This window comes from Streptosporangium sp. NPDC005286 (assembly GCF_040607515.1).
Classification (GTDB): Bacteria; Actinomycetota; Actinomycetes; order Streptosporangiales; family Streptosporangiaceae; genus Streptosporangium.
Genome location: NZ_JBEXGU010000016.1, coordinates 1 through 56,468 on the forward strand (window position 1 = coordinate 1; position 56,468 = coordinate 56,468).

General features: G+C 69.5%; 54 protein-coding genes and 1 pseudogene (1 of these 55 running past the window's edge). 21 read left to right on the forward strand and 34 right to left on the reverse strand.

Annotation, left to right across the window (positions count from 1 at the left end; genetic code table 11):
• Positions 1-54: 54 nt before the first annotated feature.
• Complete coding sequence (locus ABZU75_RS08740) at positions 55-1,440, reverse strand: glycoside hydrolase family 16 protein (RefSeq protein WP_355550978.1); 1,386 nt, start codon at positions 1,438-1,440, stop codon at positions 55-57.
• A gap of 385 nt (positions 1,441-1,825) precedes the next feature.
• Between ABZU75_RS08740 and ABZU75_RS08745 the strand changes: the two genes are divergently transcribed.
• Positions 1,826-2,332 (forward strand): lytic polysaccharide monooxygenase auxiliary activity family 9 protein, encoded by a 507-nt coding sequence (locus ABZU75_RS08745; RefSeq protein ID WP_355550980.1) that lies wholly within the window; start codon positions 1,826-1,828, stop codon positions 2,330-2,332.
• A 56-nt stretch (positions 2,333-2,388) separates the two neighbouring features.
• Here the strand turns inward: ABZU75_RS08745 and ABZU75_RS08750 are convergent, their stop codons facing one another.
• Together ABZU75_RS08750 and ABZU75_RS08755 are read right to left on the reverse strand one after the other, a co-directional pair.
• Positions 2,389-3,984 carry an extracellular solute-binding protein gene (locus tag ABZU75_RS08750; RefSeq protein WP_355550982.1) on the reverse strand — a complete coding sequence of 532 codons (1,596 nt, stop codon included), beginning with the start codon at positions 3,982-3,984 and terminating at the stop codon, positions 2,389-2,391.
• Positions 3,985-4,033: 49 nt separating this feature from the next.
• On the reverse strand, positions 4,034-6,028 hold the full coding sequence (locus ABZU75_RS08755) for a vWA domain-containing protein (protein WP_355550984.1): 1,995 nt from the start codon (positions 6,026-6,028) through the stop codon (positions 4,034-4,036).
• 772 nt (positions 6,029-6,800) lie between these two features.
• On the opposite strand from ABZU75_RS08755, the gene ABZU75_RS08760 reads away from it, so the two are divergent.
• The 3 genes from ABZU75_RS08760 (at position 6,801) to ABZU75_RS08770 (ending at position 12,203) form a co-directional block, all read left to right on the forward strand.
• Positions 6,801-10,721, forward strand: coding sequence for an NB-ARC domain-containing protein (locus ABZU75_RS08760; protein ID WP_355550986.1), 3,921 nt, complete (start codon positions 6,801-6,803; stop codon positions 10,719-10,721).
• 297 nt (positions 10,722-11,018) lie between these two features.
• Complete coding sequence (locus tag ABZU75_RS08765; RefSeq protein ID WP_355550988.1) at positions 11,019-11,594, forward strand: MarR family winged helix-turn-helix transcriptional regulator; 576 nt, start codon at positions 11,019-11,021, stop codon at positions 11,592-11,594.
• A gap of 117 nt (positions 11,595-11,711) precedes the next feature.
• Positions 11,712-12,203, forward strand: a complete 492-nt coding sequence (locus ABZU75_RS08770) for a hypothetical protein (RefSeq protein WP_355550990.1) — start codon at positions 11,712-11,714, stop codon at positions 12,201-12,203.
• Positions 12,204-12,467: 264 nt separating this feature from the next.
• Here the strand turns inward: ABZU75_RS08770 and ABZU75_RS08775 are convergent, their stop codons facing one another.
• The 4 genes from ABZU75_RS08775 to ABZU75_RS08790 all read right to left on the reverse strand — a co-directional run bounded on the left by ABZU75_RS08775 (position 12,468) and on the right by ABZU75_RS08790 (position 16,756).
• Positions 12,468-13,013, reverse strand: coding sequence for a hypothetical protein (locus ABZU75_RS08775; RefSeq protein WP_355550992.1), 546 nt, complete (start codon positions 13,011-13,013; stop codon positions 12,468-12,470).
• A gap of 96 nt (positions 13,014-13,109) precedes the next feature.
• Complete coding sequence (locus tag ABZU75_RS08780) at positions 13,110-13,946, reverse strand: NAD(P)H-binding protein (protein ID WP_355550994.1); 837 nt, start codon at positions 13,944-13,946, stop codon at positions 13,110-13,112.
• Between the two features lie 414 nt (positions 13,947-14,360).
• The gene (locus ABZU75_RS08785) at positions 14,361-15,638 is read right to left on the reverse strand and encodes an MATE family efflux transporter (protein ID WP_355550996.1); all 1,278 of its coding nucleotides are present in this window, start codon (positions 15,636-15,638) and stop codon (positions 14,361-14,363) included.
• A gap of 113 nt (positions 15,639-15,751) precedes the next feature.
• A complete protein-coding gene (locus ABZU75_RS08790) occupies positions 15,752-16,756 on the reverse strand; it encodes an aminoglycoside phosphotransferase family protein (RefSeq protein WP_355550998.1) in 1,005 nt (334 codons plus the stop codon).
• Positions 16,757-17,004: 248 nt separating this feature from the next.
• On the opposite strand from ABZU75_RS08790, the gene ABZU75_RS08795 reads away from it, so the two are divergent.
• On the forward strand, positions 17,005-17,664 hold the full coding sequence (locus tag ABZU75_RS08795) for an L-threonylcarbamoyladenylate synthase (RefSeq protein WP_355551128.1): 660 nt from the start codon (positions 17,005-17,007) through the stop codon (positions 17,662-17,664).
• Between the two features lie 224 nt (positions 17,665-17,888).
• Here ABZU75_RS08795 and ABZU75_RS08800 read toward each other — a convergent pair whose 3' ends face one another.
• Entirely contained in the window at positions 17,889-18,845 is a 957-nt protein-coding gene (locus ABZU75_RS08800) for a hypothetical protein (protein WP_355551000.1), read from the reverse strand.
• 547 nt (positions 18,846-19,392) lie between these two features.
• On the opposite strand from ABZU75_RS08800, the gene ABZU75_RS08805 reads away from it, so the two are divergent.
• Entirely contained in the window at positions 19,393-19,878 is a 486-nt protein-coding gene (locus tag ABZU75_RS08805; protein ID WP_355551002.1) for a hypothetical protein, read from the forward strand.
• 358 nt (positions 19,879-20,236) lie between these two features.
• On the opposite strand, the gene ABZU75_RS08810 is transcribed toward ABZU75_RS08805, so the two are convergent.
• A complete protein-coding gene (locus ABZU75_RS08810; protein WP_355551004.1) occupies positions 20,237-21,274 on the reverse strand; it encodes a zinc-dependent alcohol dehydrogenase family protein in 1,038 nt (345 codons plus the stop codon).
• 175 nt (positions 21,275-21,449) lie between these two features.
• Between ABZU75_RS08810 and ABZU75_RS08815 the strand changes: the two are divergent.
• A pseudogene (locus ABZU75_RS08815) lies at positions 21,450-21,689 on the forward strand (transcriptional regulator); the annotation flags it as partial.
• Positions 21,690-21,691: 2 nt separating this feature from the next.
• On the opposite strand, the gene ABZU75_RS08820 reads toward ABZU75_RS08815, so the two are convergent.
• Both ABZU75_RS08820 and ABZU75_RS08825 read right to left on the reverse strand, forming a co-directional pair.
• Positions 21,692-23,230 carry a multicopper oxidase domain-containing protein gene (locus ABZU75_RS08820; RefSeq protein WP_355551006.1) on the reverse strand — a complete coding sequence of 513 codons (1,539 nt, stop codon included), beginning with the start codon at positions 23,228-23,230 and terminating at the stop codon, positions 21,692-21,694.
• A complete protein-coding gene (locus ABZU75_RS08825; protein WP_355551008.1) occupies positions 23,227-23,619 on the reverse strand; it encodes a hypothetical protein in 393 nt (130 codons plus the stop codon). Before ABZU75_RS08825 ends, ABZU75_RS08820 begins: the two co-directional genes overlap by 4 nt.
• A gap of 165 nt (positions 23,620-23,784) precedes the next feature.
• Between ABZU75_RS08825 and ABZU75_RS08830 the strand changes: the two genes are divergently transcribed.
• Entirely contained in the window at positions 23,785-24,918 is a 1,134-nt protein-coding gene (locus ABZU75_RS08830) for a sensor histidine kinase (RefSeq protein WP_355551010.1), read from the forward strand.
• Positions 24,915-25,580 carry a response regulator transcription factor gene (locus ABZU75_RS08835; RefSeq protein WP_350920180.1) on the forward strand — a complete coding sequence of 222 codons (666 nt, stop codon included), beginning with the start codon at positions 24,915-24,917 and terminating at the stop codon, positions 25,578-25,580. The genes ABZU75_RS08830 and ABZU75_RS08835 overlap by 4 nt, the downstream gene beginning before the upstream one ends.
• A 193-nt stretch (positions 25,581-25,773) precedes the next feature.
• Here ABZU75_RS08835 and ABZU75_RS08840 read toward each other — a convergent pair whose 3' ends face one another.
• The 3 genes from ABZU75_RS08840 to ABZU75_RS08850 are packed head-to-tail and all read right to left on the reverse strand — an operon-like array spanning position 25,774 to position 27,693.
• Complete coding sequence (locus ABZU75_RS08840; protein ID WP_355551012.1) at positions 25,774-26,463, reverse strand: DUF998 domain-containing protein; 690 nt, start codon at positions 26,461-26,463, stop codon at positions 25,774-25,776.
• A 1-nt stretch (position 26,464) separates the two neighbouring features.
• The gene (locus ABZU75_RS08845) at positions 26,465-27,163 is read right to left on the reverse strand and encodes a hypothetical protein (protein ID WP_355551014.1); all 699 of its coding nucleotides are present in this window, start codon (positions 27,161-27,163) and stop codon (positions 26,465-26,467) included.
• The gene (locus ABZU75_RS08850) at positions 27,160-27,693 is read right to left on the reverse strand and encodes a helix-turn-helix domain-containing protein (protein ID WP_355551016.1); all 534 of its coding nucleotides are present in this window, start codon (positions 27,691-27,693) and stop codon (positions 27,160-27,162) included. Before ABZU75_RS08850 ends, ABZU75_RS08845 begins: the two co-directional genes overlap by 4 nt.
• Before the next feature lie 134 nt (positions 27,694-27,827).
• On the opposite strand from ABZU75_RS08850, the gene ABZU75_RS08855 reads away from it, so the two are divergent.
• Positions 27,828-28,685 (forward strand): NAD(P)-binding domain-containing protein, encoded by an 858-nt coding sequence (locus ABZU75_RS08855; RefSeq protein WP_355551018.1) that lies wholly within the window; start codon positions 27,828-27,830, stop codon positions 28,683-28,685.
• On the opposite strand, the gene ABZU75_RS08860 is transcribed toward ABZU75_RS08855, so the two are convergent.
• From ABZU75_RS08860 to ABZU75_RS08915, 12 genes are all read right to left on the reverse strand, one after another.
• Entirely contained in the window at positions 28,661-30,124 is a 1,464-nt protein-coding gene (locus tag ABZU75_RS08860) for an FAD-dependent oxidoreductase (protein ID WP_355551020.1), read from the reverse strand. The genes ABZU75_RS08855 and ABZU75_RS08860 overlap by 25 nt on opposite strands.
• A gap of 69 nt (positions 30,125-30,193) precedes the next feature.
• Positions 30,194-31,351 (reverse strand): acyl-CoA dehydrogenase family protein, encoded by a 1,158-nt coding sequence (locus ABZU75_RS08865; RefSeq protein WP_355551022.1) that lies wholly within the window; start codon positions 31,349-31,351, stop codon positions 30,194-30,196.
• Between the two features lie 42 nt (positions 31,352-31,393).
• Entirely contained in the window at positions 31,394-31,798 is a 405-nt protein-coding gene (locus ABZU75_RS08870) for an OB-fold domain-containing protein (RefSeq protein WP_355551024.1), read from the reverse strand.
• Positions 31,795-32,943, reverse strand: a complete 1,149-nt coding sequence (locus ABZU75_RS08875) for an acetyl-CoA acetyltransferase (RefSeq protein WP_355551026.1) — start codon at positions 32,941-32,943, stop codon at positions 31,795-31,797. The genes ABZU75_RS08870 and ABZU75_RS08875 overlap by 4 nt, the downstream gene beginning before the upstream one ends.
• A complete protein-coding gene (locus ABZU75_RS08880; RefSeq protein ID WP_355551028.1) occupies positions 32,940-33,401 on the reverse strand; it encodes a MaoC/PaaZ C-terminal domain-containing protein in 462 nt (153 codons plus the stop codon). Before ABZU75_RS08880 ends, ABZU75_RS08875 begins: the two co-directional genes overlap by 4 nt.
• Positions 33,398-33,898 carry a MaoC family dehydratase N-terminal domain-containing protein gene (locus ABZU75_RS08885; RefSeq protein WP_355551031.1) on the reverse strand — a complete coding sequence of 167 codons (501 nt, stop codon included), beginning with the start codon at positions 33,896-33,898 and terminating at the stop codon, positions 33,398-33,400. The genes ABZU75_RS08880 and ABZU75_RS08885 overlap by 4 nt, the downstream gene beginning before the upstream one ends.
• Complete coding sequence (locus ABZU75_RS08890; protein WP_355551033.1) at positions 33,895-35,109, reverse strand: RidA family protein; 1,215 nt, start codon at positions 35,107-35,109, stop codon at positions 33,895-33,897. The genes ABZU75_RS08885 and ABZU75_RS08890 overlap by 4 nt, the downstream gene beginning before the upstream one ends.
• The gene (locus ABZU75_RS08895) at positions 35,106-36,491 is read right to left on the reverse strand and encodes an MmgE/PrpD family protein (protein ID WP_355551035.1); all 1,386 of its coding nucleotides are present in this window, start codon (positions 36,489-36,491) and stop codon (positions 35,106-35,108) included. Before ABZU75_RS08895 ends, ABZU75_RS08890 begins: the two co-directional genes overlap by 4 nt.
• Positions 36,488-37,708: a CoA transferase gene (locus ABZU75_RS08900; protein WP_355551037.1), complete on the reverse strand. Its 1,221-nt coding sequence runs from the start codon at positions 37,706-37,708 to the stop codon at positions 36,488-36,490. Before ABZU75_RS08900 ends, ABZU75_RS08895 begins: the two co-directional genes overlap by 4 nt.
• Complete coding sequence (locus ABZU75_RS08905; protein WP_355551039.1) at positions 37,705-38,739, reverse strand: LLM class flavin-dependent oxidoreductase; 1,035 nt, start codon at positions 38,737-38,739, stop codon at positions 37,705-37,707. Before ABZU75_RS08905 ends, ABZU75_RS08900 begins: the two co-directional genes overlap by 4 nt.
• The gene (locus ABZU75_RS08910) at positions 38,736-39,272 is read right to left on the reverse strand and encodes a MaoC family dehydratase (protein ID WP_355551042.1); all 537 of its coding nucleotides are present in this window, start codon (positions 39,270-39,272) and stop codon (positions 38,736-38,738) included. The genes ABZU75_RS08905 and ABZU75_RS08910 overlap by 4 nt, the downstream gene beginning before the upstream one ends.
• Positions 39,273-39,668: 396 nt before the next feature.
• Positions 39,669-40,442 (reverse strand): FCD domain-containing protein, encoded by a 774-nt coding sequence (locus tag ABZU75_RS08915; RefSeq protein ID WP_355551044.1) that lies wholly within the window; start codon positions 40,440-40,442, stop codon positions 39,669-39,671.
• A gap of 334 nt (positions 40,443-40,776) precedes the next feature.
• Between ABZU75_RS08915 and ABZU75_RS08920 the strand changes: the two genes are divergently transcribed.
• From ABZU75_RS08920 to ABZU75_RS08930, 3 genes are read left to right on the forward strand one after another with little or no spacing between them, the layout of a single operon-like run.
• Complete coding sequence (locus tag ABZU75_RS08920) at positions 40,777-41,352, forward strand: substrate-binding domain-containing protein (RefSeq protein ID WP_355551130.1); 576 nt, start codon at positions 40,777-40,779, stop codon at positions 41,350-41,352.
• Positions 41,319-41,594, forward strand: coding sequence for a hypothetical protein (locus ABZU75_RS08925; protein WP_355551046.1), 276 nt, complete (start codon positions 41,319-41,321; stop codon positions 41,592-41,594). Before ABZU75_RS08920 ends, ABZU75_RS08925 begins: the two co-directional genes overlap by 34 nt.
• Entirely contained in the window at positions 41,591-42,559 is a 969-nt protein-coding gene (locus ABZU75_RS08930; protein ID WP_355551048.1) for a carbohydrate kinase, read from the forward strand. The genes ABZU75_RS08925 and ABZU75_RS08930 overlap by 4 nt, the downstream gene beginning before the upstream one ends.
• Positions 42,560-42,665: 106 nt before the next feature.
• Here the strand turns inward: ABZU75_RS08930 and ABZU75_RS08935 are convergent, their stop codons facing one another.
• Positions 42,666-42,986 carry a plasmid stabilization protein gene (locus tag ABZU75_RS08935; RefSeq protein WP_350958732.1) on the reverse strand — a complete coding sequence of 107 codons (321 nt, stop codon included), beginning with the start codon at positions 42,984-42,986 and terminating at the stop codon, positions 42,666-42,668.
• Positions 42,987-43,249: 263 nt separating this feature from the next.
• Here ABZU75_RS08935 and ABZU75_RS08940 point away from each other — a divergent pair, with 263 nt between their 5' ends.
• From ABZU75_RS08940 to ABZU75_RS08960, 5 genes are all read left to right on the forward strand, one after another.
• Positions 43,250-44,068, forward strand: coding sequence for a PIG-L family deacetylase (locus ABZU75_RS08940; protein WP_355551051.1), 819 nt, complete (start codon positions 43,250-43,252; stop codon positions 44,066-44,068).
• Positions 44,069-44,282: 214 nt separating this feature from the next.
• The gene (locus ABZU75_RS08945; protein ID WP_355551053.1) at positions 44,283-45,884 is read left to right on the forward strand and encodes a penicillin-binding transpeptidase domain-containing protein; all 1,602 of its coding nucleotides are present in this window, start codon (positions 44,283-44,285) and stop codon (positions 45,882-45,884) included.
• A 51-nt stretch (positions 45,885-45,935) separates the two neighbouring features.
• Positions 45,936-46,526: a phosphoribosylanthranilate isomerase gene (locus ABZU75_RS08950; protein WP_355551055.1), complete on the forward strand. Its 591-nt coding sequence runs from the start codon at positions 45,936-45,938 to the stop codon at positions 46,524-46,526.
• Between the two features lie 39 nt (positions 46,527-46,565).
• Positions 46,566-46,997, forward strand: a complete 432-nt coding sequence (locus ABZU75_RS08955; RefSeq protein ID WP_355551057.1) for a nuclear transport factor 2 family protein — start codon at positions 46,566-46,568, stop codon at positions 46,995-46,997.
• 305 nt (positions 46,998-47,302) lie between these two features.
• On the forward strand, positions 47,303-47,863 hold the full coding sequence (locus ABZU75_RS08960) for a GNAT family N-acetyltransferase (RefSeq protein ID WP_355551059.1): 561 nt from the start codon (positions 47,303-47,305) through the stop codon (positions 47,861-47,863).
• 230 nt (positions 47,864-48,093) lie between these two features.
• Here ABZU75_RS08960 and ABZU75_RS08965 read toward each other — a convergent pair whose 3' ends face one another.
• From ABZU75_RS08965 to ABZU75_RS08985, 5 genes are all read right to left on the reverse strand, one after another.
• The gene (locus ABZU75_RS08965) at positions 48,094-49,038 is read right to left on the reverse strand and encodes a pentapeptide repeat-containing protein (protein ID WP_355551061.1); all 945 of its coding nucleotides are present in this window, start codon (positions 49,036-49,038) and stop codon (positions 48,094-48,096) included.
• A 464-nt stretch (positions 49,039-49,502) separates the two neighbouring features.
• Positions 49,503-50,705 carry a pentapeptide repeat-containing protein gene (locus tag ABZU75_RS08970; protein WP_355551132.1) on the reverse strand — a complete coding sequence of 401 codons (1,203 nt, stop codon included), beginning with the start codon at positions 50,703-50,705 and terminating at the stop codon, positions 49,503-49,505.
• Positions 50,706-50,976: 271 nt separating this feature from the next.
• Entirely contained in the window at positions 50,977-51,180 is a 204-nt protein-coding gene (locus tag ABZU75_RS08975; protein ID WP_355551063.1) for a hypothetical protein, read from the reverse strand.
• A gap of 49 nt (positions 51,181-51,229) precedes the next feature.
• Positions 51,230-51,397 carry a hypothetical protein gene (locus ABZU75_RS08980; protein ID WP_355551065.1) on the reverse strand — a complete coding sequence of 56 codons (168 nt, stop codon included), beginning with the start codon at positions 51,395-51,397 and terminating at the stop codon, positions 51,230-51,232.
• 81 nt (positions 51,398-51,478) lie between these two features.
• Positions 51,479-51,895, reverse strand: a complete 417-nt coding sequence (locus tag ABZU75_RS08985) for a hypothetical protein (RefSeq protein ID WP_355551067.1) — start codon at positions 51,893-51,895, stop codon at positions 51,479-51,481.
• Between the two features lie 101 nt (positions 51,896-51,996).
• Between ABZU75_RS08985 and ABZU75_RS08990 the strand changes: the two genes are divergently transcribed.
• Positions 51,997-52,560: a carboxymuconolactone decarboxylase family protein gene (locus ABZU75_RS08990; RefSeq protein ID WP_355551069.1), complete on the forward strand. Its 564-nt coding sequence runs from the start codon at positions 51,997-51,999 to the stop codon at positions 52,558-52,560.
• 15 nt (positions 52,561-52,575) lie between these two features.
• On the opposite strand, the gene ABZU75_RS08995 is transcribed toward ABZU75_RS08990, so the two are convergent.
• Positions 52,576-53,196, reverse strand: coding sequence for an FMN reductase (locus ABZU75_RS08995; RefSeq protein WP_355551071.1), 621 nt, complete (start codon positions 53,194-53,196; stop codon positions 52,576-52,578).
• A gap of 33 nt (positions 53,197-53,229) precedes the next feature.
• On the reverse strand, positions 53,230-54,342 hold the full coding sequence (locus ABZU75_RS09000; protein ID WP_355551134.1) for an LLM class flavin-dependent oxidoreductase: 1,113 nt from the start codon (positions 54,340-54,342) through the stop codon (positions 53,230-53,232).
• Positions 54,343-54,700: 358 nt separating this feature from the next.
• Between ABZU75_RS09000 and ABZU75_RS09005 the strand changes: the two genes are divergently transcribed.
• Positions 54,701-55,495 carry an SDR family oxidoreductase gene (locus ABZU75_RS09005; protein WP_355551074.1) on the forward strand — a complete coding sequence of 265 codons (795 nt, stop codon included), beginning with the start codon at positions 54,701-54,703 and terminating at the stop codon, positions 55,493-55,495.
• Between the two features lie 161 nt (positions 55,496-55,656).
• On the forward strand, positions 55,657-56,468 hold the beginning of the coding sequence (locus tag ABZU75_RS09010; RefSeq protein WP_355551076.1) for an FUSC family protein. It continues 1,096 nt past the right edge of the window; only the first 812 of its 1,908 coding nucleotides appear in the window; it begins with the start codon at positions 55,657-55,659; its stop codon lies beyond the right edge, outside the window.

A 56,468-nucleotide genomic window follows, 5' to 3' on the forward strand; every position in this document is an offset into this window, starting at 1 on the left:
CCGGAGGTGTGCACCGCGTACGCGAGCTGGTCGGGATGCGCGGGGACGCCGGGTTCAGTTGCCGAACGAGAACCAGTTGAGGTTGACGAAGTCGGCGGGTTGCCCGCTGGTGAAGGTGATGTAGACCGTGTGGGTTCCGGTCACCGAGGCGATGTTGGCCGGGACCGTACGCCAGCTCTGCCAGCCGCCGGTGTTACCGATGGCGAAGTCGCCGATCGGAGCCGCGGTCAGGCTGTCGAGGCGCACCTGGACCAGCCCGCTGACCCCGCCGGCCGCCCCGGACGCGACACGGGCCTTGAACTGGGTGGCCGCCGCGCCGCCGAAGTTGACTCCGTCGAAGCGCAGCCAGTCGCCGTTGCCGATCTGCGCGACGTTCTGCCCGCCACCGGTGTCCGTGGTGGTCTCCAGTGACGTGCCCGCCTGCGCCTGGTAGCGCTCGGCCTGGATGGTCGAGCGGGCGTCCACCCCACCTGGAGGGGGAGTGATCGTCGGAGTGGGATTGGAGCCGGAGCCGCTCTGCCAGACGGCCACGTAGTCAACGAGCATCGGGCGGCCGGAGACCGTGGCCGCGGTCGGGGTCTGCCCGGCCAGTGCGTTGGGGAACGCCCCGCCCATGGCCAAGTTGAGCAGGATGAAGTAGCCCTGGTGGCCGGTCATGTTGTTCCAGGTCCCGGCGTCGAACTGGGACTGGCTGACGCTGTGGAACTGCTGCCCGTCGACGTACCAGCGCAGCTGGTTCGGGGTGATGCTGCGGTCCCACTCGAAACGGTAGGTGTGGAACGCCGACTGGCAGGAGGAACCGGGGCACGTCCGGCTGGCGCCGATGCCGGTGGTCTCGTTGCAGGGCCCGCCGGGGTTCACACCGCAGTGGAGCACGCCCCAGACGGAGTTGATGCCGTTGACGTTCTCCATGATGTCGAACTCGCCGATGCCGGGCCAGTTCCAGTAGCTGCCGCGATACGGCGCGCCCAGCGCCCAGAAAGCGGGCCAGTAGCCCAGTGCGGCGTCACCGGTGACGTTGGGCATCTGGATACGGCCCTCGATGCGCAGGATACGGCCGTCGGCGGGTTTGAAGTCCGAGCGGCGGGTCTCGATGCGGGCGGACGTCCACTCGCTGCCGCTCTTTATCGGGGTGATGCGCAGGTTCCCGCCGCCGTCGAGGCTCAGGTTGGCGGGACTGTCGGTGTAGCGCTGGATCTCACCGGTGCCCCAGTTGGCGGGGCCGCCCGGGTAGGCGTGGCCGGTGTCGACGATCCAGTTGGCGGAGGAGGGAGGTGACCCGGCGCCGCCGGTGAAGTCGTCGCTCCAGACCAGGGACCAGCCGGAGGGGGTTGCCGGGACGGAGGCGTGGGCGGTGATGGCGATCATCATCGGCACCAGCGCGGCGACGATGATCGGGATCCATCCGAGAGAGCGCTTTCTTCTTGGGGGGTGGCTCATTCGAAACCTCTCACAAGGCGAACGAGGCGGACGGTCGAACATCGCTGCAGTATAAAGACCGATTGATACCACTGTTACGCGAAGGTTAAGCCAGGGTCAACACCCGAGTCGGAAAAAGCAGGAGAGCGCTCTCAGCGCTTGTCCGCGAGGTGTTCGGTCGTCGCTTCGCGCTCCGGACGTCCTGCCCGCGCCGCCGTTTGACGTGCGGCACCCTGCCGGGATCCGGGCGGCCGCCCGCCTTTGTCGGGGCCACGGTCACCGGGCGCCTCGGGGCGTCCGGCCGGCCGGAGGTCTGACAACGTTTTCGGATATTCGCTGACTCGAATATTTACTGTTAGGAAAGTTTCCTTTATATTCGAGTCGCCCCCCAGCGAAGGAGCAGTACATGCGCAGAACGGTCACCTTCCTCGCGACGGCGATCATCGCCATCGCCGCCACCGTGTTCATCGCCTCACCGGCCAGCGCGCACGGCTACATCTCGTCGCCGCCGAGCCGTCAGGCCATGTGCGCCCAGGGCCGCGTCTCCAACTGCGGCGACATCATCTACGAGCCGCAGAGCGTGGAGGGCCCCAAGGGCCTGCGAAACTGCCACGGAAACGTCGGTCGGTTCTCCCAGCTCAGCGACGAGAGCAAGGGCTGGCCGGCCACGAGTGTCGGCAACTCGGTCACCTTCAACTGGGTGCTGACCGCCCGCCACGCCACCAGCACCTGGGAGTACTACATCGGCAACACCCGGATCGCGGTCTTCAACGACGGCGGCAGGCAGCCCGGCGCCACGGTCTCGCACAACGTGAGCCTGGGCGGCAGGACAGGCCGCCTGAAGGTTCTCGCGGTCTGGAACATCGCCGACACCGCCAACGCCTTCTACTCCTGCGTCGACCTGCAGCGCTGACCCGTCCGACCCGCTCCCGCTCCCTCCGCGCCCCGGTGGGGGCGGGGCGGTTCCCGTCATCCTGGCCGCCGCTCGGGTTTCCCGCAGTGAGCGAGCGACCCGGCGGCGCCCTCTGGCGCCCTACCCCGCCGGGCGGCGCGCAGGGCGTCGGCGAACCGGGCGAGGTCCAGTTCCCTGGCGGGCAGGTCGCCGTTGACCACCGCGCGGGCGCACCCGCGGAACACCTCACTGAAAGCGGAGTAGTAGGAGTACTGCGGGCGTAATTCGGCCTTGCACAGGGCCTGGTGGATCTTCCCGGCCAGTTCCTGGAGCATGAGAGCGGTGATCTCAGGGTCCTCGCCGGGAGGGCCTGCGGCGGCGATGGCCGCCCCCGTCGAGGGATTCGCTCTCGTCCCCGGCGTGCAGTCCGTTCTCCCGGAGAAGCCCGTTTCCGTCCCGGGGGAAACCGAGAGCTGGTCACAGGTGCGCGGGTCGCGCCGGTATTCCTCGTAGACGGATTCGAGCACCGGCGGGTAGCCGCTGCAGGCGAACAGCCGAGCCTGGGCCTGGTGGCCGGTCAGGAAGTCGATGAGCATCCGTGCTTTCTCCGGATTGTCGGAGCGAGCGGAGATCGCCAGGTTGAAACCACCGAGGATGCCGGCGCCGGGCAGTGCGGCCATGCCGAAGCGCAGACGCCGGTGGCCGTCGTACATCGAGCGGTCTGTGGCCAGGCGGTGAAACGCGAACGGCCAGTTGCGCATGTAGGCCGCCTCCTCGTCGCGGAACGCCTGGAGGCTGCTCTCCTCCGCGGAGTCCTTCGGGCCTCGTGCGAGGAAACCGTCCCTGAAGGCGTTGAAGGTGTCCTGCTTGGAGAAGTTCTCCGCCCCGCGTGCCAGGGTGCCGTTCTCCAGCAGGGCTCGCCAGCGCGCGAGCGCCTCGCGCGTCCGCTCGCCGTTGACTCCCTCGTCCAGCACGACCCGGTCACCGTCGGTGACCCTTCCACCCGCGGACAGGACCGCCTCCAGCAGGTTGACGGTGCCCCCCTCGTAGTCGCCGAGCTGCACGGCGTACCCGCCGTTCGCGGCGGCGTACTTCCAGAGCTGCTCCGTCGTGGTGGGCACGGGCAGGTCGCGGCGATGGAACAGCAGGGGCACGTCGGTGACGAAGGGCACCGCGTACTGGACTCCGTCCACCTGGCCCGTCTTCAGGACGTTGTCCACGAAGAGGCCCGCCTTCTGTGGATCGAGAGGGTACGGAAGGAGATAGCCGCTCCGGGCGAATTCGGCGGTCCAGGCCACGTCCACCGAGAGCACGTCGTAGGCGCAGCTCCCCAGCCGGGCACGGCCCGCCATCTCGGCCCGCTCCTCGTCCGTACGCTCGGCCACCTCGACCAGGGTGACCTGGGTGGTGTGCGTGCGGTTCCACTCCTCGATCAGGTCGCGGCGGAAGCTGCCGGCGGTGATGTCGGCGCCGGTCGCCACGGTGAGCCGGTCAGGTCCTCCGCAGTCGGCGGGGAAGGCGGGCTTCCCGCTGAGGAGCGAGGGATCCCCCGCGGTGAGGGAGATGAGCACCGAGGCCAGCACCAGCCCCGCCACCACCCCGGCACCGCCCCAGCGACGCTGGCCGGGGTTCAACCTGCCGAGCAGGGCGCGCGGGCGTCGCGTCAGGCTCATCGAATCTCCTTGGCTGTGGAGATCCCGGGCTCCGGCCCTGGGAGGGAGGTCAACGGCGGTCCTTTCCACGCAGGCTGGAGATCAGGTGTCTCAGCGCCTGCCGCATGTCGGCTCCCGCCTCCACACACTCGCGGTACTTCCCCGCACGCGGGGGAGAGCGATCACAGCCGTTGTCGCCGAGGGCCAGCACATAGAGGGCGTTGACATTGGACGCGCGGGCGAGCGTCCCGCCGACGCCCTTCCCCCGTCGCTCGTTGTCGAAGACGCCCCCGTCGGTCACGACGACGAGGGCACGCCCAGGAGATCCGGCCCGCCGGTTCAGGTTCATGATCATGTCTGATATCGGGGCGTCGGAGCCCTCCGCCCTGGTACCGGCGACGCTCCTGGTCAGTTCGTCGAACTCGGCACGGCCCGCCGCCGGCTGGAGCTCCCTGACCCGGGTCCTGCGGCCGACCGTGGAGAAGGCGCTCAGCGCGAGGTCGTCACGAGGGGTGATCAGCGGTTTGATATCGGGAAAGGTCTCACGCAGGCGTACCAGCAGGGAGCGGGGCGGTGCGGTCATCGAGCCGGACACGTCGAGGGCGATCTCGGCGTCGAGCCGGGGCAGGAGACCGAAGAACCGGCTCTGGGCCTCTCGCAGTGCCGCGGGGGAGCGCACGACCGCCCTCTCGGCGGAGCGCTCACCGAAGAGCGGGTTGGCGGCCAGCCACGAGCGAAGAAGGCCGAGCACGCTCGTGCGCTCCGCACTCCGCTCGTCCGGCCAGCTGATCGTGACGAACGGGTAGTCCAGCCCGGAGAGCCCGGGAGAGAAGAACTCCTTGAGCTTGGTCATCCCGCTCGGCGCCCCCTCGGGGCAGTGGGGATCGTTGAACCGCCCGTCGTTGTAGTCCGTCAGGCTGTGAAACGGGATCACCAGGGCGGGGCTCCGGTTGAGCTCCTCGCCGCCGGTCCCGCGGCTCGCGGTCCTGAACCGGCAGAGCAGCGAGCTGACGCTCTCGGCGACGATGTCGCGCTGCTCCCGATCCACGATGTCGCCCAGGGGCATGAGGTCGGAGACCGCGACGAGCCCGGCGGTGGAGAGTTCGGGCTGCGGGTAGCTCACCGGCATGCCGAATTTCGATCGGACCACCTTCCACAGGACCGGGAGGCTGTGGCTGCCCGGCCGCCCCGCCGGCAGTTCCTTCCTGACCTTCTCGGCACGCCCGCTGATCATGCCGACCACCAGGCGGTCGGACGCGACCGACGGGCCGATGTCGAGGGTGGCGCCGCCCGCTCCCACGTCCTCGGCGACGAGCCTGGCCTCGCCGGTGCTGGTGGCGACCCAGGCGTCGGCCCGGGGACCGTACAGCCGGCGAAACGGCTCGTCACCCTCCTGGCGCGCGTCGTCGCGGTACCAGTTGTCGCCGAAGGCGTAGGCCAGTTCCCCGACCGAGGGCGCCACCCCCACCGAGATCGTGTACGGTGCGCAGCCGTCCACCAGCCTGCCCTGGACGAACAGGGCGATGCTCTCGCGCAGGGCGGTCACGTTCTCCGGGGCGGTGACGACGCGTAACTCCAGCGGCCGCTCGCAGTCGGGGGGCCAGATCCGGTGGCTCAGCCACGTTCCGCCCTGGACGACTCCCCACGGGACCGTTACGGCCGCGGCGCCGAGGAGGACGCCGAGGTAGCCGGCCGACAACTTGAGCACGAACCCCTCCAGCCGCCGGTGCCTCCGCCCTGGCATGCCCGGTGCGGGCCTTCCCGCCGCGCGACGGCGCGCGACGGCCCGTCCGGCCGGTTCGAGCCATCGGCGCAGCAGGCGGGCGAACCTTCCCAACGTCAGCAGGACGGCCACGGCCAGGCCGATCATCGCGCAGACGAGCAGGGCGAGACCCGTGCCGAGTGCCCGCACCCCGTCCGTCAGCACCGCGAACAGGGTGGTGACGCCGCCGGTGACCAGGGCGGTCGCGGCGATCTCCTTGAGCTTCGCCGGGAGGCCGCCGGGCGGGCCGGCGTCCGGGTCCCGCGAGCCGTCGGCGGGTGAGGAGGGGGAGGGGCCGGACATGGAGATCACTACCTGTTCGACGACGTGAACGAAGGGCTCTCAGACGGCCGTACTTCGAACGGGGCACTTCGGATGGCGAGGTTCCAGGCGATGGATTTTCCTGTGACAGGATTTTGACGGGGTTTCGAGGACGGCGCCTTGGCGTGAGATGAGCGGGGAGCGGCCTTTCCCGGCTCGGCTCTGGCCGCGTTAGATCCTAATCCGTCGGCCCGTCGAATGCGATGGATATCTTGATTTCACTGTCTTTTTTATCGACACTAAACATCGATTCGGACACGAGCCTCTATGTTCGTCTTATGGCTGCATTTAGTGACAGAGGAAGTGTTTGCGGCACACCGCCGTTCGCGGCCTGGTCGCACGCGGCGGCTCCCCGCAGGCGGCCCTGGCCGCTGACGGCCACGGCGGACCCGGTCGGCGGCTCGAAAGGGATGGCCGAGGGTGATCGCGGCACCACGGAAAAGGGCCTCCATTGAATGTGAATCGGAATGGTCGGTGTCGATGCCGTGGACATAGCAGCGCAAAGCGTGCAACATGGCTTTCTGTGCGCGCGTTAATTACCCGAACCTCGGTGATTCAACTCGGCGGCAATGGGGAACAGATATCGTGCGTTCAGGGTTCCCAGCGCCCGTCTGGGCAGGGGTCGGCACTGTCGAGGTGATCGTTGGCTCGTCGCACAAAAAAATTCGCCGATATGGCCACGGCGCTTCTGGTAGTTGTTGGAATCCTGGTCGGGCTGCCGATTGGAATGGTCGGAGAATATTTTCCGGAAACGGTGGCCGAGAACCGGATCACCTGGGTCGCGATTTTCGGGTTGACCGCCTTCCTCATCGTCCTGCTGACCCGGCTGATGCCGGAACTGATGAAGTCGCGCGCTCACGGCGGGCTCTTCCGGGTGCCCGAGAGAAAGGCGGGGTGGGTCCGCAGAACCGAGCTGGACGACGTGGTCTCCACTCTGACGATGAGAGGCTCGGGAACGGTCGGCCTGACCACCGGCATCGCCGGGGCGGGCGGTTTCGGTAAGACGTCCCTGGCCGTGGAGGCGTGCCACAGCGGTGAGGTGAGGAAGCGGTTCAAGGGCGGTGTCATCTGGGTCACGGTGGGCCGCGACCGCACCGGTGTCGACATCGCGGCGCTGGCCAACGACGTCACGGAGGCCGTGACGGGCACCCGGCCGGAGTTCTCCAGCCCGGAGCAGGCCGGCCACCGGATGGCCGAGATCCTGGCGGAGCGGGGCCAGACGCTGCTGGTGGTCGACGACGTGTGGAGCCTGTCACAGCTGAGACCCTTCCTGGCCGCGGCGGTGCGGTCCCGGGTGCTGGTGACGACCCGCCTGCCCAGAGCCCTTCCCCCGAACGCGATCGCGATGATCGTCGACGAGATGGCGCCGCGGGTGGCCGTCCAGTTGCTGAGCCGTGGGCTACCGCCGATGAACCCCGGCGTCGTCAACAGCCTGATGGGCCTGACGGGAAGATGGCCGCTGCTACTGGACCTCGTCAACGCGCGCCTGCGTGACGAGCACGGTGGCGGGGTGAACGCCGACGTCGCCGCCCGCCGGGCGGCCGAGCGGCTCGGCCGGGCCGGACCGGCCACCCTGGACGTCACCATTCCCCGCCAGCGGGAGACCGCGGTGCGCGTGACGGTCGAGCACAGCCTCGAAGCTCTCGGCGTGTTCGACCGTGCCCGCTTCCTTGAGCTGGGCGTCTTCCCGCAGGACGCCGACATACCGGTCGGCACCGTCGGGCTTCTCTGGCGCGCCACCGCCGGACTCACCTCCGAGCAGACCGAGCGCCTCTGCGCGAGGCTGCACGACCTGTCACTGATCGGCAGGCACGAGACGGAGGGAACGGTGCCGTCGATCACGATCCACGACGTCATCCGTGCACACCTCCGCTCGGAGTACGGGCTGGGGAGAGAGCGCGTCGAGGCGGCCAACCGCGACTTCCTCGACGAGGCCCGCGAACTGGTCCCCGACGACGACCTCGCGGCGGACGCCGAATGGTGGAGACTGCCCAGGGAGGTGCCCTATCTCTGGGACCATCTGCTGTTCCACCTCGCCGAGGGGAGAAGGCAGCGGGAGCTGGAGTCGCTCCTGCACGACGTGCGATGGTTCGTCACCCGGATACGAGCCTTCGGGGTGGCCGCGGCGGAGTCGGATCTGATGCTGTCGACCTCCCGCTCCGTCGCCGGGGTCCGGCAGCTGATCGCCCGGAGCGCACATCTGCTCACCCCCTTCGAATCGGATGCCGTCTCCACCGCGAACCTGCTGGCCCGCCTGTACGCGTTCCCGCCGATGCGGGCGTCGATCGAGCGCTACAGTCAGGAGACCGAGACCCCTTTCCTGAGAGCCCGCTGGCCGCTGCCCGACATCGGCGCCACCTGCCTGCTGGGAACGCTGACCTCGACGACGAAACGGCTGAGGGACGTTTCGATCACACCGGACGGATCGAGATTCGTCGTCCACGGCCGCGACGGTGTGCAGATATGGAAGGCCGACGGCACTACCCGGACAACGCTGGCCACTCATCGGAAGCCGGTTCACGAGGTCGCCGCCGCGCCGGACGGTTCGTGGCTGGTGACCCGTTCCGGACGCCGGAGAGTGCAGGTCTGGGGGATCGACGGCACCCAGAGAGCGATCCTGGAGAACGGCGTCGGCAGGCTTGCCGGGATGGTGGCCGCGCCGGACGCCTCGTGGCTGGCGACTCTCTCCGTGCGGGGAAGGGTCGCCCTGTGGAACCCCGAAGGAAGCAGGCGCGCCGTACTGAAGAGCGGGATCGGCAGGCTTGCCGGGATGGTGGCCGCGCCGGACGCCTCGTGGCTGGCCACCTTCTCCGTGCGGGGAAGGGTCGCCCTGTGGAGCCCCGAGGGGAGGAAGCGCCTGACCCTCAGGAGCCCGGTCAGGGTGAGGACCAAGCCGCGAACCCTGAGGGACACCCTGCTGATGCGTGGCTGGAACCAGGAGAACGAGAAGGTCTCCGGCCGGAACAGGCCGATACGCGAGGTCTCCAAGATGGCCGTCTCGCCGGACGGCGGCTGGCTGGCGACCCTCTCCGGAGACGGGAGCGTGCGCCTGTGGGGAGTCGACGGCGACGAGCGAGCCGTCCTGACGGGACACACCGGAGCGGCGCCCGGGATCCGCATCGCCCCTGACGGCGGCTGGCTGGCCACCTGGACGTCCACCGGCTCGGTCCGGCTGTGGGATTCCGACGGCAGGCAGCGGGCCGTTCTGTCCGGGCATGCCGGGGTGGTGCGTCAGGTGGTGATCGCCCCGGATGGCGGCTGGCTGGCGACCCTTTCCGAGGATCGGAGCGTGCGGCTGTGGGATTCCGACGGCAGGCAGCGGGCCGTTCTGTCCGGGCATGCCGGGGTGGTGCGTCAGGTGGTGATCGCTCCTGACAGCAGCTGGCTGGCGACCCTCTCCGGGGAGCAGAGCGTGCGGCTGTGGGAGTCCGACGGCAGCGAACGGGCAGCTCTGTCCGGGCATGCCGGGGTGGTGCGTCAGGTGGTGATCGCTCCTGACAGCAGTTGGCTGGCCGCCTGCTCGCAGGACGGGGAGATCCGGATCTGGCAGTCGGAGCGCTCCGGGCAGCAGAGCCGCAGGGGCCGGACCGGGATGGTGCGCAAGGTGACCATCTCCCCCGAGGGGAACTGGATCGCCACACACTCCGGCGACGGCTCGGTGAAGCTCTGGAACGAGGACAGGATAGAAGGAGCGACCCTCACCGTTCCCATCGAGACCGGTCACTATGGCGCGATCTCGCCGGACAAGACGTGGCTGGCCGTCTGGTCCGGTGATCACGTGATCCGGATGCGCGGAGCCGGTGGCCGCAGGAGGGCCATTCCGACGGGGCACACCGGACGCGTGCGGGGAGTGGCGATCGCCCCCGACAGCACCTGGCTGGCGACCTGGTCGGCCGACCGGACCGTACGGCTCTGGGGCGCGGGCGGCAGCAGGAGGGCGGTGCTGGCCGGTCACACCGGGCCGGTGCGCGAGGTGGTGATCGCCCCCGACAGCACCTGGCTGGCCACCTGCTCGGAGGACGGCACCGCGCGTATCTGGTGGGCCGACGGCACCGAGCGGGCAGTACTGGTCGCGAACATCCGGGCGACCGCTCACATCCTCATCTCACCGGACGGCGCCTGGCTCGCCACCCTGTCCATCTACGGAAGAATCCAACTCTGGAAACCGGACGGCAGCAGGTACGCCGCCCTGAAAAGCAGGGTGGAGGCCATAGGCGAGATCACCGTCGCCCCCAACGGCAGGTGGTTCGCCATCGTCTCGGTCAACGGGACGGCGGGCCTGTGGGGAGCCGACGGAAAGGCGCGGGCCTCGCTCAGGGGATGCCCGGGAGCGGCCCGGCAGGTGGCGATCGCCCCCGACGGCACCTGGCTGGCCGCCTGCTTCGAGGACGGCACCGCGCGCGTCTGGTCGGCCGGCGGCAGGGATCGGGCGACGCTGCCCGCGAACTCGGGAAAGATCCGCGGCGTGGCCATCTCCCCGGACAGCAACCTGCTCGCCACCTGCTCGGACGACGGAACCATCCGGCTGTGGGACAGGTACGGCGAGTCGGCGGGCGCCGGAGCCAGGGTCGAGGCGGGTCTCAACTGTCTGGCCTGGTTCCCCAACGGCTTCGGTCTGGCCGCCGGGGGAGACCAGGGCCTGTACGGCTTCGACCTCTACCCGCCCCCAGCCTGAACCAGGCCTGGAGGATCTGACAGGTCACTCGCCCCGGAATGCGTCGACCTCGTACTGGTCCCGGCTGTGCAGCCACGACTCGGCGATCTTGCCGTCGCGCATCGTGATGACGTGGGCCAGGTTGTTCTCCAGCGGAACCGAGCGGTCGGGCCTGGTCGCCGTGTACGTGGCGAGCGAACGCTCCTCGGCGGGCTCTCGGACGACGAGCGCGAGCGGCTTTCCGATCTCCTCGCCCGGCTCCTGGAGAGCATGGCGGAGTCCTGAGAGCGCGTTGGAGATGGGCGGTCAGGTTCGGTGGTGGGCTGGTTGCTCGCGCCGGGCTACGCCGGCTACCCACATCCTGAGATGTTCTTCGCCAAGGTGCGCGACCACTGCGCCCTCTGGGAGCCGCCGCAGTCGATCGGGGTGGTGCGGGAGACTTGGAAGGTGACAATCGAGAACGCCCGTCCAGGTCCGCCGGAGACCAGCCCCTCCATCGTGCTGCTCACGCTGGCGCACCGGATCGAGTCCGAGCTCGGTGCCGCCCTCGCGCCGCTCGGACTGACGGTGAGCAGGTTCGGCCTGCTTGGACACATCACCGGCGTGCCCGGCGCATCGTTCAGCGACTTGGCGCGAATGTCCGGAATCACCGTTCAGAGCGTTCATACGGCGGTGAAGGCGCTGTCCGGGGCCGGGCTCGTTCGTGACAACACCGCTCGCGCCGGGTCCGCTTCGGCCATCGAGATCACGCCCGAGGGTGCGCGTCTCATGCGGGAGGCGATGAAGGCCGTGGCCGGTGTGGACGAGCGGCTGTTCGGCCCGGACGCCGACCCGATTCAGCGTCAGATCGCCGACGTCGCACGCGCCGCGTTCGAAGGGCGTTCCCGGCTCTGATCTGACGTGCGAGACGCCTCGGACAGCAGGGGTGCCATTCCTTTGCCGCCACCTTCAGAGAGCCTGAAGCATCTGCTAAGCTTCAGGCTCCCTGAAGGCTGTGGAGAGGAGAAGCTCGTGGAAGGTGTGCTGCTGTCGGTCCATGTACTCGCCAGCATTGTGTTCGTCGGAGGCTCGGCCGTCGCGACAAGCCTGTTCTCCCGCTATGCCCCGGTCGCCGCGAGTGTCGCGGTGAGCCCGGCTGTCGCGGGCGCGTCTGCCGACCCGCGGTCGGAAACCTCGGGAGACCGCAACCGGGCCGTGGCTGTCGCGCTGCACCGCATCACCCGCGGCTACGGCGTCTTCGGCATCGTCGTGCCCGTCGTGGGAATCGCTCTGGCCGTCACCCAGGGCCGGATGGGCGAGATTTGGATAAATATCTCCATGGTCCTCACCGCCGCCGCCGGTGGTCTGCTCGCCCTGCGAATCTGTCCGGAGCAACGCGAGGCCCTCGCCAACCCCGACGACGGCAAGCGGTTGCGCACCCTGAGCATGCTCGCCGGAATCTACAACCTGCTGTGGGCGATCGTCGTGGTCCTCATGATCGTCCGCCCGGGAGCCCAGACGTGACCACCGTAAGCGGCTCAGCGAGAAGCCGCTCTCTTCAGGGAGCGGAGGAGTCGCTTTCCCGGGACGCGTGACGGCTCGTCTGCGCGGTGACATCCCCGATCAAGAAGTGCGGGCGTGAGGTGGTGCCTTCCGGGTGACTTTTGCCCTGGGGAGAGAATCTTCGATGGAAGCGGGATCGGCGGCAGGCGGACATGGTCGCCGGGAATCACGCCGCCTCGGGGCGCGTACCCGCCGGGCGGTCTGAACCCCGCTGCCGGGGGGCGATCATTCCGCGATACGGGGGATGATCTCCGTGGCTATCCTCTTCGCTCCTTCGAGGGTGCCACCGAGCAGGGCCGTGCCGCCACTGTTGTTCAGGTTGGTGCTGATCAGCATCACCACGCCGTGGGCGTACACGCAGAGGTCTCCCTTGCCGGGAACCCAGACCGCCTGGTCGGCGACACCCTCCAGGTCCTGGGAGTCGGCCGTTCTGATGTTGTCGCAGAATTCCTCGTTCCTCTCCACCCCGGCGTTTGTCAGCGGAGTGCGCATGAGAACAAGGGCATACAGCGTGCTTTTACTGTTCTTGTAGTTGCACTGCGTGGTGACGTATGAGATTCCCTGCAGGGGATCGGCGGTCGGCGCGGCCGAGGCCTCGTCCTCTATGGTGGTGCCCTCGCCGAAGACCTTCTGGGCGGCGTCCCAATCGAGCACCTGGCACGCTCTCAGCGCCTGTTCACGCGGGCCCGGACCACATCCCGCGACGAGGGCGGCGACCACCACCAGCGCCGGTAGGAGGATCTGATGTCTCCGCCGGCTCATATTGATCACGACTAAGAACGTAGGCGCGGCCGGCGAGCCGTGCAAGGGCTCATTGGCCAGAGGGCGCGCGGGAACTCCCGGCCCAGCGTGGTGGTCTATTCGGTCCTAGCGGAAGGCGGCGCCATTCTCCGAAGCCCACTGCTGGAACGATCTGGCCGGGGAGCCGGTGATCCTCGGTACCGTGTCGCGCACCTTCAGCAGCTCATCATTGATGTCTCCGCCCATCAGGTCGAGCACCGCGTCGGCGGTCTGGTCTCCCATGAAGGAGGCCATCTGCAGATGGGCCTCCTGCCGGCTGATCTCGACGAAGGCCACCTCCCGCCCCGCCGCCGCGGCGATGGCCTCGATCTGTCGCCGGGGTGTGATCCGTTCCGGACCGGTCAGTGCATACGTCCTTCCCTGGTGGCCGGGCTCGGTCAGCGCCACCCGGGCCACCGCGGCGATGTCCGCAGGATGGATGGTGGGCAGGCCGATGTCCGCGTAGGGCACTCGAACCGTCCCATGCTCGCGGATCGACTGCGCCCACCACAGGGCGTTCGAGGCGAACTGTGTCGGCCGCAGGATCGTCCAGGCCATGCCGCTGTCCCCGAGCAACTGCTCGACGGCCAGATTCTCGGCGGTGGCGGGCAGCTGCGGATGGGTCTGGACCGTGATGGACGACACGAGCACCACGTGTTCCACGCCTGCTTGCCGGGCGGCCGTGAGGACGTCGGCCTCCGCGCCCAGGCCCCGCAGCAGGGACAACGAACGCACCCCGTCCAGCGCGGGCTTCAGTGAGTCCGGCTGAGCGAGATCACCCTCAACGGCTTCGACCCCCGAAGGGAATGAGACCCGTGCCGCGTCACGGGTCAGACCTCGCAAGCGTGTGAAACCGGACGTGTGTAGTTGCCTCAGCAGAGCGCTTCCGATGTTTCCGGTTGCGCCGGTTACGAGGATCATCATCGTTTCCCTGTCGTCAGTCGGTGGTCATGGCTACGGCAGGTTAGAACCTCAACTGAACTTCAGGTCAAGGACGTGCGCGGTGAGCTGGGGCTTTCGGCGGAGGCAATGCCGTGGCGGGCCTGGTCGTCGTGTACGACCACGGTGGCTCCCTTCTTGATGGTGAGCGCGGTGGCCGGCGGGTGGAGCCTGCGCCGGCCTTCGACGCGGCGGGGGAATCCACGCTGATTCCGCTGCGTCATGTGATTGCGGAGCCCATACACGCCCTGGACCGGCGGCGGGGCCTGGCGCGGGGTGTAGTGCGCCCCGAACAGCCCAGCGATCAGCTCGATGACCCCTCATGCCTCCGGTGTACCCCCGGGGAATCCCGGTCGGCGATCGGCCCGTCCCTAACCTGACCGCAGCCTTTCGAGAGCATTAGCAGGGCTGGACATGCTCACCGTGTGCTCCGCGTGATTTTCCCAGGCGGCGCAGGATCAACATCGCGGCTCCCGCGACGACGATCTCGGCCACCGGGAAGCTGATCCACAACCACAGGGTTCCGAAGAGGCTGAAGGCGAGCAGCAACGGCACCCGGACCGCCAGGATCGACCCGATCGAGATCACGTAGGACGGTCGCGCCCGCCCCAACGCCTGGAAGTACGCCGACACGAGCATCGCCACCCCCGAGAGGGGATAGCCGAGCGCGATGATTCGCAGGGCATGGGTCGCCGCTTCCCGGACCGCTGGATCGTCGGTGAACGCCGCTGTCAACGGCGCGGCGGCCACCAGGAGGACGAGACAGGCCGCCGTTCCGTAGACCGCTGTCGCGCGAAGGGCGAGTGTTCTCGTGCGGCCGACGCGAGCGGCCAGGGCGCGGCCCGCGTTGTATCCGATCAGCGGCTGCATCCCCTGTGAGATGCCGAGCTGGGGCATCAGGACGAACGTGCCGATCCGGCTGCAGATGGCGTAGGCGCTCATCAGCACCGGGCCGCCGAGCGTCACCAGCAGGTTGTTGACGAGCGCCACGACCAGGGTGTTGCCGAAGCCTCCGAGAAAGGACGGTGCTCCCACGGCTACCAGCAGGCGCAACGTGGGGCCGTGCGGGCGTAGATCGGCGCGGGTGACGCGGTAGGGGCGGTCGCGCTGGACGAAGAAGAACCACAGGCTCATACCCATGGAAACCGCCTGGCCGCCCACCGTTCCCAGCGCAGCGCCGCGAACCCCCAGGCCGAAGCCGAAGATCAGCAGCGGATCGAGCACGATCTGACAGACCACCGGAGCCACCCAGAGCATGGTCGAGAAGCGCATCCGTCCCTCGGCCCGCACCAGGCTGGAGAAGCCGGTCGCCGTGATCGCACCTGCCAGAATGATCAGGGCGTAGTCGCGCGCGTAGCCATGAGTCTCGTCCGTGGCGCCCAGCAGGGTGAGGAGCGGGTCGACCAGCAGCACTCCCAGCACACCGATGATCACGGCCGTCGTCCAGTAGACGAGGAACGCGTTGCCGGTCGCCCGCGCGGCTTGCCGGAGGTCGCCGGCGCCGAGGCTGCGGGAGACCAGCGACGCGCCGCCGATCCCGACCGTGGTCGCCACCGCCCCGAGGATCAACAGGATGGGCGTCACGATGTTCACGGCCGCGAACGCGATCGCCCCCACGCCGCGGGAGACGAACCAGGCGTTCGTCAGCGCGTAGATGCCGTAGGTCGCGACCGACACGGTCGCCTGGGAAGCGGAGTCCCAGAGCAGCGGCCCAACCGGTCGCGTACCGAGGGCCGTGGTCCGGTCCCCGCGGTCACCGCGTGGACTCGACGGGAGAGTCCCCGCCGGAGTCACCGCCGGTGGCCGAAGGTTTCCATGATCTGCGCCAGTTTCGTCCGCGCGAAGTCGTACTGCGAGGAATCCGTGTGCCCGCGGTAGACGGTCTCGATGACCATGATCAACAGAAGATGAAGGTTGTACAGGCGGCGCCGCGTTCTTTCAGCCGGAGTGAACGGCTCCCTGCCGTAGCCCCGGACGAAGCTCTCCACGTCACTCGACATGCCGTCTGTCTCGGTGGCGACGAATCCGGCCTCCATGATCGGATCGCCGTACAGCGCGCGCTCATGGTCGAGGATGCTCACCAGGGCGCCGTCGCGCACCATGACGTTGGAATCCCAGAGGTCCCACTCGACGAACGTCGGCTCGGTCACCTCGTCGAGGCAGTCCGCGTGCTCGGCCACGAGCCGGCGGATGACGTCGTAGTCCCAGCCGATGTCGACGTTGCATCGCTCTCCGTCGCGCAGGACGTCCTCGACGATGCCGGTGAAGACCTGCCGCCAGGTGGCCCCGCTCGCCGTGTCGTCCAGCAACGGCCCGAAATGATCGCCCTTGATCTGGTTGAGGGCACGGTTCGCCGCACCGAGTGCCTCCTGGCAGGCGCCGTATACCTCGGGGGACAACCGGTCCTTGATGATGCCGAGATTGTCGGCGTCGACGAACTCCATGAAGAAGTAGTCGGCGTCGCACAGCTCGTGGCTCTCGTCGTAGAAATGAACGGCGGGCACCGGTACGGAGGTACGCTCACGGACCATCGTCAGCGCGTGCACCTCGGTGCGCATCATGTTCCGCTCGTACGTCATCACCTCGACGTCGGCAGGCGGCGCGATCTTGAGCACCACTGACCGGCCGCCTCGCAGGCGGATCCGGTAGGCCACGTTGAACCAGCCGTGGCCCAACTCCTCGACCCAGTCCTCACCCTCGGGCACCTGGGCATCTCCGAAGGCACGCGCGACCATGGCACGCAAGCCGTCGATCGACTGCCGGTTCTTGGTGACGCTGTCGGTCACGGCTTTCATGAAGATTCTCCGAGGTCGCGTTGGGGGGTGATCCGCTCGTCCATTCTCCATCCTCCGTACGGCGTTCCACGGGGCGGCCGAGTGGATCTTCGCGGCGTGCGGCGCCGCGGCCCGGCCGAGTCGATGAACGGACTCTCGTAGGGTGACGGGACGGCAGTGATCTGGGCCGGCCGGTTGAACGACGACCGGACGCCGCGTTGAAGGGGGCTGGTGACCTTCAGCTCACTCGGCACCTGCGGGCCGCCTGCATGTCATGTGGCGGAGTGTCCGCTTCTAAACTCCAAGGTGTGACGAAATACCTTGATGTGCATCCGGACGATCCGCAGCCTCGGCTGATCCGCCAGGTGGTCGAGCTTTTGCGCGCGGACGGGCTGATCGCGTACCCGACGGACTCGTGCTACGCGCTGGGGTGCAGGCTGGGCAACAAGGAGGGCATCGACCGGATCAGGGAGATCCGCCACCTGGGCAGTGACCACCACTTCACCTTGATCTGCAGAGACTTCGCCCAGTTCGGCCAGTTCGTGCATGTGAGCAATGCGCTGTTCCGCTCGGTCAAGGCGGCGACCCCCGGCGGATACACGTTCATCCTGCCCGCGACCAAGGAGGTGCCGCGGCGGTTGCTGCACCCCCGGAAGAAGACGGTCGGCGTCCGGATCCCCGACCACGCCATCACGCAGGCGCTGCTGGCCGAACTCGGCGAACCGCTGCTGTCGAGCACCCTGCTGCTGCCCGATGAGACCGAGCCCCCGACGCAGGGCTGGGAGATCAAGGAGAGGCTCGACCATGCGGTGGACGCCGTCATCGACTCCGGCGAGTGCGGCGCCACCCCGACGACGGTCGTCGACCTTTCGCAGGGCGAGCCCGAGATCCTCCGCCGGGGCACCGGAGACCCGTCCCTCTTCGAGTAAGGCGACCGGCACCATTCACGTCTTCCCGGCGACTTCGCCAGGTGCAGGCCCTGCCGAACGAAGACGGCGCAGCACGACCGCAGGGCCTCGGCAAGTTCTCGGCCCAACCCGTTTCGCTCCCGTGGTGGGCGTGACCGCATCGACCTGTCGCGCCTGATCAACGGGCTGCCGTTTTGTAGCTGATTCCCGACACCATGTGGTCACCGATGGCGACGGCATCCCGCTTATGCGGCCATGGGGCGTGGCCGCTTCAACAGCTCGCGGGCGAGGGTGGCGCCGCGTTTCACGTCCGCGGTCGGGGCGGGTTTTCTGGTCTGGGGGTCGGCGCACTGAGGGCATCTGCCGGGGTTCGGTACGGGGCGTGCGCAGTCGTCGCACTCGGTGCGAGCCACGAGCCTGGCAGATGCGGTCATCGGCGCGGGGGCGGGCAGTTTGGTCCGCAGCCGGTGCATGATCAGTTTGGCGGGTGAGCGGATCTCGTCGGGGAGTCCGACTGTCAGAACGGTTCGGATCTGCGTCTCGGTGCTGCCTCGGGCGAGCCACTCGGCGAGGAGCGGCAGGACGGGGGCCATCTCGGGCTCGCCGACGGTCAGCCGGGGTTCGGCCCGGCCCAGGCGGGTCAGGAGGGCGACGCCGGGGGCCGCCAAGCCACCCCCGCCGCCGTCTCCATCGTCCCCGCCATCCCCATCGCCCTCGTTGTCTCCGCTGTCCGGGGGTGGCTTGGCGGGCCAGACGGGCTCGCCCGAGCCGCGCCGTCGCGCGGCCGGTCCGGGGGAGGGGGTGGTTTCTTGGAGTTCTTTCTTTACTCCCGTAGGGAGCGCGCTCGTCTCACCAAGGCTCGGCTTCCCGAGAGCCGGGGTGACCTGGAGGTCGCTGTCGGGGCGGTCGTGCTGCGGGGTGTCGTAGACGTCCACCACGGTGCGCATCTTCCCGGCCTCGTCGCGGAAGCGCCTGCGGATCAGGTAGCCGTGGGCGGTCAGCTCGCGCATGGCTCTGGCGATGGCCTGCTGGCCCTCGGGGTTCTCGGCGGCGAGGGTCTTGATGTCCTGGTGGGGGCTGTCGGAGAAGGACATCAGGTAGGCGAGCAGGCCGCGCGCGAGGAAGGATAGGCGCCGGTTTTTGAGAAAACCGTTGGGCAGGATGGTGAAATTGGCCTTGGGGTTGCTACGGTGTATACGCATTCGGAAGGTTCTCCGGGTGCCGTGTCCCGGGGGTGTTGGAGCACCCGCCGGGGCTTTTAATGTTTCGAGGGGAACCATAGCCCGCCCGATGACTTGGCGGGCCGTAATACCCACTTACGTTGCGTGACAATCCCCGGCTCTCAAGTGTCTCCGTCTCTGGTCCTTGCTGATGTCCGAAAAAGCTTGTTACATACCATTCATGAGTCATGTTGCGAGACAAGAGCTAAATGATGAATGGTCGAACAGTCTGCACACGGAATGTTTCGTCGTCTTTGCTGGAAGGTTTGTCTGAAATACTCTTCTTTATCGGGGATTTTCAGGTGAACATGTGAGTCCGCGTGCGCCGGCCCGCGCGGCGGACGGCAGGCACTCCAAAGCGGCCGTCCGCCTGATCTTTGGCAGGACGGATCTTCGAGGGGAGGAGGTTCGGACCGTTCGGTGCCGTCGCCGATATCGCCATCGTCGGTGACGGTCGCAATGTCCGGCTCGGATTCAGGGGAGAAGTGCCGGAAAGGGGCGGTCAGGTGCCGGATGATCTAATGATCGAATGCGGCAGCATTCCAGCAGGGACGTCCCGACGATCTATCCGGTCGGTGTGGTCATCGCGCTTCTTTTCGCCCTCATGGCGTGCACGAACTCATCCGCTCCCAAGGTCACGATAACCGGAACGGATCCGCTGATAATCGTCCAGCGCTTCACCGGGGCGCACGAGGCGCTGCTCTTCGGGACCTTGACTTACGAGGCCGGGAGTAAGTGCCTGAGAATCGGCCCCGCCGGTGGAGGGGGCCAATCGGCGACGCCCGTGTGGCCGTCGGATACGCGTCCCGTGCTCATCGGCGGCAAAAGGGGAGTGGACGTTCCGGATGTCGGCACGATTCTGGAGGGCGACGGGGTCAAGGCCGAGGGCGGTGGCTCGACCTGGCGTAAGAACCCGCCCTCCGGTGTGGCCATCCCCGACAACTGCCTTCCTCCCGGGCCGGACGGGACGGTGATGATCATCAGCGAGGTCATCGCCGTCACCCGGTCGGGCTGACCGGGTGACGGCGCGAGCCTGTGCACGCTCCCGCCGTCTCGGGCGACTACCGTCACGATTCCGCACAGGCCGCTACGTATCACCTGGGGGCACTTCGGAAGCGGAGGGCCATGACGCCGGCCCCGGCGCCTTCAGGGAAGAAGCGCCGGGGGCGGCCTGTTTCCTCGCGCTCAGGGCGTGATGCTCTACAGCTTCACGGTCCTGGACGGGTCGAGGGCGAAGTCATCCTGAACCGCCGGGGCATTGCAGCCAGTGTGAACGTCGGTGGCGGTGGCCGGCCTGGCGGCCAGGGCAGGAGGCGAGGAAGTCATCACGGTTCCTTTGGGGGATGGGGCCCGGCCGGACCCGGTGCGGCCGCCTACGGGCGGACCAGGACCTTGAGGGCCTCGCGCCGGTCCATGGCGCGGTATCCGTCGGGAGCCTGCTCCAGGCCGACGGTGCGGTCGAAGACCTTGCCGGGCTGGACGGTGCCCTCCAGGACACCCGGCATCAGTTCCTCGATGTAGGCGCGGACCGGGGCCGGGCCGCCGGTCAGGGTGATGTTCGGGCCGAACAGGCTGGCGAACCCGACCGGCGCGTCGCCGTACTGCGGCACCCCGACCCGAGAGATCACCCCGCCGGGCCGGACCACGCCAACGGCCTGCTCGTAGGCGGGCATGTGGCCGACCGCCTCCAGCACCTTGGCCGCGCCGTGCCCGCCAGTCAGCTCCCGGACCTTCGCGATCCCTTCATCCCCGCGTTCGGCGACCACGTCGGTGGCGCCGAACTCCCGGCCCAGGTCGGTTCGGTCCTTGTGCCGGCCCATCAACACGATCTGCTCGGCGCCCAGCTGCCGGGCCGACAGCACCGCCAGCAGGCCGACCGCGCCGTCACCGATCACCACGACCGAGTCACCCGGGCCGACGTTCGCGCTCTTGGCGGCGTGGTAGCCCGTCCCGTACACATCGGACAGGGTCAGCAGGCCCGGCAGGAGCTCGGAGTCCTCGCCGACGGGCGCCTTGACCAGCGTCCCGTCCGCCAGGGGCACGCGGACGGCCTCGGCCTGGCCGCCGCCGATCCCGCCCGTGGCCCAGAAACCGCCGTGCAGGCAGGACGTCTGCAGCCCCTCCCGGCAGAACTCGCAGGTGCCGTCCGACCACGCGAACGGCGCGATCACCACATCGCCTCTGCGCAGGGTGGCGACCTGCGAGCCGGTCTCCTCCACGACACCGACGAACTCATGGCCCATCGGGCTGCCCTCGGAATCGGCGGGCATCGTGCGGTACGGGTGCAGGTCCGACCCGCAGACGCAGGCCCGCACAACTCGCACCAGCGCGTCGGTGGGCTCCTGCAGCACCGGGTCGGGAACTGTCTCGATCCGCACATCTCCCGCCCCGTACATGAACGTCGCTCGCATATCCGTCTTCTCCCTGGTCGTTATCGCTGCTGGTGTGAGCCCTGCCCCGGGACGGCCCGGCCGCCGAGGCGGCTCATCTCCAGCAAACTTTCTTTCGCCAGGTGGAGGCAGTGCCTGTCGTTCCAGGTAACGCCAGTACCTGCCTCGCTCAGGGACCCTCGCATACCGCGGAAATATGGACGACCGCGCCGAAATCCAGCAGCTCCTCGCCTCCCGCCGGGCCCGCATCACCCCCGAGCAGGCCGGGCTGCCCGCCTACGGCGGCACCCGGCGGGTCAAGGGGGTGCGCCGGGAGGAGATCGCGATGCCGGCCGGCGTCTCGGTCGACCACTACGTGCGGCTGGAGCGCGGCAACCTGTCCGGCGCCTCCGACGGTGTCCTGGACGGCGTCGCCCGTGCCCTGCATCTCGACGACGATCACACCACCTCGAAGTCGGCCATCATCGCCATGTCCTCGTGTTCCAGGTTGTGGCAGTGCGTCATGTACCGGCCTCGGTAGCCTTCGAAGCGGACGAGCACCTCCACGACCTCGTACGGCCGCACGTCCACGGTGTCCTTCCAGCCCGCGTCGGTGGCGGCGGGCGGCCTGCCGTTGCGGGAGAGCACCTGGAAGTGGGCCAGGTGCACGTGCACCGGGTGGTGGAAGTCGCTGGTGAACCGCCAGACCTCGGCCGTGCCGAGACGCGGCCGGGCCAGCGGGCTACCCGGCCGGAACGGCTGCCCGTTGATCGTCCAAAGGGCACCCGGCCCCCGCCTGGTGGCGCGGAAGTCGAACGTCCTGGTGGTCACCGCCGAGGACCGCTCGGCGGGCTCCGGTCGCGACAGCCGTTTCGGGATCGCGCTGTCGTCGACGGCCCGGTGAGTGACCAGGAAACGCAGCACGTTCCTGGTGGGACCGCTCCCCAGGGTGTTGACCAGGGTCACCTCGCTGCCCACCGGGTAGTCGGAGAAGTCCACGACCAGGTCGAACCGTTCGGCGGGGGCGATGGTGACCGCGGTGTGCGTCACCGGCGCGGCCAGCAGCCCGGCGTCGCTGCCGACCTGTGTGAAGCGGCCGCCGGGAGACAGCTCCAACCGGTAGCGGCGGGCGTTGGAGGCGTTGAGCAGGCGCAGCCGGTGGCGGGTGGCCGACACCTCCAGGATCGGCCACGGGGCGCCGTTCACCAGGATCACATCGCCTTCGACACCCTCCATGTAGGCGTCCTCGACCCCGGGGGTGACCCGCAGGCTCGGGTCGAGCGACGGGTAGCGGAACGAGCCGTCCTCCTCGAAGGACCGGTCGCAGATCATCAACGGGATGTCGCGCTCGCCCTTCGGCAGCGGCAGCGCGTCGTCCTCGTCGTCGCGGACGATCAGGAATCCGGCCAGCCCTCGCCACACCTGCGGACCGGTGAAGTCCATCCGGTGGTCGTGGTACCAGAGCGTGGCGGCCCGCTGGTCCAGCGGGTAGACGTAGTCCCTGGCCCCGGAGTGGAACGTCCACGACGACAGGTCGGTGCTCGCCCCGTGTTGGGAGTGGCCTCCCGGCGGCGGCCCGAACCCCTGGCCCGCGGGCACCACGAGATCGGTGGGGTAGCCGTCGGAGTCGGGTGGGGTGACGCCGCCGTGCAGGTGGGTGGAGGTGGGCACCGGCAACTCGTTGCGCACCCTGACGGTGCTGCGGCCGCCGCGGCGCAGGTCGAAGGTCGGCCCGGGGAAGGCTCCGCCGAACCCCCACACCTCGGTCGTGGTACCGGGGATGATCTCCACCCTGGCCGCGCGCTGGACCACCTCGTAGTGGCCCGGCCGCACCGGCCGGGCGAGTGCGGGGACGGGCAGCGGTACGGTGAACGGCCTGGGCAGCGGCAGCGCGCTGGAAAGGGCCTCGCCGGTGGTCTCGCCGGTCAGGTTCCCGCATCCGGCGACGGCGAGGCCCGCGCCGCCCAGCAGCCCGAGGAAGGCTCTGCGCGAGGTCATGCCGCGGCCCTCCGCAGGCCCCGCCAGGTCCAGACGCACAGCACCGCGGAGAGACCGAAGATCGTCATGCCGAGCGGGAAGTGCAGGGCGATGACCCGGTCCTGGCCCAGGGCGACCTGCGCCGTCTCCAGGGCCACGAGCCCGGCGCTCGCCCAGGCGGGCCAGAGTGGCCCCCGGCCGGGCCGCCACAGTCCGATCGCGGCACCGAGCTGGAGGTAGAGCAGGACGTGCGTGACGCCGGCGTTGTTCCGGTGCCAGGTGAGCATGTCCACGTCACCGGTGACGAACAGCCCGGCCAGCGCGGCCTGCCCGAGCACTCCGGCCAGGTGCGCGGTGGCGAACAGACGCAACGACCGGATGATCCAGCCGGGGGAGGGTGGGGAGTCCATGCGGGCCATGCTGTCGATCCGGGGTCTGACGGTCGTCGCCTCCAAGATGGCTTTTCCTCGTACGACCCGGGATGTATCCGGGGCCGGAATACGGCGGGGGAGGTATGCCGGGCCTCCACCGCGGGCGGGAGGATCCGCCTCCTTTGGTGACCTACCGTTGCGGGGGTGAGGAACCAGAGGACGGACGTGCTGATCGCGCTGGCCGCGCTGAGCGGGATCGTCGGGGGTACCTATGGCGGACTGTCCTGGTCAGGACCGTTCGAGCGGCCGCTGGACACCACGGGTCTGGCGCTGATCACGGTGTCGTCGCTGGCGCTGGCCTTCCGCCGGAGGACGCCGATGATCGTCGGGGCGGTCACCGTCGCGTGCGGCATCGCCTACTACGCGGGGCGGTATCCGGGTGTCTTCGTGGCCGCGCCCGCGTTGACGGCGATCTACACGGCGTCGACCCTCGGCCGCCGCCGGCTGGCCGTCACGCTCGCCGTGGTGCTGGCCGCGGGCGTCTACGGCCCCATCGCGCTGTCCGACTCCGATCCCGCACCCGGCGACGGGTTCAACCTGCTCAGCGGGTGGCTGGTGGCGATGGTGGTCATCGGAGAGGTCGTCAGGAATCGCCGCGCCTCCGTGCGGGAGGTCGAACGGCGCGCGGCCGAGGCCGAGCGCACCCGTGAGGAGGCCGCGCTGCGCCGGGCGGGAGAGGAACGGCTGTGGATCGCCCAGGAACTGCACGACACGCTCACCCACAGCATCTCGGTGATCAACGTCCAGGTGGCGGTCGCTCTGGAGCTGCTGGATCGAAAGCCCGAACGGGCCCGCGAGGCGCTGGTCGCGATCAAGGACTCGGGACACGAGGCGATGCGGGAACTGCGCGCCACGCTGGGCGTGCTGCGGCAGGTGGAGCCGGACGGCCCCGAGACGGGGCTGGCCCGCCTGCCGACGCTGGTGGCCAGGGCCGAGGCGGCGGGGCTGCCGGTGAGGTCCGCCGTGGTGGGAGTGCCGCGCGAGCTTCCCCCCGACGTCGACCGGGCGGCCTACCGCATCGTGCAGGAGGCGTTCACCAACGTGCTGCGCCATGCTGGGCGCGCGTCGATCACGCTGACGCTCGAATACCATCCCGTCATGATCGTGGTACGCGTCGAGGACGACGGTGAGTCCGGCACGGGCACCGTGGAGCACGGGATGGGCCTGATCGGGATGCGCGAGCGCGCGGTGGCCGTCGGCGGCTCGCTCACCGCCGGGCCGCGTGACCGGCACGGGTTCGCGGTCCGTGCCGAGCTGCCGCTGGCCGGACAGCCGTGATCCGGGTGCTGCTGGCCGACGACCAGGCGCTGATGCGCGCCGGCTTCCGGGCCCTGCTCGAACTCGCCGACGACATTGTGGTGGTCGGCGAGGCGGCCAACGGGGTGGAGGCCGTCGAGCTGACCCGGCGGCTGCTGCCGGACGTCACGCTGCTGGACGTGCGGATGCCGCTGCTCGACGGGATACAGGCCACCCGCAGGATCGGCGAGGATCCCGAGCTCGACGGAGTCCGGGTGGTGATCCTCACCAACTACGCCCTCGACGAGTACGTCTTCGCCGCCCTGCGCGCGGGAGCCAGTGGATTCCTGCTCAAGGACATCGAGCCCGCCGAACTGCTGCAGTCGGTACGGGTGGCCGCCCGCGGCGACGCGCTGCTTTCGCCGTCCGTCACCCGGCGGCTGATCGAGGAGTACGTCTCCACGCCGCCGCGCCCGGTGGCCGGTCCGGGGCTGGAGCGCCTGACCGAGCGGGAGCGCGAGGTCCTGTCGCTGGTGGCGGCCGGTATGTCCAACGAGGAGATCGCCACCCATCTGGTCATCAGCCACGCCACGGTCAAGACGCACGTCAGCAGGACGATGACCAAGCTCGGCGCCCGCGACCGCGCGCAACTCGTCGTCTTCGCCTACGAGTCGGGGCACGTCGTCCCGGGAGCCGGTCGCTGAACCGCGCGTCTCCCTGATCGGCAGGGAAATCGGCTCCTCGGCTCGATGGGGCCGCGACGTGTGATGTCGTGAATCGCCGCAGTGCCGCGACGGCGCGGGAGACCCTCATGAAGGCGGTTGTCCAGGACGCGTTGGGTGTTCCTCGACAGCGGCGGCGAGGTCTACGTCGACGACCTCCGCGCCGAGTGGCCGGCTATGCCAGCGGCCGAAGTTCTCCGCCGGTGTCCTCGATCGATCGGACACGTGTCGCGGCCGGAGGGCGGAGCAGTGTGACCCCGAGCGCGAAGGTCCAGAGGGTGAACGGCTCGAGGGCGAGCCGTTCGAGGATGCCGAACCAGAGGGCGGGCAGCCGTAGGACGAAGAGCACTGTGCCGACGGCGCCCACCGCTCCGACGACGAGGGAGAAGGCGGCGAGCCGGCGTCTCTCGTGGCGCAGGGCGAGGCCGAGAAATATCGGCGCCATCACGGCGGGTAGCTGAAGCAGCGCCCCGAGGCTGTGCAGGTGCAGGGCGGTGTCGGAGGGGGCGAGACCGACCAGGACTCCGCCGGCACCGGCGAGGTTCACGCCGATCAGGGCCGCAGTCGTCAGCCGGGAGCGTGGCCAGGCCCGCCGGGTCAGGATCGCGCCGACGGCGGTCGTCACGCCGACGAACACGAATCCGATGTTCATCAGCGGGTGCAGCGGCGAGCAGACGAAGATCTCGCGGCCGGGGAAGGGATTCGACTGTCCGCAGCTCGTGACGCCGAGATCGCTGATGGTGTTGGCCGTCAGGGAGTAGGGCTCGGGCCAGGCCAGCGCCACCACGAGCTGGATCGGGAAGTAGAGGATGGTCAGCGTCCAGGCTACGGCGCCGAGCCGGGCGGGGTTCGTCAGGGCCGGCATGTCACTGTGCGATCGCTTGCGAGGTGCGGGCCGGAGCTCCCCGGAGCTGGGCGGCACCGAGGCAGATGATCCAGAGGTTCACGCCGATGGTCGCGCCGGCGAAGACCAGCCAGTCCGGGAGGAGGTTGACGCGCAGAGCGAGCGTGAGCCCGCCGACGACCGAGAACGCGCCGAGCGCGACGGCGGTCCAGCCGAGGACCGGGCGGGCGGTGAGCACAAGGGAGGATCCCGCCAGTATCGGGGCGAGGCCGTAGAGGATGACGACCCAGGTCAGGGCCGTTCCGACGAGCGCGGCGGGAGCGATTTCGGCGATGGCCTCGAACGTCTCCCTCGATGCGCCGGGCTCGGACCAGAGCGCCGCCAGGGCGGTCATCCCGATCCCGTCGATGGAGAACTGCACGGCCATCACCGCGGCCCCGGCCAGCGCGGCGTGGCCTGCCGCTGCGGCCGGCCACTGGCCGGTCGGAGTCGCCCGGTCGACGTATCGGCCGGCCAATCCGATCGACCAGAGCACGGCGCCGAGAATCGAGACGATGTGGACCAGCGCGTATGCGGGATGGTCGGCCACGAACTGAAGGGCGGCCGCGCCCGAGTCCTCGGGCAGGTCTCCGTGGGTGGCTCCCCCGATCAGCCCGGCCGCGCCGCCGACGATCAGGAAGACCGGCCCGACCTGTGCGACGGGACGTCGTTTCCCGGTCATCGCTCGACCTCGTCGCCCACGATGAGGTCTGCCGTGCGCTCGAGCACCGCTCGCGCGGCCGGCGGATCGAGCCGGACCCCTTTCACGACGGCGATCACCAACTCGACCAGGCCGGTGTCGCCGTCGAGGAGCTGCCCGAGTCCGAACCGCCAGCCCTGCTCGACTCGATCGATGATCGCCCGCACCTGCGCGTCCCTTCGGGCCCGCAGGTCGATCTCGGCGAGCACCACGAAGAGGTCGGGCTCGGTTTCCATCATCTCGGCGAGAATGCGGACGTGGCCCCGTAGACGCTCGCAGGCGGACGATCCGGAGGGAATCGTTCGGTACAGAGGCGCGGTCGCTCTGTTGACGACCGCCTCGATCAGATCCTGCTTGGTCGCGAAGTGGTGGTGGATCGTCGAATGGTCGATCCCGGCCGCACCGGCGACCTCTCGAAGGCGCAGCCCCTCGAAACCGTGCCGGGCGATCGACTCGAACGCGGCCTCGACCAACGCCGCCCTGCGATCGATCGGCACCTGTGTGGCGTTCACAGCGATGACCTTATTCCCCAAGCGCTTGCTTGTCAACCAAGTGGTTGGGGGAGTTGAACGGCGGCCCGGAACGCTTGGCGGCGGGCCGTTGATGCGGCAGAGTGAAACATTGTTTCCCTTCTGGAGGTCGCGCTGTGCGTTACGTCATCATCGGCTGTGGCAACGTGGGTATGGAACTCGCCCGCCGCTGGACCTCCGCGGGTCATCATGTGACCGGCACCACCACCTCGGCCGGGCGTGTCGACGAGCTCAAGGCCGTCTGTGCCGACGTGGCGATCCTGCGGGGCGGCGACAGCACGGCGGTGCGGGACGCGACGTGCGACGCCGACGCCGTCGTGCTGACGGTGAGCCCGCGGGTCGCCCGCTCCTTTGACGCGAACGGCCGGATCGCCGAGTACGCGGACACGCTCACCGCCACCGCGCGGACCGCCGCCGCCGTGCACCCACGAGTCGTCTTCACCAGTTCGACGTCCGTCTACGGTTCCGGTGACGGGCGACCGCTGGACGAGTCGAGCCCGACGACCGACGATCCGGACGCGTCGCCGCGCAACTTCGTCGCCGCCGAGGACGCCGTCCTGGCCACGCCGCGCGGGGCGGTGGTGCGCATCCCCGACGTGTACGGGCATCCGCGCGACATCGACTACGTGACCAGGGTGAGGCTCGTCCACGAGATGCTCGGCGGCAGCGTGCCGTTCGCGGCGGACGCCCTGCTGTACCGCGTCGACTACCGCGACGCGGCCGCCGCGCTCGACTTCGTGGTGAGCCACGACCTCGTCGGAGTCTTCAACGCGGTTCCGGACGCGACCGTGCCGCCGACCAACGGGGAGGTGTTCGGCCGGATCTGTGCCGAACAGGGCTGGCCCGAGCTGAGCTACCGCGCCGAGATCAAGACCCCGTCCGTCCCGGTGTCCTCCGCCAGACTACGGGCGGAGGGTTTCGGCTTCGCGCACGACGGGCCCCAGCCCGGTCACTCCTCCGCCCCGGCGAGGTGACGGCCCACCAGCCGGCCGAAGGCCATGGCGGGAGTGAGGCACATGCCGGAACAGAACGCGTTGCCGTTGACGGCGGCGGAGCCGATCACCTCACCGACCGCGTACAGGCCGGGAATGATCCGACCGTCGCCGCGACGCACCCGCAGCCGCGCGTCCACGTCGAGTCCCGCGAAGGTGATCAGGGTGACCGGGTGGTTCTCGATCGCGTAGTACGGCGGCTCGGCGATCGGCGCGGGCAGGTGGGCGCGGGCGAAGTCGGGGTCCTGCCCCGCCGCCACGAAGAGGTTGTACCGGGCCACCTCGTCGATGAGCCCGGCCGCGTCGATGCCCGCGCGCTCGGCGAGTCCGGCCAGGTCGGAGGCCTGGTGCACGCCGCGGCGGCGCCCGCACCGCGCGACCAGCTCGGCCGGACTCCACCCGTGGACCATCGGCTGCGACTCGCGCAGCGCCCGCGCGTCGAACACCATCCAGAAGGTCATTCGCTCAATGGTGGTGAGCACCCGTTCCTTGCGGTCGATGCTCGGCTCGTCCTCGGTGATCCAGCGACGGCCACGCCGGTCGACGTAGATCTCCCAGGGCGGCCGCTCGGCGGCCACCAGCTGGGGCCGGTGCGACCAGTCCACCCGCAGGTCCCCGTCGTGCGGGGGCAGCCCGCCGAAGGTCGGGATGTACATGCCGGAACCTTGCAGACCGGCCCCGGCCCGCCGGCCCATCAGCAGTCCGTCGCCGGTGGAGGTGGGGGCCGCCGAGGTGGTCAGCGGCGCGCCCTCCAACTCGGCGAACAGGTCCGGCTCGTACCCGAACCCGCCGGTGGCGAGCACCACCGAGGGTGCCCGCCACCGGGTGCCGTCCTCGATGATCACCCCGGTCACCGTGCCGTCCTCGATCAGCAGCTCGGTGACCCGTGTCTCGCAGCGCAGGTCGATCCGGCCGGCGGCGCGGTGCGCGTCCAGCAGCGGGCGCAGCACGGCCAGGATCGCCGGGCCGCCGGGTACGGCGGTGGCGTGGACGGTGCGTGGCGTGCGATACGGCTCGTGCCCGTGGACGACGCGGGGTGTCCGCGGATCGGGGACGAACCCGGCGGCGAGCAGCCATTCCAGCACGGCCGGCTGCTCGCGCAGTGACAGCCTGGTCAGATCCTCGCGGGCGGTGCCCCGGCTGATGCGCCGGATGTCCTCGAGGTGACGTTCCGGATCGTCGTCGATGCCGCGCTCGCGCTGCGCTGAGAACCCTCCGGCGGACAGGTGGCCGCCGGAGTAGGGCAGCGCGCCGCCCACCTCGGAGGCCTTCTCCAGCAGCAGCACCCTGGCCCCCGCGTCCGCCGCGGCGATGGCGCAGGCGAGGCCACCGGGCCCGGCACCCACGATGATCATCGCCGGTCGCGCTCCCGGGGCGGGCGCCACGCGTGCCTCCCGCTCATCCACGGCATGTGTTTCCATAATGGAAACAGTGTTTCCGTCAACCGGGTGGGCGTCAAGGTGTGATCACCGGCCGGTCCGATCGCGGTTTCAGACGGCCGTCTCGCCGCGGAGGACGGACTTGGCCACCAGCGTGCGCAGGACGTCGTTCGTGCCCTCGCCGATGCTCATCAGGATCGAGTCGCGGTAGAGGCGCTCCACCTCGTACTCGGTGGAGTAGCCGTAGCCGCCATGGATCTTCATCGCGTCGATCGACGCCGCCAGGGCGACCTCGGAGCAGAAGATCTTCGCCATGCCCGTCTCCCCGTCGGCGCGGCCCCGGCGGACCGCGTCCGCGGCCCAGTAGGCCATCAGGCGAGCGGCCTGAACCTGGGTGGAGAGGTTGCCGAGTTGCAACTGGATCGCCTGGAAGTCGGCGATGGCCTGGTTGAACGCCCTGCGCTGTTTGGCGTAGGCGAACGCCTCGTCATGGGCGCGCTGGGCGATGCCGACCGACCGTGCGGCGATGTTCACCCGGCCCCACTCAAGCGCGGAGAGCGCATGTTGCATCCCCCTGCCCTCGACGCCGCCGAGCAGGTTCTCCCTGGGGACGCGCACATCGTCGAGCACCACCTCGCAGGACTCGGTGCCCTTGTAGCCGAGCTTCGGGATGTCCTTGGTGACCTGGTAGCCCGCGAGGGACGAGTCCACCAGGAGCACGCTCATGCCCTTGTGCGCGGGGGAGGTGCCCGGGTCGGTCTTGACCAGGACCGGGAGCGGGTCCGCGTACCGCGCGTTGGTGATCCACATTTTGGTGCCGTTGACGACGTAGTGGTCACCGTCGAGCGTCGCGGTGGTGCGGATGCCCTGCAGGTCGGTGCCGGCGTCGGGCTCGGTGAGGGCGATGCCGGTACGGCGGATGCCGGCGGCGAGGTCGGGAAGGTACTTCCGCTTCTGCTCCTCCGTGCCGCGCATCGCGATCATCCGGCAGGCCAGGGAGTGGCTGCCCAGGATGCCGGCGATGCCCATCCAGCCACGGGCTATCTCCTCGAAGACCAGCGCGAACGAGACGGGGTCGAGGTCGAGGCCGCCGTACTCCTCGGGAATCGTCATCCCGAACAGGCCCATCTCCCGCATCCCGTCGACGATCTCCGCCGGATAGCGGCCCGACTGCTCCCACTCGCGGGCGACCGGGATGATCTCCCGATCGACGAAGTCGCGCAGGACGGCGCGGAACTCGCGCTGGTCCTCGTCAAGCTGGAAATCCACTGCGACTGCCTTTCTCGCCCGGAGTCTCCCGGACTCCGTTGTTCAGGAAACGCCGGCGGGAACGAAGACGGGAAGGGCGCGTCCGTCATCCAGGTCCACCCAGGTGAGCCGGACCGGGTCGTCGATGCGCCACTCCTCCTCCGGCCGGCCTTCCAGCCGGGTGAGCAGGATGACCCCCTCGGCCAGCCGGACGCGGGCGATGACGTAGGGAACGTCGAGTTCCGGGCGCGGTGCCCGGTACACGACGGTGAACGAGTCCACCACGCCGGCCCCGGCCGACGTGCTCCAGTTCAGCCGCTCAGAGCCGCAGTGCACGCACAGCGCGCGCGGCGGGTGCTGCGTCCCCGCGCAGCCGGCGCAGGTCTGCACCAGCAGCCGACGGTCCCTGGTCGCCTCCCACCAGGGCAGGGTGATCTCGTCGGGCGGCGGAACCTCGGGGGCGATCACGCCTCCACCCCCAGCACCACGGTGGCGTGCGTCGACAGGATTCCTCCCGTACCGTGGGCCAGCGCGAGACGCGCGCCGGGAACCTGCCGGTCACCGGCCTCGCCGCGCAGCTGCGCCACCGCTTCGATCAGCAACATGACCCCGAACTGGCCGGGGTGGCAGTAGGACAGGCCACCGCCCGAGGTGTTGAGCGGAAAGTCGCCACCCGGGCGGATCCTGCCGTCCGCGATCCAGTCCAGCGCCTCGCCCCGGCCGCAGAAGCCCAGCGCCTCCAGGGTGAGCGCCACGGTGATCGTGAACGAGTCGTAGACCTGCGCGACGTCGATGTCGGCCGGGGTGACGCCGGCCCGCGCGAACGCGTCGGCGCCGGAGCCGACCGCGCCGGTCACGGTCAGATCGGCGACGGCGGTCATCGAGGTGTTGGTGGTGCGCTCGCCGTACCCGAGCACCTCGACCGGCTTCCTGCGCAGGTCCCTCGCGCGCTCGGAGGAGGTCAGCACGACCGCGCCGCCGCCGTCGGTGACCAGGCAGCAGTCCAGAGCGGTCAGCGGGCTGGAGATCGTCGTGGAGCCGACCACCTCCTCGGCGGTCAGCGACCGGGTGCCGTAGCGGAACGCGGCGGGGTTCAGCAGCGCCCACTCCCGCGCCGCCACGGCGACCTCGGCGAGTTGCTCCCGCGTCCCGCCGCCGGTGTGCAGGTAGCGTCGCGCGGCCATCGCGTAGTACGAGAGCGGATAGAGCGGGCCGTACGGCGTCTCGAACTGGGCCTCCGGCGTGTGCTCCTCCACCACGCCCCCGAGAGAGCGGGAGCGGGCCGACCGCTGGTTGGAGGCGAAGCTGATCACGACGGTCTCGGCCTGACCCGCCTGGATGGCCTGGGTCGCCCGCGCCACGAACATCTCGAAGGCGGAGCCGCCCGCGTACGTCGAGTCGGTCCAGCGCGGCTGGAGACCGAAGTGGTCGGCGAGCTGGGTCGCGGAGAACCGGGAGACCCCGGTCGTCGCCAGCCCGTCGACGTCACGCAGGGTCAGCCCCGCGTCGGCGAGCGCCCGGCCGATCGCCTGGGCCTGCAGACCGAGAATCGACCGGTTGGTGACCCCGAGATCCGACTCGGCGGCCCCGACGATCGCGACACCGGTGCTCATCTCGCCTCCGGTCCGCCGGCGCCGCCGAGTCTCGCCCCTGGCCCGTCGGCGACACCGAGCAGGACCCGGGCGCGCGCGGGACCTGCGGCGACCCGGTCGACCTCGCCGTCGGCACCGACCACGACCACCCGCTGGCTGAGCACCAGGAAGTCGTCACCGACCTCGGAGACCGTGCCCTCGCAGCGCACGGTCTCCTCGGCGAAGACCAGTGCCTTGAAAGTGAAGTCCAGCTCGCGCACGAAACACCGCGGACCGAGCCAGTCCTGGATCTGCTCGACCAGCAGGGCACCGAACACCTGGCCGTCGACGACCGGCGCGGGAACCTGCTGCCTGGCGACGAACTCGGAGTCGTAGTGCAGCCGGTACCAGTCCCAGGTGGCTCCGGCGTAGGCGACCATGTTCGCGAGCCCTACTTTGCGTTCGAGCGGGGGGACGACCTCCCCGGGTTCGTGGGTCATGCCCCGGCCCCCAGCGATACGAAGATGATGGTCTCCTCGTTCTCCGCGAGCAGCTCGTCGTGCTGGTCGGTGTAGGCCGCCCGCGAGGTGATGATCAGCATCTTCGCGCCGGACCTGGTGGTCTTCTCGGTCGCGTCCTTGATCTCCCAGGTGGCGGTGACGACGTCGTCGGGGCGGATCCGGCGGTGGAAGACGTAGGAGTTGCCGCCGCGGACCTTGCGGGTGCCCGGGATCTCGATCCCCCAGTTGTGCCCGGCGTCGCCGTCGGGGCCCATCGGCAGGCCGGCGTACTGGTTCGTCTCGCAGATCAGGGTGGGCGGCGCGGTCACCCCGGACAGTCCCTGGGCGCGCGCGTATTCGGGATCGGAGTACAGCGGATTGTCGTCCCCGACGGCGAGGCCGAAGTACCTGCACGCGGCGGGGCCGAGCTCCTCCGGCGCGGTGTAGACCCGCCTGCGCCCGACGAGCGCGCGGATCTCCTCGGTGAGCAGCGTCACGACGGGTCCTTCGGGTAGAGAGCGGTCGGGAACACCTCAAGCAGGAACTCGGGACGGAGCAACTCCTTGCAGATCGCTCCGGTCGAGGCCGGCCACGGGGGCGAGAGCAGGCGTTCACGGACCGGCGCGACCACGCGGTAGTCCGGCAGGGCCGACTCGACGCAGAACTCGACGATGGAGAGCAGGTTCTCCGGACCGAGACCGGCATGGGAGAGCAGGTGCAGGATCGCCCCGTAGGTCTCCTCGGCCTGCGCCCGCAGGTCGCCCGGGTGGAGCGCCTGCTGGGTCTCCATGTCCAGCGCCGCGAAACCGGACATGAACAGCGTGCGGCCGGCCCGGACGCCCGGCGAGTACGTCAGGGTGTCATACCGTGACCAGCCCGGGTTCACCAGCTCCAGCGGATGCCTGGAGGCGGTGACGTCGATCGCGACCATGGACTCCGGGTGGTGCAGGCGGCTCATCAGGATGCCCCCGGCTCCCGGGTACACCCCCGCTCCGCCGAGCCGTTCCTTACGCACCCGGTGGCTCTTGCGATAGACGCCGCGAGAGGCCGGGGTCGAGTAGTCGTAGGTGGTCACGGCGTTGTCCAGGGACAGGCCGGCCTGGCGCAGCAGCGCGTCCGCCCGGTCGAGGCAGTACGCGTACTGGCCCACGAAGTCGCCGGGGGAGACGATGTCACCCGACTCACCGACGGGTACGACGGTCGGCAGGTACACCGTGCCGTCATGCCCCTCGCGCACCGGAGAGGCGGCCCGCACACCGGCCTCCCGCCGCTCGCCGGCGGCCGGCAGCTCGGTGCCGCCGCCCCGGACGGCACGCATCTCGATCTCCAGCAACGCGGTCGAGCGGACCAGCCGCTCCACCACCACCGTGGAGAGCGTGGGCCGGTGCGCCCCGAAGACCTCCCCGCGCACGGCGGCCGCGGCCTCGTAGTCGGGCAGGCCCGCGAGGGTGACGTTCTCCGTCACGTGCACGACGTCGTCCGGGCCGAGACCGGCGGCCTCGATGATCGTCAGCACCTTCCGGTAGGCGATCCGCGCCTGCTCCTCCATGGTGCCGGAGACGACCATCTTGCCGAGCGCCTCGTCCCGTGCGGCCGCGCTGTGCCCGGACGACCAGGCGCTGTCGCCCTCGGACAGGCCGAGGCAGAAGGTGAAGTCCTCGTAGGGGAACCAGGGGAACTCGGCGGGTCTGACAGCTCGCAACGTCATCTCTGCTCCTGACTGCGCTGGGCGAACTCGGCTGCGGCGGCGGCCGCGGCACTCAGTACGGCGGTGAGATCCGGTTGCTCGTCGAGCGCCTCGACGACGTCGACGAGCCCACTCGCCCGGCCTCCCACGTTGCCCTCGAACTTGGCGACCAGCGCGTCCCGGCCGAGCGGGTTGACCCCGCCCCCCTCGCTGCGCCGCACGAAACCCTCGACGACCCGGCCGTCGCGGAGCCTGATGGAGACGCGCCCCGGCGCATCGGCGGCCACGAGCCCCGAGGGCTCGGTGACGTCCCAGCGGACCCGGGCGGCGAGCTCGCTCACCTCGGCCCGGGCGATCGAATGCGGCTCGAAGGTGTCCAGGCTCACCCCCCGGTCGACGACCAGTGCCGCGACGGTCCAGGGGAGCGAGAACTTCGCGGCGTACGCGCTCGCCGGTCGCAGCAGGTCGCGGGAGGTGTCACAGACCACCGAGGCGGAGTCGGGGTGGACCTGGGCATGTATCTCGGAGACGTCCTCGGGGCCGAACGGCTCGCGCGCCATCGCGTCGAGGGTCGCCCCCATGGTGGCATGCGACAGCTGGCAGGCCGCGTAGGGCTTTATGCCGATCCGGGTGGTCTCCCACCGGTCACCGAGGTCGGCGACGATCGAGTGCGGGTCCACGCCGCCCTGTGCGAGCGCGTCGAAGACACCGTGCGGACCGTCGAACACCGTCTCCGGTCCGGTGGCACCCGCCGCCGCCAGACGGGCGGCGATGATGCCCGACTGCGAGGCGAACCCGGGATGGAGCTGTTTGGTGGAGGCCCCGGTGCCGAGGAAGGCCAGCAGGCCGCCCGCCTGACTGCCCGCGATCCCCAGCGCGTTGGTGGCCTGGGCGACGTCCAGGCCGAGCAGCCGCGCGGCGACCAGAGCCGAGGAGAAGACGCCCGCGACCATCGTCGCGTGCAGGCCACGCGCGTGGAATCCGTGCGGGGCGGCGGCGGCCACCCGGCAGGCGGTCTCGTACCCCGCCACGGCAGCGGTGAGCACCTCCCGGCCCGACGCGCCGACCTGCTCGCCGACGGCGAACGCCGCGGGCAGGACGACGGCGGTTGCGTGCACGAGGCCGCCGGCGTGGGTGTCGTCGAAGTCGAGGGCGTGCACGAGGGTGCCGTTGGCGAGGGCCGCGGCGGGTGCCGAGAGCCGGTGGCCGGTGCCGAGGACCGTCGCCTCATCGGGGCCGCCCAGGTCTCGGGCCACGGTCAGCGCGGGGGTCGCGGCTCCGGTCCGGTACGCGCCGAGCGCGGTGCCGACGCCGTCGAGCAGGTGCCGGACGGCGGCCTGGCGGGCCGCGGCCGGAACGTCGGTCAGACCGAGCGCCCACCGGGCCAGCTCCCGGGCGATCATCGCGTGGCCGCCTCGGTCACCTCGCCGAACGCGCCCTGGGCCTTCAACTCGTCGATCGTCGCGTCGTCGTATCCCACGATGTCACGGACCACCAGGTCGAAGTCCTCGTTGCGGAGCGGGGCACGACGATAGGTCGGCGGTTCACCGCCGACCCGCACCGGTGAGGCGACCTGCTCGACCGTACCGAACCTGGGGTGCTCGGTGGTCACCCGTAACCCGCGCGCCCTGGTGTGCTCCTCCTCCAGCGCGGCCGCGACGCCGTTGATGGGAGCGCAGGGGATCGAGGCCGGATACAGGACCCTCAGCCACTCGGCCACGGTACGCCTGCGGAAGATCTCTTCCAGGAGTCCCAGCAGCTCCACGCTGTTTCGCTGCCGGCCCGCGAACGAACCGTACGGGGAGTCCGGCTCGGCCCATTCGGGATGGCCGACGACCTCGGCGAGCCGCGCCCAGAACTTCTCCTTGGCGCAGCCGACGACCAGCCAGCCGTCGCCGGCCTCGAACGCCTGGAACGGCACCAGCGAGGGGTGGGCCGAATGACGGGTTCGGACCGGGGTGAAGCCCGCGTTCAGGTGCCAGGCCGCCGGATAGGTCAGCATTCCGATCGCGGTGTCGTACAGGCTGACGTCGCAGTCCATGCCCGTCCCGTCGCGCCGCGCCGCGTGCACGCCGGCCAGCAGCGAGAGGGCGGCGACCAGCCCGCCGGAGTAGTCGACCAGGGAGAGCCCGGACTTGGTGGGCGGCCCGTCGGGCTCGCCGGTGAGATCCATCCAACCGGCCAGGCCCTGGAGCACATAGTCGTAGCCCGGCTCCTTACGGCGCGGGCCGGTCATCCCGAAACCGGTGAGCGAGCAGCAGACGATGGCCGGGTTCAGCTGCTTGAGGTCGTCGTAGGTGATACCGATCTTCGCCGGGACGTCGCCGCGAAGGTTGGAGTAGACCACGTCGGAGACCTTCACCAGGTCCTCGAAGACCCTGCGCCCGGCCGCCGAGGACAGGTCGAGGGAGAGACTGCGCTTGTTGCGGTTGAAGGTCTCGAAGAAGAGCGAGTCCTCCCCCTCGCCGTACGGCGGCACGTAGCGGCCCACGTCACCGCCCACCCTCGGGTCCTCGATCTTGATCACTTGGGCGCCGAGATCGGCGAGGTGCACGCTGCCGAACGGGCCGGCCCCGTACTGCTCGACGGCAATGATCCGGATGTCTTCCAGAGGCTTCAAAGGGTGCTCCCTGCGATGTCTGCCATGAGCGACAGGATCTCGTTCTGAGCCGCGCGGATCTCGGCGGCGGTGAGCCCGTGGGTCGGCGGGCTGAGCTTCACCGAATCGGCCTTCCCCGCGTAACCGGCGATGCGTTCGGCCACCTGGTCGCGGGTGCCGGTCATGGTGAGCACGTCGACCATCTCCGGGGAGACCGAGCCGGCGAGGTAGTCCGCGCCCCGGCCCTGCCGGAACGCGTCGACGACCGCCCGCTGCTGGTCGGCCAGGCCGTGGAAGCCGAAGAAGTCGGCGTAGGTGCGGACGCTGGCGTAGAAGCCGACGACCCCCGACACGCGGCGGACGGCTGTCCGCCGGTCGTCGGCGACGGAGCAGCAGGCGGACACCACGACGTCGAGGTCCGCGCGCCTCTTGCCCTCGACCCGGGCGATCCCCGCCTCCAGCTCCGGCAGAACCAGCTCGTCCAGGTAGCGAGGGGAGCAGAGCTCGTGGCTGATCCAGCCGTCGCCGATCGCCCCGGCCAGCCGGGTCATCACCGGTCCCATCGCCGCCAGGTAGATCGGGATGTCCGTCCGCCGCACCCCGAAGGGCCGCGCGTAGCCCCGCATCCGCATCGGCTCGTACTCGCCGGTGAGAGCGATCTCGGCGCCGGTGGTGCAGGTCTCCCAGAAGTGGCGGATGTTCCGGACGGTCTCCCTCATGTGCCCGGACGGCTTGCCGAAGCGGGCGTTGTGCCAGTCCTCGTTGAGCCGCCGCACACCGGTTCCCAGACCCAGGACGAAGCGCCCGTCCGACAGCTCGTCGATGTCGAGCGCCTCCAGGGCGGTGGTCATCGGGCTGCGGGTGAAGGCGAGCGCGATGGCGGTGCCGATCCTGACCCGCCTGGTGGCCGTCGCGAGAGCCGCCGCGGTGACGGTGGCGCTGCGATGCAGCTCGGGAACCCAGATGACCTCGGCGCCCGCGGCCTCCGCTCTGCGGGCCACCTCCATCAGCTCCCCGAGGGACTCACCCCAGGGGGCGAAAGTGATCCTCATGCCTGGGACGGCCCCTGGTCACCGGTGAGCGGCTTCTTGCCGGTGGGGAAAAGGCCCTCCAGCTGGGGCGCTCCCCTTTTGTAGACGTAGAAGGTGCGCTTGAACGAGCAGACCTCGTCCCCGTCCTGGTTGAGCGTCCGGGTGCGCACGGTGACGATGCCCGCGTGGGGACGGCTGCCGGACTCCCGCTTCTCCAGCACGAGCGACTCGCTGTACAACGTGTCACCCGCGAAGACCGGGTGGGTCATCCTGATCTCGTCCCAGCCCAGGTTGGCGAACGCGTTCTGGGTGATGTCGGTGACGCTCTGCCCGACCGCGATCGCCACGGTCAGGGTGGAGACGACGAGCGGCCTGGTGAACTCGGACCGCTTGGCGTACTCGGTGTTGAAGTGCATCTGGTTGGTGTTCATCGTCAGCAACGTGAACCACGTGTTGTCGGACTCGGTGACCGTTCGGCCCAGGGGATGCTGGTAGACGTCACCCACCTCGAAGTCCTCGAAGAAGCGGCCCTTCCATCCCTCTTTGATCGCCATCGCCTTCCCCGGATGCTCGCGTCGGTAGATAATGTCAGACGTATAAAGCGTAGGGCAATGCGGTGACCTTGTCTAAGGTGTCCGACGTCCCTGGTGCCGCCGGTGTGAGGTGCTGCGCACGTCGTTCAACAGGCAGGGCAGCGGTGATCGCCGTTCGTGTTTCCGGCTGGGCGCGCCCTGACATCCGACGGTCAGAGCGTCGGGGAAAACGCCTGTGGCGAATACATCAGATATTTTAAGCGGGCCTTAGCCCCCGGGCATGCGGAAGCCGGAGGGGATGGATCGGCGAGGACGCGCCGGGCGTACCGGCCTCGCGGGTCCCGGCGCGGTGAAGTCCGCCCCGACGCACGCTCGTGCGGCGCGGAGCCGGCCGGAAACGCTCGCCGGGACCTTCGCTCAGTCGTGGTAGGCGTCGCGGATTCTGCTCAGGTGAACCTGCATGGCCTCGGCGGCGCCTTCGGCGTCGCCGGCGTCGATGCGATCCACGATCGTTTCGTGCTCACGGTCGACCTGCGCCCAGAACTCGCGCGGCACGTCCGGGCTGAGGAATCGTGACTGCAGGACCCGGAAGACCGGCTCGGTCATCACGGTCAGCAGGCCGTTGCCGGTCGCCTCGATGATGATTCCGTGGAAGTGCCGGTGCTCGTTGAACTTCACGCTCCGGCCGCGACTGTGCTTCTCGCGCTCCATGGCGGCTCGCAGCGCGTCGACATGTCGTGGCTCGCGGCGCCTCGCCGCGAGCCCGGCGGCGCGGACCTCCAGCATCTCGCGCGCCTCCAGGATGTCCGCCAGGGTCAGGGTGTCCGAGCCCGACATCAGGCCGATGCTGGTCTCGAGGTAGTCGCTGACCTGGTCCGGCTCGACATGGGAGACGAAGGTTCCGCCGGTGGTGCCTCGAACCGTCCTGACGAGACCCTGCGAGGCGAGAACGCGCAGCGCCTCGCGGACGGTGCTCCGGCTCACCCCGAAGTCGCCGCCGAGATCGGCCTCGGGAGGCAGACGATGTCCTGAGGTGAGCGAGCCGTTGAGGATCAGCTCGCGCAACTGGTCGGCGACCTGCTGGTACGCCGGGCGTAGCCGGCTGACCGGTAGCGGGGACGGTGCCGCCGAAGGAGTCGCGCGCGTGGCGTCGTTCTGTCTCGCCGTGGACGGCGTGCTGCCCTGCCCCATGGTTTCGCCTTCTCAACCGATCGTCTGGCGGTCCGTGCCGTCCCGCGGAGGGAGCCGTCGGCGAACGAGCCGGTCCTGTCCGTGGCCGGTCGGCCCCCAACTCTGTGATCATGCCTCTGATCAGGAATACATCAGACATCGACTATACCTGGACCAGGGCAGAGCGGAGCACGCGATCGCACGCCCGGCCAGGGAACATGGGCCGTCATCCAGGCCGCCCCCGGAGAGATGTCGTTGCGGGCGGAACGACACTGCTTGACCCTCAAACAGTCTGACCTTTAGTCGCGGCTCGCCGGGGTCGAGTGACACCGCCTCGGCCGGTGGTGGCCGAGGCATCCGTGCCCATGCGTGTGTGATCAGCGCGGTCGACGAGAACGGCATCGAGCGGGCCAAGCAGGCGGGCGTCATCGTCATCGCGGTCGACATCCCGGCCAAGGGCGCCGACGCCGTCATCATGACCGACGCCGTGCAGGCGGGCGAGCGGTCCTGCGACTACCTGTTCAAGGAGATGGGCGGCAAGGGCAACGTCCTGCTCGTCGACGGCACGCCGATCCAGACGATCCGTGACCGGATCACCGGCTGTGACAACGCTCTGAAGAACTACCCGAACATCAAGGTCGTCGGCCAGCAGGCCTCCAAGAACGACAGGGCCTCGGGACTGGCCGTCACGACGGACATGCTCACCGCCTCCCCGGACGTGCATGGCATCTTCGGCATGAACGACCCGTCCGCGCTGGGTGCGGTCCTGGCGGTCGAGCAGGCCGGCAAGTCGAAGCAGGTGAAGGTCACCGGCGTGGACGGCAGCCCCGAGGGCGTGGCCGATTCGAGGCGGTCGCCCTTGATGAGACGATCTTCCCGGGACCGGCTTCCAAGACCGTGGAGTTCCATTCCGAGCTGTCCCGGGCGATGATCTGGTGGACGGCGGCACCCTCCGGAGCCTTCCAGATCGTCCAGCGGCGCCAGTCCGGCTGGGTCAACTGGGGGACGAACGGCGAGAACGAATGCCCGGAACTCCCGGTGGGCGTCGAGATCAAGACCGCGTACGGCATGTTCAAGGACTCCTGGAGAGACGTGGCCGACCAGCTCGCAACCCCTCCCACCGTGACGGACCGGCCGGGATCGGCGGCCCACGCACCGGACGGCACGCCGTGATCAGCGTCATCGGCGAGTCGGTCGTCGACATGGTCGCGGAGGACGACGGCCGAACCTACACCGCGCATCCGGGGGGCAGCCCGCTCAACGTCGCGGTCGGCCTGGCCCGCCTGGGCGATCCCACCGCGTTCGTCGCCCGCCTCTCGTCGGGGGTGCTGGGCCAGACGCTGCGCGCGCACGCCGCGGCGAACGGGGTGGACCTGCGCTGGGCGGTTCCGGCCAGCGAGCCGGCCACCCTCGCCATCGTCTCCGTCGACGAGGCGGGTCAGGCCGCCTACGACTTCCACGTCGAGGGCACCGCCGACTGGCAGTGGCGGGACGGCGAGCCGCACCTGCCGGCGGAGACCCAGGTGATCCACGCCGGGTCCGTGGCCGCCTGGCGGCCGCCCGGCGGTGACCGGATCGCCGACGCCGTCGCGCGGGCGAGAGCCGAAGGCCACGTACTGATCAGCTACGACCCGAACATCCGGCCCGCCCTGCTCGACGACCCTGCCGCCGCGCGCCCGCTCATCGAGCGGTACGTGGCCCTCGCCCACGTGGTCAAGGTGAGCGAGGAGGACCTGCGCTGGCTCTACCCGGAGCGGCAGGCGAGCGAGGTGGCCGAGGGATGGCTGGCCCTGGGCCCCGACCTGGCGGTGGTCACCTACGGCGGCGAGGGCTGCCTGGGGCTGACCCGAGGCGGCCACGCGCTCCGGCGACCGGCGATCCCGGTCCAGGTGGTGGACACCGTCGGTGCCGGAGACGCTTTCACCGCCGGTCTGCTCGACGGGCTGCTGCGGGGCGGTCGCGCCACCCCGGCCCTGATCGGCGAGCTGTCCGAGGCGGAACTGACCGGAGTCCTCGACCAGGCGGTCATGGTGGCGGGCCTCACCTGCGAACGCGCGGGAGCGAACCCGCCCACCCGCGCCGAACTACGGGCCGCCCAGGACCCGGACCGTCGGTACCGACGCACGGCAAATAGGTAGCGCGGGCGGTGGGGGCCGATCGGTGGCCGAAAACAGGTCCGGCCGGACGCGGCCCGTCGCCCCGGTCGCCATGAGGCTCCGAGCGCGGGACGCGTCCGCCGGATCCTCAGCGGAGAGCCTTCTCCAACTGCGCCTTGCTCATGGTCGAGCGGCCCTTGATGTTGCGGCGCTTGGCCTCCGCGTAGAGCTGCTCCTTGGTGCGGCCACCGGCTCCGGAGCGTGAGCGCAGTCCGCCGCGCCGGGACGAGGAGATGTCCTGGGTCGAGGTGCGGCTCGCGGTGCGGGACTCCCCGGCGCGGGCGCGTTCCTTGTTGACCGTACGGGCCGCGATCTCCTCGGCCCGGCTCTCCTTCTCCCCGCGCCGTCGCGCGCTCTCCTTGATGTGCCTGTACTGCCGCTCACGCTTGGAACTGGAACCACGCGGCATGGCGATCACCTCTTCGCATCGTTCACTTCTGCCTTACCACTCCGCTACCCGCGCCGTCCCGCCTGACACCGGCATCACCGCCGTCCCAGACCGACTCTTGACGATGCCCATGCCGGGACCATCCCCGTGCACGTGGGGACGGTCCCGCGAAGAGCGATGTCGTGTTCCGGGCTCACGGCGGGGCGACCGTCGGTTCGAACTGTCGGTGAGGCGTCGTAAGGTGAGGCGGTTCGCTGGGTTTTCCTACGAAGGGGGCGGTGTCGGTGAGTGACGGGCTGACGTTGATGGCGGTTCATGCTCATCCCGATGACGAGGTGATCGGGACCGGCGGGATCCTCGCCAGATACGCGGACGAGGGCATCCGCACCGTCCTGGTCACCTGCACGAACGGCGAGCAGGGCGACGCGCCCGGCGGGGCGAAGCCTGGGGAGCCCGGCCATGACGAGGCGGCGGTGAGCGCGCTGCGGCTGGAGGAGCTCCGCGCCTCGGCGGCCCACCTTGGGATCTCCCACCTGGAGTTGCTCGGCTACCGAGACTCGGGCATGGTCGGCTGGGCCGGGAACGAGGCCGAGGACGCCTTCGCCAACGCGCCGTTCGAGCAGGCCGTGGGCCGGCTCGTCGCGCTGATGGAGCGCTACCGCCCGCAGGTCGTCGTCACCTATGACGAGAACGGCGGCTACGGCCATCCCGACCACATCCAGGCTCACCGGATCGCGGTCGCCGCGACCGAGGCCAGCGGGATTCCCGGCAAGCTCTACTACACGGCGGTGCCCCGCGAGCGGATCGCCGAGATGTTCGCCTATCTCCGCTCGACCGGTGCCGCCCCCGAGGACCTGGAGCTTCCCGACGACTTCGGCGTCCCCGAGGAGCAGATCACCGCCGTGGTCGACGTGGCGGACCAGGTGGAGCGCAAGCGCAAGGCGCTGGAGGCGCACGCGAGCCAGGGCGAGAACATCTTCCTGCTGCGCATGCCCGCCGAGGCCCAGCACCGGGCGTTCGCGCAGGAGTCCTTCATCCGCCGGCTCAACCGCGTCCCGGCCGCAGCCGACCGTGAGGACGATCTCTTCGACGGTCTCCGTTAGCGCGCCGGCCGGAAACGTTCACCCGGTCGAGTGACCCTCGATCTCCAGCCGCGGGCCTGGCCGGAGCGACTGTCGCGGAACCGGCGAGGATTCGGGGTCTCCGCCAGCCACGCTCCGGTACCGAAGTCGAGAAAAGCCTGGTTCGCCACTGGTCATCAGCTTTACGATCTTTTCGCTGGTGAGCAACCGTGGAAACCCAGGGGAGTAAACGGTTATGCGGGATCGACGGCTCCTCGTGCTGGCCGCCTCGGCGGTCGCGATCGTCGCCTTCGGCGTGTACGGGGTGATGGCGGCACCGGGGGCCGTGGTGGCCTCGCCGTCGCCGCGGTCCACGCCCACCGAGGAGCCGCGGCCCGACCCGAGGCTGACCCTGTCCGATCCGGCACCGGTCACACCGACCCCGGTCACACCGACCCCGCAGGACGGTCCCGCGCAGGCCGGGGCGAGATACCTCACCGCCTGGCAGGCCGGTGATCTCGCCGCCATGGCGGACCTGGTCGCCGACCCCCCGGCCGACTTCGCCGACCGGCACCGCAGGTTCGACGCCGACCTGCGGGCCTCGTTGTCCTCCCTCGCCCCCGGCGAGCTGCACCGCGAAAGCGAGGCGGCCGAGTTGTCCTTCACCGGGGTGAGGGAGGTCGCGGGGCTGGGCCGCTGGCCGTTCACCTCGGTCCTGCGCCTGGTGATGCGGGCGGACACCTGGAAGGTGCTCTGGAGTCCGGAGACGATGCACCCGGCGCTCAAGGACGGCGGGCGCCTGGTGCTGAAGGAGACGGAGGTCCGGCGCCCGGCCACGCTGACCCGCGAGGGGGTGCCGTTCCCCCGCGACAGCAGGGCGGGCGACTACTTCACCGGGCTGGGCGACACGGTCCTCGACGTGAAGCTGGAGGAGGAGAGCTCCGGCCGGGTGCTGCTGGCCTCTCCGCCCCGGCCGCCCTCGGGGAGGAAGACCACGATCTCCCAGCCGGTCCAGGCCGCCGCCGCCCGCGCCCTGGACGGTGTCGGGCAGCCCGCCGCGATCGTGGCGGTGGACATCAAGACGGGCCAGGTGCGCGCGGTGGCGGACGGGCTGGGCCGCATGGAGGCGTTCAACGGCCTCTACCCGCCGGGCTCGACGTTCAAGGTGGTGACCGCGGCCGCGCTGCTGCACAACGGCATGACTCCGGAGTCGCAGGTGGCCTGCCCGGCGGGCTACACGATTCCGAACGGCCGGAGTTTCACCGACTCCGACGGTGTCGACCACGGCACCGTGAGCCTCACCACGGCCTTCGCGCTCTCCTGCAACACCACCTTCGCCCAGCAGGCGTACGAGCGGCTACGCGACGACCGGTTGCGTGCCGAGGCGGCGGACCGGTTCGGGTTCCGGGAGAAGCCGGGGCTGAGCTCCTGCCGGATCCAGCCGTACGAGAGCGCGGATCAGCTGGGTTCCGACGCCATCGGCCAGAACTCGGTGCAGGCCAGCCCGCTCTGCATGGCCGAGGTCGCCGCCGCGGTCGCGAGCGGCGTGTGGAGACCCGCGATCACGACCGCCGAGCCACCCGCGGACTCGCCGCCGCCGGTGCCGCTGGGCGATGAGGTGGCCTCGGGCCTGCGGACGATGATGGGCGCCGTGGTCGGCCGGGGTACGGCCGCCGGGGCGGGCCTCCCGCCGGACACCGCCGGCAAGACCGGTACCGCCGAGGTCGAGAACGGAGAGGACCACGCCTGGTTCATCGGCTACCGGGGCTCCCTGGCCTTCGCGGTGTTCGTCCGGCACGGCGGCGCCGGGGGCGCGATCGCGGCGCCGATCGCCGCGAGGTTCCTGAACGCCCTCTGACGACAGAGGCGGCAACCGGCCATGGGCGGAGAACGGGCTAACGTACGGAGGGTGTATGTGAAGATCTGCGGGCTGCGCGAGCCCGGACATGTGGCGGCCGCCGTCGAGGCGGGCGCCGACGCCATCGGATTCGTTCTCACCAGGAGCTCGCGGCGGGTCACCCCGGCGCGGGCGCGCGAGCTGGCCTCGGCGGTCCCCCCGCACGTGCTGACCGTGGCGGTGTTCGCCGGCGAGCCCACCGAGGAGGTCAGGGCGGCCACCCTGGAGTCAGGGGTGCGCGCCGTCCAGCTGCACGGCGAGCACCCGCACGCGGACTTCACCGCGCTGAAGGACCTCGGCGTCACGCTGGTCCGCGCCGGGGCCGCGAGCACCGACCTGCGCTGCGGTGCCCTCGATGAGGACCTGCTCATCGTGGACGCGCCCAGGCCGGGCTCGGGGGAGCCGTGGGACTGGGCGGCCGTGCGCGGGCGCCCGGAGGGCCGCTGGCTGCTGGCGGGGGGCCTGACCCCGTCGAACGTGGCCGAGGCGATCATCGCGGCCCGACCCTGGGGAGTCGACGTGTCGAGCGGCGTGGAGGTCGCGCCCGGGGTCAAGGACTCCGGGCTCATCAGGGATTTCATCACCGCCGCGCGCGCGGGGTAGAGCCGCCGTCATTCTTGTTGGTCGTTTAGGTTGTCCGTTATGACGACTTATGAAGACATGTCCACGCGTGCCACTCTTGAGGAGTTGCTCCGCAGGATCGGGGAGGGCGACCCGGAGGCAGTGGCCGCGCTGTACGCGGAGGAGGTCGACTGGCAACTGGACTGGCCCGCCGACGAGCACGGCGGGGCGATCCCGTGGATCCGGTACAGGTCCGTGCGTGCCGAGGTCGCCGAGCATTTCCGGGAGATCGCGGTCGGCCATGTGCCGGAACTGGCCTCGGTGGAGGTCACGAAGATCCTGGTCGACGGGGCGGACGCGGTGGTCATGGGCACGATCGTGAACACGGCGAGGTCCACGGGCAAGGGCTACCGAGCCCGTTTCGCGCTGCACGTCACCGTGGAGAACGGGCTGGTCACCCGGCACCACGTCTACGAGGACAGCCTCTCGGTCGCCCGGGCCTTCGCGGACTAGGGCGGGTCCCGTGGATCTATGACGCTGGGGCCGCACTTGTAGATATCCATCCAGTACCTGCCCTGAGTGATCGAGAACCTCACGGCAACCGAGGTCGAAACCGCCCTCGACCGCGCTGTGAACTCACTGACGGCCATGGTCGTGGGCGGCGCACTCGTCAACCGCCCGTCCGACGCGGCGGGCGAACGTCCGATGGGGGACACGATCCAGGTGCCTCCCGCTGACCTTCGATCGCGTTCGAGGAGACGCGCACGGGCGAGGAAATGGGATGCCGGCGGTCGGAGGCGCTTGCTACCGTCGGCATCATGCCCAGTCCGGAACCCAGGAGCAACCGGTCGGTCACCTGGCGCCGCCTCACCGAGCAGGACTTCCCGCTGCTGCGCGAGTGGCTGCAGCAGCCGCACGTGGCCCGCTGGTGGCACCACGAGACATCTCCTGAGGCGGTGGCCCGCGACTTCGGCCCCGCCGCCAGGGGAGAGGAGCCGTCCGAAGACCTGCTGGTCTTTCTCGACGGACGGCCGCTCGGCCTGGTCCAGCGGTCGAGGTACGCAGACTACCCCGAGTACATCGCCGAGCTGACAGCCATCGTCGCCGTCCCCGAGGGGGCGATGAGCATCGACTACCTGATCGGCGATCCGGCGCAGGTCGGGCGCGGCCTCGGGACGCTGATGATCCGGACGGTCATCGAGCGGACCTGGGCGGAGTTCCCGGCCGCCTCCTGCGTCCTGGTCCCGGTGTCGGCGGCCAACCGCGCGTCCTGGCGGGCGCTGGAGAAGGCCGGGCTGCGCCGGGTGGCCGAGGGTGAGCTGGAACCGGACAACCCGATCGACGACCGTGCCCACTACGTCTACCGGATCGACCGGTAGACCCCGGACTCGGGCGTGGGTGACCCGCACCCCTCCCAGTTCCCTCGTGTCCTCCACACGCACATGAGATCAACCGGTCTGGTGCCAACCTTTCCGGGCGCGGGCGGGTATCAAGGAACGTGCAGGCTCTCATACGCGCGCTGATCACCGGCGGCCGGTGCGCTGTCCCCTTGTTCCTCGACCCCGGCGCCCGCGACGCCGGACGGCCACGCTTCTTCCCGCCGACAGCCCTAGAACTTGGTAGTGGCATCGGTGATGGCGACCTTTCTGATCTGGTCAGCGGTCATGCCCCGAACCGTGCGGAGGTCCGCGCCTGCCAGTTTCGCGCCAGTCAGGTCCGCGCCAGTCAGGTTTGCAACCGTGAGGTCTGCGTTCCCCAGGTCCGCGCTCCTCAAGTCCGCGCCGCTCAGATCCACGTTGGCCAACCTCGCGCCCGTCAGGTTCGCGCGGCTCAGGTCCGCGAACAACAGGTCCGCGCCGCTCAGGTCCGCGCCGCTCAGCACCGCACCCAGCAGCTTCGCGTACGTCAGGTCCGCATCCCGCAAGTTCGCGTCCGTCAGGTTCACTTCCCCCAAAAACGTGAACGGCAGCTGCGCGCGCGACAGGCCGGCGCCCGACAGGTTCGCTCCCTGTAGGACCGCGTGTGCCAGCTGCGCCTGCTCCAGGTCCGCGTTTATCAGGTACGCGCCCTCCAGATCTGCTTGGTTAAAGTAAACGAAGCGAAGGTCTAATTTGTCCGACTTATCGGGCTCGCCGATAACGGCGGTTTTCAATGAAGCGCCAAGTTCGAGGGCAGCTCGCACATCTGTGGGTACCGGCAGTCTTTCGGGACTGAGCCAGAAGGCGTCTTCACGGTTCAGCACTTCACATGGCCGCTTTCCGATCTTCTGTTTACAGAAGTCCCGGTTACGAGCGAAGGCGGCCATCACGTTCTTGATCGTGGAGGCGTCCTTTGGGGAGTCCACGGCGATGCGGTTCAGGGCGTAGAGGCCGCCAAGGCGCACCTCGATGGTCTTGGAAGCGAGCTGTTCGACGGCCTTGGTGTAGCGGTCGGTGATCTGCGTTTCGCGCGTGGCGTTCAGGGTCTCCTGGCTAGTCTCCCATGTTCGCCCGGTGTAGATAAGGCCGCCGGCGGTGAACAGGACACTCAAGACAACGCCCAGCGACGTGACCATTTGCCAAGGTCGCTGGCGGTGGGCGTCATGAAGCTCTTGGCGGTCCTTGACCGGCAGTTCATCGAGTTCGGCTCGCGAAGGCGGAGTGACGAGAGGTTTCCGGGTGAACCACCTTCGTCTCGACCGCGGTGGTTCTGCTGGCGTCTCGTCGACGACTGGAGGTGGCGAAGGTGGCTCTGGATCCGCCTGCGGAGGACGGCGGAGGTTGCGGAAGGTCCTGGTCATGCGCCGGGGGGCGTCAGAAGGTCTTGACGGGATAGGGGCGTCCGGCGGGGTTGCCTTGTCTGCCGGGCCTTCAGCGGGGGGCATGATCGGACAGTACGCGCGGAATGGCGCTACGTCACGGGGATGCGCAGCGTGCTCCCTTTGGGGGCGACCGGGATGCGTACAGGTGCCGCAGCCTGCTTGGGCCGGGCGCTGGAGTGCACTGTGGCGGAACTGGTGCAGGGTCCAGCCCTCCTGGTCTACCAGGTTGTCTCTCTGTTGACCGTCGCCTTGGCCTCGATTTCTGCGCGCACCTTGCCGCGTATTCCGGTCATCTTCGCCCCCTTCAGGCTGGCCCCGTCGAGTTCGACTTGGCTCAGATTGGCTTGGGAGAAGTTGGCCTTGTTGGCCTTGACTCCGCGCAAACTGGCCGAGCTTAGATCCGCCTCGGTCAGATTCGCCTCTTCGAGGTTTGCCTGGTTGAGGAGCGTGGAGATCAGCGAGGAATGCCTCAGGTCGGCCCCGCCTAGATCAGTTCCGCGTAGATCGGCTCGGCTGAGATCCACTCCCACTAGATAGGCGCCTCTCAGATCGACCTGGCGAAGGTCAGCGCCATGGAAATTGATGTCGAGGGTAACGTCTGCAGCCTGGTCATAGTCGAGGCCATTCTGTTTGTATCTCTCCTCCTCGTCCGTCGAGCGGATCCCGCGGAGCGCGTTCAGCGCGGCGAGCAGATCGGCTCCCGGCCGGGTCACGGCCGAGGGCAAGGCTGCGGCTGAGGGCGAGGATGTTGTTCTTACTCCGCTCCAGTCAGTGATGAAGCTGGTCACGACAGTCTCGATGCGAGAGGTGTCCCGGGGCGAGTCTGCGGCGAGTCGTTCCAATGCATACAGCGCGCCAACCCGCTGCTGGGCCGACGGCGAGCCGAGTTGGTCAATCGCTCGGCTATAACGGTCGGTGATCTGGGCGTCTTTGGTCGCTTCTAGAGTGCGCGAAGTGTAGATCAAACCGCTCCCCGTCAGGATTAGACCTACGATGACACCAATCGAAGTAACGGCCCCAAGTATTGTTTGCCGCTGGCTCGTCAGCAGTTCGATGCGCTCTTTGGGGGTCAGCGCCGCCTCCACCTCTCCAGGAGTTGGCGCCGTGATAATCGCAGAGCGTCGCCAGTGCATGAACTTGCCGCGCCCCAGCGCAATGGCCAGTCCCAGCATAGCGAGGCCAGCTATCACGGCCGACTCCGGCCCTTGACTCCTCAGGCTAGGCAAGGAGTCGAGGATGAGTGCCGAAATGCTGTGCCCCTGAGAACTTGCCCATCCCTCCAGCGCAATGACCATGAAAGCCGCGGTCCGGATTGTGCGACGCACCCGCAGTCGCGCATTTCTATTCATATAGATGTAAGCCATGCATACGGCAATGACAACAATTAGTCCATCGCCTCCGTTGCCGCTTCCGTTGAACACCCAGTACAACAGGAGGATTGCCGTCGCGAGCGCGGCGAGAACGTGTCGTAACGGCGGTCGCTGAGAGGTGGGAGCTGGCACCTCTGGAATCGTCCGAGGGGGGCGGCGGAGGTTGCGGAAAGTCCTGGTCGCGCGTCGGGGGACGCCAGAAGGTCGTGACGGGGTGGGGGTGTCCGGCGGGGTTGCGTCGTCTGCCGGGCCTTCAGCGGGGGGCATGATCGGACAGTACGCGCGGAATGTCGTTACGTCACGGGATGCCTACGAGGGCCGGCTACTGGACGCGGATCTCGGAGGAGTCCGCGGCGAGGACCTCGACCTGGTCGCCGCGCTCGACGACGAGCACGGGCACCAGCTCGTCGAGGGCGAGCTCTTCCCGCTCGGCCTCGGTGGGCATGCGGGCCGTGATCCGCATGCCGGACTCCGGAGCGACCTTGACGACCGTGGTGGCGCGGACGAACGAACCGCGGTTGCGCACGGTGTAGATGATGTTGAGGTCACGCAGGACTGAACCGCGCCGGGGTACATCATTCGCCGTAGGAGTGCACCCGCAGGTCGTAGTTGCGGAACGTCTTCGTCTCCCACGCGATACCGGAGACGAGGTTGGCGGCTTCGTTGCACAGGCGCAGCGTGTCCGCCAGCGCCGCCTCCTGGGCGGGCGTGGGGAACAGCCGGACCTGCACAACGAATTTCACGCTGTGAAATATAGCGTTAACTCGCCAAACGCGCGGCACCGTATGCGATTCCTTCCGGGCGTGAACGCCCGGGGTACCTCGCTAGATATCGCTGAAGTGCTCAACCAGGCGCGAGTAGCTGTCGTCGGCATGGCCCTCTGCGACAGCCTTGGCCACAAGGGCCCGGGTGTAGTCGGGAAACTCATCATTGATGCTTCGCGCTCGGCTCTCCCGGACCAGGTCCTCGGCCGACGGCAGGTGATGCTGGAGCGCCCCGTACTCCGCCGCATGTTCGCCACGATCGACCTCATCGGCGATCGACGGCAAGATTGCCAGTAGCGCGGAGACCGATGCGCCGACATGGTCCAAGAACCGCTTCACCTCGATGTCCTCGCTCGACAGCAGCGCGGCCGCGTGCAGGAATCCGTTGAGCGTTCCCCACATGGTGCCGTGCACGGCCACCCCATGCAAGGTCGGTATGCCGGCATCGGCCGCCTCGATCATTGCCAAAGTCGTCAACCATGTTTACTATATAGACAACCACATTGACGATATTGCCCCGATGTGCGTCCGCCGGGCCCGTCTTCGGCGTGCCCGGAGAATCCAGAGAGAAGGTCCCCATGTCCCACGACGTCTTCGTCACCCACACCGCCGAGAGTGCCCCTGCCGCCGCCCGCGCCACGGTCGAGGGGGTGGAGCGGAAATTCGGCTTCATCCCCGCGCCGGTCGGCCGGATGGCCACCTCCCCGGAGTTGCTCAAGGGGTTCCTGACGGCCAGTGCCGTCTTCGAGCAGACCACCCTCGCCCCGGTCGAGCGTGAGATCGTCATCCTGACGGTCGCCACCCGCAACGGCTGCCACGTCTGCGTGGCGATGCACACCGCCACGCTGGTCAGGCTGGCGGCCCCGGCCGAGATCATCGAGGGGCTGCGGGCGCAGAAGCCCCTTCCGGACAACCGCTCGGAGGCGCTGCGGTCGTTCACCCTCGCGGTGATGGACCACTGCGGCGCGGTCGGCGACGAGGAGACGCGGGCGTTCCTCGGCGCCGGCTACACGCCGCAGAACGCCCTTGAGGTCGTCCTCGGTGTCGGTGCCTACACGATCTCCACGTTCGCCAACCGGCTGATCGACGCCCCCCTCGACCCGCCGTTCCAGGCCTACGCCTGGGACGGCGACGGCAGGTAGGTGTCCGCCCGTTCGTCAGGGCCGCAGTGCGGCCAGTTGCTGCTCGAACGGGATCACGGCCTCGACCTGCCGGGCGGCGGCGGGCCGGTGCGACATCAGGCCGGCCAGTTCGCCGGCCGCACGGGCGACGCGGGAGGCGAGGTCGTCGGCGCGGCTGTCCCCGCCGGTGCCCCAGTCCTCGGACGCGGCGTAGACGGCGGTCGGTACGACGATCGCGCGCAGGTAGGCGAAGAGCGGGCGCATGGCATGCTCCAGGACGAGCGAGTGGCGTGCCGTCCCCCCGGTCGCCGCGATCAGCACCGGCTTGCCGGTGAGCGCGCTGTTGTCGATCACGTCGAAGAACGACTTGAACAGGCCGCTGTAGGAGGCGGTGAAGATCGGCGTCACCGCGATGAGGCCGTCCGCCTCCGTCACCGCCTCGATCGCCTCGCGCAGCGTGGCGCCGGGGAAGCCGGTCACCAGGTTGGCGGCGATGTCGGTGGCGAGGTCGCGTAGCTCGATCACGCGTACCTCGGCCGGGTGCTCGTCGCCCGACAGCCGTCGTACGGTCGCCTCGGCCAGCCGGTCGGCCAGCAGGCGTGTCGAGGACGGCAGGCCGAGACCGGCCGAGACGACCACGAGCCGGACGGATTCCATTGCTTTTCCTTTCCAGGGGTGGACTCGGATGTCTCAGGTGGCGGGGACGGGCTGCTCGCCCGTCTCGGCCGCGCTGTCGCGCCTGGCGAGCAGGGCCGCGTGGGTGGGGCCGTCCGGCACCTCGGCCGGCCTGCCGGAGGCGAACTCCCTGCGCAGTACCGGGACGACCTCCTCGCCGAGGATGTCGAGCTGCTCCAGCACCGTCTTGAGCGGGAGCCCGGCGTGGTCCATCAGGAACAGCTGACGCTGGTAGTCGCCGAAGGAGTCCCGGAAGGTCAGGGTCTTGTCGATGACCTCCTGCGGGCTGCCCACGGTGAGCGGGGTCTGGTCGGTGAACTCCTCCAGCGAGGGGCCGTGGCCGTACACGGGAGCGTTGTCGAAGTAGGGGCGGAACTCCCGGACCGCGTCCTGGGAGTTCCGCCGCATGAACACCTGCCCGCCCAGGCCGACGATCGCCTGCTCGGGGGTGCCGTGGCCGTAGTGGGCGAAGCGCTCCCGGTACAGCTCGATCAGGCGGATGAAGTGCTCCCTGGGCCAGAAGATGTTGTTGGCGAAGAACCCGTCGCCGTAGTAGGCGGCCTGCTCGGCGATCTCCGGGCTGCGGATCGAGCCGTGCCAGACGAACGGCGGGACGCCGTCCAGCGGGCGGGGGGTCGAGGTGAACGACTGCAGGGGAGTGCGGAATCGGCCCTGCCAGTCGACCACGTCCTTACGCCACAACTGGTGCAGGAGCGCGTAGTTCTCGATGGCCAGCGGGATGCCCTGGCGGATGTCCTGCCCGAACCACGGGTACACCGGCCCGGTGTTGCCGCGGCCCAGCATCAGGTCGACGCGCCCGTCCGCCAGGTGCTGCAGCATCGCGAAGTCCTCGGCGATCTTGACCGGGTCGTTCGTGGTGATCAGGGTGGTGGACGTGGAGAGGATGATCCGCTCGGTCCGCGCGGCGACGTAGCCGAGCATGGTCGTCGGTGAGGAGGGCACGAAGGGCGGGTTGTGGTGCTCGCCGGTCGCGAAGACGTCCAGGCCGACCTCCTCGGCCTTGAGCGCGATGGCCACCATCGCCTTGATCCGCTCGTGCTCGCTCGGCGTCCGGCCCGTGGTGGGGTCCGTGGTGACGTCGCCTACGGTGAAGATCCCGAACTGCATCGTGCTCACCGTCCTCCGTTTCGTTTGAAATTTCAACTACCCTTAACGTCTCAGCGGGAGGGTTATTCCTGCCCGGGCCGGCCTCGGTGACCAGGCGGCCGGACACCGGGAACGGCCGCGGGCATGACGGCCCCGGACAGGCCACCACGACACCCCCACCCGGTGCGGAAACCTTTGTCACAAGCGTGCGCTTCCCCAAAATGATCACCATCCGGGCTTTCCGTACCGGCGAACCCGGGAACGAACAGCGGATCAGCGGGAAGGCGCCCGGTGGAGCACCGTTCCACCTCGTCATTCGGTCGTGAGTGCCCGCCCGTACGGGGGACGGCTCCGCGACGGGCATCAAAGGACGTGACGCATGCACATCGATCTCACCGGCAGGACGGCACTGGTAACCGGATCCACAGAGGGGATCGGGGCGGCCACCGCCGCCGGCCTCGCGCGGGCGGGCGCGACGGTGGCCGTCAACGGCCGCACCCCGGAGAAGGTGGAGAGGGCCTGCGACGCGCTGCGCGCGGAGGTCCCCGGCGCGCTGATCGTCCCGGTCGCCGCCGACCTCGCCACCCAGGAGGGCGCGGACCACACCGTCGGCATCCTGCCGGAGGTCGACATCCTGATCAACAACCTCGGGGTCTTCGGGGTCCAGGACGCCCTGGAGATCACCGACGACGAGTGGCGCCGTTACTTCGAGGTGAACGTCCTGGCGGCGATCCGTCTCACCCGCGCCTATCTGCCGGGGATGGTGGCGCGCTCCTGGGGGCGCGTCCAGTACATCGCCAGCGACTCCGCGATCGTCATCCCCGCGGAGATGATCCACTACGGCATGTCCAAGACCGCGCTCCTGGCCGTCTCGCGAGGCTTCGCCAAGAAGGCCGCGGGCAGCGGTGTCACCGTCAACTCCGTCATCGTCGGTCCCACCCACACCCAAGGCATGGAGGACTTCGTCTACGAACTCGTCGACAGGGACCTGTCCTGGGACGAGGCCCAGCGCGTCTTCATGCGGGAGCACTGCTCGGAGTCCCTGCTGCGGCGGTTGATCGAACCGGAGGAGGTCGCCAACATGGTCGTCTACCTCAGCTCACCACAGGCCTCCGCCACCACCGGCGGCGCGCTCCGCGTCGACGGGGGCTACGTCGACGCCATCCTCCCCTGACCGATGGCGCACCCCGGCGCGGCGCGCGGTGGTCAAGGCTTCGTCGGCGAACGCGGGGATAACCCGGCGAGGCGGACGGGTAAGGGTGCGCCGTGGACCGTGAAGAGACCGCCTCGGGGCCGGGCGCGTCCGGCGTGCCGGCGTACTGAGCACGGCGAGCGATGCCCCCGCTCTTCCGGCGGGCCGCCGACCGGCTGATCGACGCCGCTCCGGACTGGCTGGTCGAGACGGTCCGGCCGGCACCCGCGGCGCTTCGATGGTGGCCGATGCTGCGCATGGCCGTGGCGGTGACCGTCCCGCTTCTCGGAGGGGCCGCCGCCGGGCACGTCACGGCCGGCCTGCTGCCCGCCATGGGTGCCATGAACGCCGGGACGGCCGACCGGGGCGGCCCGTACCGGGCCAGGATCATCCGGATGGGCGCGGCCGGCGCCGCCGGGGCGCTGGGATATCTCATCGGGGCCGCGGTCCGCGACCACGGCTGGTGGGTGGTGCCGGTCATGGTGGCCGTTTCCGTGCTGTCCGCACTGATCAGCACGAGTGGGGGCACGGGCTCGGCTGCCGGGCTGCAACTGCTGGTGATGACCGTGATCGCCGGCGGCATAGCGCTGCCGGGACCGCCCGGCCTGAACGCGCTGACGTTCCTGCTGGGCGTGCTGTGGGTGATCGTGCTGGGGGTCGCCGACTGGCCCCTCCACCCGCGCGCGCCGGAGGAGACCGCGGTGGCCGAGGTGTACCGGGCCCTCGGCCTGCTGTTCACCGATCGCGGCGCCGACGCCCTGGCCGCGTTCGACACCGCGCTCAGGAACGCCTACGACACCGTCCTCGGCGCCCGCTCCCCGGCGGTGGGGCTGGATCCCGGGCGCACCCGGCTGGTCGCCCTGCTGAACCAGGCCTCGCTGATCCGCAACGCACTGCTCTCGCTGTGCCACGAGGGGCGCGAGCCGCCCGAGGAACCGGCGTCCGCCGTCGAGGG

Excerpts from the sequence above, each read along its gene's own strand:
- ABZU75_RS08740 (WP_355550978.1), bottom strand. The coding sequence starts at position 1,440 with ATGAGCCACCCCCCAAGAAGAAAGCGCTCTCTCGGATGGATCCCGATC.
- ABZU75_RS08745 (WP_355550980.1), top strand. The coding sequence starts at position 1,826 with ATGCGCAGAACGGTCACCTTCCTCGCGACGGCGATCATCGCCATCGCC.
- ABZU75_RS08750 (WP_355550982.1), bottom strand. The coding sequence starts at position 3,984 with ATGAGCCTGACGCGACGCCCGCGCGCCCTGCTCGGCAGGTTGAACCCC.
- ABZU75_RS08755 (WP_355550984.1), bottom strand. The coding sequence starts at position 6,028 with ATGTCCGGCCCCTCCCCCTCCTCACCCGCCGACGGCTCGCGGGACCCG.
- ABZU75_RS08780 (WP_355550994.1), bottom strand. The coding sequence starts at position 13,946 with ATGATGATCCTCGTAACCGGCGCAACCGGAAACATCGGAAGCGCTCTG.
- ABZU75_RS08790 (WP_355550998.1), bottom strand. The coding sequence starts at position 16,756 with ATGAAAGCCGTGACCGACAGCGTCACCAAGAACCGGCAGTCGATCGAC.
- ABZU75_RS08795 (WP_355551128.1), top strand. The coding sequence starts at position 17,005 with ATGTCATGTGGCGGAGTGTCCGCTTCTAAACTCCAAGGTGTGACGAAA.
- ABZU75_RS08800 (WP_355551000.1), bottom strand. The coding sequence starts at position 18,845 with ATGCGTATACACCGTAGCAACCCCAAGGCCAATTTCACCATCCTGCCC.
- ABZU75_RS08805 (WP_355551002.1), top strand. The coding sequence starts at position 19,393 with ATGCGGCAGCATTCCAGCAGGGACGTCCCGACGATCTATCCGGTCGGT.
- ABZU75_RS08810 (WP_355551004.1), bottom strand. The coding sequence starts at position 21,274 with ATGCGAGCGACGTTCATGTACGGGGCGGGAGATGTGCGGATCGAGACA.
- ABZU75_RS08820 (WP_355551006.1), bottom strand. The coding sequence starts at position 23,230 with ATGACCTCGCGCAGAGCCTTCCTCGGGCTGCTGGGCGGCGCGGGCCTC.
- ABZU75_RS08825 (WP_355551008.1), bottom strand. The coding sequence starts at position 23,619 with ATGGACTCCCCACCCTCCCCCGGCTGGATCATCCGGTCGTTGCGTCTG.
- ABZU75_RS08840 (WP_355551012.1), bottom strand. The coding sequence starts at position 26,463 with ATGCCGGCCCTGACGAACCCCGCCCGGCTCGGCGCCGTAGCCTGGACG.
- ABZU75_RS08845 (WP_355551014.1), bottom strand. The coding sequence starts at position 27,163 with ATGACCGGGAAACGACGTCCCGTCGCACAGGTCGGGCCGGTCTTCCTG.
- ABZU75_RS08860 (WP_355551020.1), bottom strand. The coding sequence starts at position 30,124 with ATGGAAACACATGCCGTGGATGAGCGGGAGGCACGCGTGGCGCCCGCC.
- ABZU75_RS08875 (WP_355551026.1), bottom strand. The coding sequence starts at position 32,943 with ATGAGCACCGGTGTCGCGATCGTCGGGGCCGCCGAGTCGGATCTCGGG.
- ABZU75_RS08880 (WP_355551028.1), bottom strand. The coding sequence starts at position 33,401 with ATGACCCACGAACCCGGGGAGGTCGTCCCCCCGCTCGAACGCAAAGTA.
- ABZU75_RS08890 (WP_355551033.1), bottom strand. The coding sequence starts at position 35,109 with ATGACGTTGCGAGCTGTCAGACCCGCCGAGTTCCCCTGGTTCCCCTAC.
- ABZU75_RS08895 (WP_355551035.1), bottom strand. The coding sequence starts at position 36,491 with ATGATCGCCCGGGAGCTGGCCCGGTGGGCGCTCGGTCTGACCGACGTT.
- ABZU75_RS08905 (WP_355551039.1), bottom strand. The coding sequence starts at position 38,739 with ATGAGGATCACTTTCGCCCCCTGGGGTGAGTCCCTCGGGGAGCTGATG.
- ABZU75_RS08910 (WP_355551042.1), bottom strand. The coding sequence starts at position 39,272 with ATGGCGATCAAAGAGGGATGGAAGGGCCGCTTCTTCGAGGACTTCGAG.
- ABZU75_RS08915 (WP_355551044.1), bottom strand. The coding sequence starts at position 40,442 with ATGGGGCAGGGCAGCACGCCGTCCACGGCGAGACAGAACGACGCCACG.
- ABZU75_RS08935 (WP_350958732.1), bottom strand. The coding sequence starts at position 42,986 with ATGCCGCGTGGTTCCAGTTCCAAGCGTGAGCGGCAGTACAGGCACATC.
- ABZU75_RS08945 (WP_355551053.1), top strand. The coding sequence starts at position 44,283 with ATGCGGGATCGACGGCTCCTCGTGCTGGCCGCCTCGGCGGTCGCGATC.
- ABZU75_RS08955 (WP_355551057.1), top strand. The coding sequence starts at position 46,566 with ATGACGACTTATGAAGACATGTCCACGCGTGCCACTCTTGAGGAGTTG.
- ABZU75_RS08960 (WP_355551059.1), top strand. The coding sequence starts at position 47,303 with ATGCCCAGTCCGGAACCCAGGAGCAACCGGTCGGTCACCTGGCGCCGC.
- ABZU75_RS08965 (WP_355551061.1), bottom strand. The coding sequence starts at position 49,038 with ATGGTCACGTCGCTGGGCGTTGTCTTGAGTGTCCTGTTCACCGCCGGC.
- ABZU75_RS08990 (WP_355551069.1), top strand. The coding sequence starts at position 51,997 with ATGTCCCACGACGTCTTCGTCACCCACACCGCCGAGAGTGCCCCTGCC.
- ABZU75_RS08995 (WP_355551071.1), bottom strand. The coding sequence starts at position 53,196 with ATGGAATCCGTCCGGCTCGTGGTCGTCTCGGCCGGTCTCGGCCTGCCG.
- ABZU75_RS09000 (WP_355551134.1), bottom strand. The coding sequence starts at position 54,342 with ATGCAGTTCGGGATCTTCACCGTAGGCGACGTCACCACGGACCCCACC.
- ABZU75_RS09005 (WP_355551074.1), top strand. The coding sequence starts at position 54,701 with ATGCACATCGATCTCACCGGCAGGACGGCACTGGTAACCGGATCCACA.